Origin of the sequence: Stenotrophomonas sp. NA06056 (assembly GCF_013364355.1) — a bacterium.
In the GTDB taxonomy this organism is placed as follows: domain Bacteria; phylum Pseudomonadota; class Gammaproteobacteria; order Xanthomonadales; family Xanthomonadaceae; genus Stenotrophomonas.
On sequence record NZ_CP054931.1, the window covers coordinates 3875157 to 3931159 of the forward strand.

Here is a 56003-nt window from a genome sequence, read left to right on the forward strand (position 1 = left end):
CCCAACAGGATTAGCCTTCTCCGGATCAATCTTGTACTGCTTGATCGCCCGGGCCACATCCTTCGCGGTCATCTTCCCGTCCTTCGCCAGCGCCGCAATCGCGGCATGCGCGATGTAGTACCGGTCAACCTCGAAGAACCGGCGCAGGTTCGCACGCGTGTCCGAACGACCAAACCCATCCGTACCCAGCACCGTGTACGACATCGGCACGAACGCGCGGATCTGGTCCGCATACGCACGCACATAGTCGGTGGCGGCAATCGCCGGGCCCTGGCGGCCTTCCAGCAGCTCGGTCACGTAGGCCTTGCGCTGCTCACCTTCCGGATGCAGGCGGTTGGCACGTTCCACGTCGAAACCATCGCGACGCAGCTCGTTGAAGCTCGGGCAGGACCAGATGTCGGCGGTCACGCCGAAGTCCTTGTCCAGCAGCTCTGCCGCCGCAATGGCTTCACGCAGGATGGTGCCCGAACCCAGCAGCTGCACGCGCAGCTCGCCCTTCTTCGGCTTGCCGGCGTCGGTCAGCAGGTACATGCCCTTGACGATCCCTTCGGCCGCGCCTTCCGGCATTTCCGGGTGGGTGTAGTTCTCGTTCATCAGGGTGACGTAGTAGTACTCGTCAATCTGATCTTCCATCATCGCCTTGGTGCCGTGCTGCAGGATCACCGTCACTTCGAAGCCGAAGGTCGGGTCGTAGCTGCGCACGTTCGGGATACCACCGGCCACCAGATGGCTGAAGCCATCTTCGTGCTGCAGGCCTTCACCGTTCAGCGTGGTGCGGCCGGCGGTACCACCCAGCAGGAAGCCGCGGGTACGCATGTCGGCGGCCTGCCAGGCGATGTCGCCCACGCGCTGGAAGCCGAACATCGAGTAGTAGATGTAGAACGGCAGCATCGGCACGTTGCTGACCGAGTAGCTGGTACCAGCCGCCATCCACGAGCTGATCGCGCCCGGCTCGCTGATGCCCTGCTGCAGCACCTGGCCGCTCTGGTCTTCGCGGTAGAACATCAGCTGGTCGGCGTCGACCGGCTTGTACTTCTGGCCGAACGGCGCGTAGATGCCGATCTGGCGGAACAGGCCTTCCATGCCGAAGGTACGAGCTTCGTCGGCCACGATCGGCACGATGTGCGGGCCCAGTTCCTTGTCGCGCAGGGTGATGTTCAGGCTCTGCACGAATGCCATGGTGGTGGAATAGCTGCGCTCGCCGCTGCTCTTCAGCAGGCGCTCGTAGCTTTCCAGCTTCGGTGCATTGAAGCTCTTTTCGGCCTTGCGGCGGCGCTGCGGCAGGTAACCACCCAGCGACGCACGGCGCTCCTGCAGGTACTGCACTTCCGGCGAATCCGGGCCCGGGTGGTAGAACGGCACCTGGCCATCGGCCAGCTGCGCGTCGGTCACCGGGATGTTGAAGCGGTCGCGGAAGTGGCGCACCGCTTCGTCGTCCAGCTTCTTGGTCTGGTGGGTCGGGTTCAGTGCCTCACCGGCGCTGCCCATCCCGTAGCCCTTGACCGTCTTGGCCAGGATCACGGTCGGCATGCCCTTGGTGTTCACGGCCTGGTGGTAGGCGGCGTACACCTTGTGCGGGTCGTGGCCACCACGGTTCAGGCGCCAGATGTCGTCGTCGGACAGACCGGCCACCATCGCGGCGGTTTCCGGGTACTTGCCGAAGAAATGCTCGCGCGTGTACGCGCCGCCGAAGGCCTTGCAGTTCTGGTATTCGCCGTCGACGGTTTCCATCATCAGCTTCTTCAGGACGCCATTGGTGTCCTTGGCCAGCAGGGCATCCCAGTAACCGCCCCACAGCAGCTTGATGACATTCCAGCCGCCGCCACGGAACACGCCTTCCAGCTCCTGGATGATCTTGCCGTTGCCGCGCACCGGGCCGTCCAGGCGCTGCAGGTTGCAGTTCACCACGAAGATCAGGTTGTCCAGGCCTTCACGGCCAGCCAGTGCGATGGCACCCAGGGTTTCCGGCTCGTCGCTCTCGCCGTCGCCGATGAAGCACCACACCTTGCGGTCGGACTTCTCGATCAGGCCACGGTTTTCCAGGTAGCGCATGAACTGCGCCTGGTAGATGGCGGCCAGCGGGCCCAGGCCCATCGACACGGTCGGGGTCTGCCAGTATTCCGGCATCAGCCACGGATGCGGGTACGACGACAGGCCGCCGCCGTCCACTTCCATGCGGAACTTGTCCAGCTGCTCTTCGTTGATGCGGCCTTCCAGGAAGGAACGCGCGTAGATGCCCGGGGCGCTGTGGCCCTGGATGAACAGCAGGTCGCCCGGGTGGTTCTCACTGGGGGCGCGCCAGAAGTGGTTGAAGCCCACGTCGTACAGCGTTGCGCCGGAGGCGAACGAAGCGATGTGGCCGCCCAGGTCACCCGGCTTGCGGTTGGCGCGCACCACGGTGGCCATCGCGTTCCAGCGGATGATCGAACGGATGCGCCATTCCAGTTCGGCGTTGCCCGGGCTCTTGGCCTCCAGCTGCGGCTCGATGGTGTTGACGTATTCGGTAGTGGGAGAGAACGGCAGATAGGCACCCGAACGACGGGTCAGTTCCACCATGCCTTCCAGCAGCTGATGCGCGCGCTCGGGGCCCTCGACATCAATAACGGCCTTCAACGACTCGATCCACTCCTGGGTTTCCACAGGATTCGGGTCGTTGTTCAGCACCTCGTTCAACCAGTTCATTAGCGCTCCCATTACCGCACGCACGCGCGCGACTGTTGATAGATTTCTAGACCGCAAAGTGTAGCGCACCAAGGCCTTTCGTCACTTGGCTACGCTGGCGTATGGAGGCATGCCACCCCTGTCTGCATGGCATGTCCCGGGACGTCCACCAGCGGGACAAAGCACTGCTGCAGGCCGCTGTGGCTGCCTGCAAGGGCTGCGCCAGCTGTCGCCTGCGGCCTGCTGCGCCCATGCGCAGGACGCAGTGTTACTGCTGCGGATGACCGTTGTGGGGCAAGGCCGGCGCCGTGTCGGCGTTGTCTGATGCGCTGCCGCTGAACCCGCGACAACGTGTCGCGCGTGCCTCTCGACGCGGACGGGGCCGCTGCGCACGGTTAGCGGCGAGCAGGCCCCTTCCCGCGGTTCGCCGCTCGTCTGCTGCGCCCCGGCCGGGGCGAAACCCCGCAGCGCCGTTGCGTGGCCCGATACGGATGTCGGGCCGCGCAACGGTGGCTTGCGCATCGCACAGTCGTCCCCTGATCCCTTGCGGCACCTGGCGGCGTGGCCCGATCTGGCAAGCGTTGTGGCCGAAACCGTACTTGTCGGGTTCGGCTTATCGATATATCGTTTGCGGCACACGTTACCGATATATCGAAATGGGCCGATCCCCCTCCCCCAGGAACCGCACCGACGATGCCGCGGTACCCCGCCGCAACGGCCAGCCGCGCGTGCTCAGCCGTGGCGACCTGCGCCTGCTGGTGCTGGCGCTGATCGGCGAGCAGCCGCGCCACGGCTACGAGTTGATGCAGCACATCAGCACGATGTTCATGCAGGCGTACACGCCCAGTGCCGGCACCATGTACCCGCTGCTGGCCAGCTTCGAGCAGGCCGGCTGGGTGGAATCGGAAGAGGTGGACGGCCGCCGTGTGTTCCGCATCACCACTGCCGGCGAGTTCGAGCTGAAGGTGCAGCGCACCCAGGTGCGATTGGCGCAGCGACGCGCGTTCGACCGCGCCCGCGAGATCACCAAGGCCTCGCTGCCGGCGCCGCTGGCCGCTGCGCTGCGCGAGTTCAAGCTGGCGCTGGTGCACCACCACGGGCGCTGGGCCGACGGCGAAGCCGAGCAGGTGGCGGCGCTGCTGTCGCGCGCGTCGGCGCTGATGAACGGCCAGGCCGGCAACGTGTCCTCTCCCTTTTCCATGACCCAGCCAGACTGACTCCAGCCAGGTCTTCCCCCATGCCGCGCGCCCCCGCGCGACCTTCCGACAGGTACCCCCATGACCGAACATCACAACTCGCGCCTGCGCCTGGATGTGCGCTTCCGAGAACTGACGGTGCTGCGCACCGAGACTGTCACCCCGCACATGCGCCGCATCGTGCTGGGCGGCGACGACCTGGCCGGCTTCGATTCGCCCGGCGCCGACGACCACATCAAGCTGTTCTTCCCCAACGACAGCGGCGAGATGGTGCTGCCGGTGCTGACCGCCGAGGGCCGCAGCTACCCCGACGGCAAGCAGCCTTCGCCGGCACGCGACTACACCCCGCGCTGGTGGGACCACGAAACCGGCGAACTGGCCATCGACTTCGTGCTGCACGACCAGGGCATTGCCGGGCCGTGGGCCGAGCGTGCACAGACCGGCGACACGCTGCTGATCGGCGGCCCGCGCGGTTCGTTCGTGGTGGCCGACAGCTACGACGCCTATGTGCTGATTGGCGATGAGACCGCGCTGCCGGCGATTGCGCGCTGGCTGGACGTGCTGCCCGAGGGCGCCGAAGTGCAGGCGTACATCGAAGTGGCCGACGAGGACGAGCGCCAGGACCTGCCGCAGTACGAGAACGTGCGCATCCACTGGCTGGAGCGCAATGGCTTCCCGGCGGCCAGCAGCACGCTGCTGGAAGACATGCTGACCGACTTCGAGGCGCCGGACGGCGATGCGTTCTACTGGATCGCCACCGAATCGCGGCGCGCACGGATGATGCGCAAGTTCATCGAAGGCCACCTGGGCGTGCAGCGCGACTGGATCCGCTCGACCGGTTACTGGAAGGCGCACCCGGACGAACAGGACGGCGATTGACCGGGCAGCGGGTGGGTGCGGACCGTTGGTCCGCACGCCTTTGACTATGTAGAGCCGAGCCCATGCTCGGCTGCTGTTCTATCCGCCCTCGCGCTACGCGCGATGAGCCGAGCATGGGCTCGGCTCTACAGGAGCGCTGGGCGCCACCTGCCGCGTCCACCCGAACCGATACGCGGCCCAGATCTCCAGCGCCACCAGCAGCGCAATGATCACCAGTGGCAGCAGCAGCCCCAGGTACACGCCCGGCATCATGCCGTTGATCTGCGCCTTCACCAGCCGCAGCACGCCACGCGTATGCAGCAGTTCATCCATGCGCATGGTCAGCGCCTCGCGCACCATCTTCGGCTCCAGGCCGACCGTGCCGGCCTTGTCGATCAGCGTGTCTTCCACCATCGCGCGCAGCAATCCGGCGCGCACTTTGCCAATCACCCAGCCCACGCCGCGCGCCATCGGCCCGTCACCGAGCCGCTCCGCGCCGGGCAACGGATGCTCGCTCAGGTAGATCGCGGCCAGCGAATCCGCAACATCACCCACCGTGCCCTGGCTCTGCAGCGCTGCACGCATGCGCTCGTCTTCCAGCGAAGCGGTGAAGCCACTGCTCCACCCTTCCACCATCGTCTGCAGGTGCGGCTGGAAGTGATCGAGCTGCTTGAACAGCGCGCGGTGCGCGCCGGCGGTGAAGCCCAGCTGCAGGCCGAAGAACGCGACCAGCAACGGCAGCAGCACCACATACGAGGCCAGCAGCCCGTGATGCCAACGCCGCTGTCGGCGCAGCCAGCCGCGTCGATGCAGCCAGCGCCAGGTGAGGATGCCCAGCGCCAGCCCCAACAGGGTGCCCAGCACGCTGCCGCCGATCAGATCGAGCACGCTCAGGCCGGTCCAGAATTCGCCAAGCCAGTACTGCGCTTCCTGCATGGTGTTGCCTTCCGTGGTTCAGTGCGGCCGCCATGGTAACCGCGACCCCATGCGACAATCGCGCTCCTTTCCTGCACCAACGAGGCCCCACGTGGGCAAACTGACCCTGAGCGGCGTGGACACGCTGCGTACCCGCCTGGCCGACGACACCGCCTGCGACGCAGTGCTGTCCGCCTTCGCCGACCCGGCAGGGGCGCGCGCACCGCTGCGTGAGCTGGTCGAAGCACAGCACCGTTACCTGCAGGCCGAACACGAAGTGGCACAGGTGGCCGACATCCTGCGCCGCGACCAGAAGTACGCGCCGGTCGGTCGCCCGTCGGTGCATATCGTGCAGTTGCGCAAGCAGCAGGCGTCTACCAGGCAGGCCGCGCTGATCGCCCGCCAGGTGGTGGCACAGGCCGCGCAGACGTTCGTGCGCGCGAGCGGGCTGGTGGTGAAGGCCAAGCAGAGCCCGAGCGAAGCGTCGACCGCGTGGCTGGGTACGCTGCGCTGAGAAGTCCTGCTTCGGAGAGATTGTGCGGACCAACGGTCCGCCCCCACCGAATCCAGGTCCGCAGCCGGCCAGCGGCCGGCTCTACCAGAACCCAAAAAAGAAGGCCCGCTTTTCAGCGGGCCTTCTGCCTTCTCACGACGAGTGAGCGGGATGTTTCATCAAGCAGCCGGCTTCTCGCCGGTGGCTTCGGTGGTGATGCGGATCTTCACTTCATCGCTGACGTTCGGGGCGTAGGCGCCGACGCCGAAATCGCTGCGCTTGATCGTGGTGGTGGCATCGAAGCCAGCAGCCGGAACCTTGGCCATCGGGTGCTCGCCGCCGCCGTTGACGGTCACATCCAGGGTCACCGGCTTGGTGATGTCCTTGATGGTCAGATCGCCAGTGACGGTCAGCTTGTTGGTGCCGGCCGATTCGACCTTGGTGCTCTTGAAGCTGGCGGCCGGGAACTTGGCAGCGTCGAAGAAGTCGGCGCTCTTCAGGTGTTCGTCGAACTTGGCGGTGAAGCTGTTCAGGCCGCTCAGCGGCAGCTTCACTTCCACGGTGGACTTGGTGACGTCGGTGGCGTCGTACACCAGGGTGCCTTCGGCGTTGCCGAAGTGCGCGCTCGGGTTGGAGAAGCCGAAGTGGCTCCACTGCGCCAGCACGTCGGTGTGGGTCGGGTCGAGCTTGTAGGTGCCCGAGGCGATGGCGATGGCGGCAGCCGCCGGGGCAGCAGCGGCGGCATCGGCGGCCGGGGTGGTGGCAGCCTGCTCGGTGGTGGCCGGGGCAGCAGCATCAGCCGCCGGGGCGGCGGTGTCGGCCGGCTTGGAGCAGGCGGCGATGGCCAGGGTCAGGGCCAGCGGCAGCAGCAGTTTACGGGTGGCGCTCATCTCAGGAACTCTCCGGATCGTAGGGTGGGAACACAGTGCAGCAATGGCCCGCCACGGCGGGCGGGCCCGAAACCGATACAGCGACTTACGCGATGCGCGCCGCTTCGTCGAACGACAGACGCGGCAGACGGGGGAACAGGCCCGAATCGTCACCGTACCCCAGGTTGACCAGGAAATTCGACTTGATGCTGGTGCCGGCGAAGAAGGCTTCGTCCACCTTGGCGTTGTCGAAGCCGGACATCGGACCGGCATCCAGGCCCAGCGCGCGTGCAGCCAGGATCAGGTAACCGCCCTGCAGGCTGCCGTTGCGGAACGCGCCTTCGTGGCGGCCTTCGCGCGGGCCGTCGAACCAGGCCTTGGCATCGGTGTGCGGGAACAGGTACGGCAGCTTCTCATGGAAGTCCTGGTCGAAGGCCACGATGACGGTGACCGGAGCGGCCAGGGTCTTGTTGTGGTTGCCTTCGGACAGCGCCGGTGCGAGCTTGGCCTTGGCTTCGGCCGACTTCACGAACACGAAGCGGGCCGGGCTGCCGTTGGCGGCGGTGGGTGCCCACTTCAGCAGGTCGTACAGAGCGTGCAGCTGCGCGTCGTCGACAGGCTTGTCGAGGAAGGCGTTCTGGGTACGGGCGGTGCGGAACAACTGGTCCAGTGCGGCAGCGTCGAGCGCGTGGGACATCGGTGGATCTCCAGGGCGGCTAAGGTCAGTGCCCGCGGGCGGCGCGGGGCGGAACGTCGATCCGCAGTGTAGAGTGTCGCGACTGTTGCAACACCCAGCAGGATTGAAACGAATTAATGCCAATGGTGAAACGATCGAGCACGCCATGGACGGTTACTGATGGCCGTGCCGGTAATGTCCGCCAAGCGGTCGCGCTGGCGACGGCGCTGCGCCTGGGCAGCCACCGGCCCCTGGTGCTGCACCCCCGCGCCCCGTGGCGCTGGCTGTCGCCGCGGCGCTTGCCCGGTGATGTGAACGGCTACGGCGAGGCGTTCGCGTCACTGGCTGCCGAAGCCCCTGCGTTGGCGATCGGCTGTGGTCGCCAGGCCGCCGGTGCGCTGCGCGTGCTGCGTGCGCGCGGCAGCCAGGTGGTGCAGATCCTCGACCCGCGCATCGGCTCCCGCCCCTGGGACGTGGTGGTGGTGCCCGAGCATGACGCCCTGCGCGGCAGCAACGTGCTGACCCTGGTCGGCAGCCTGAACCCGGTGGACGATGACTGGCTGGCCTGGGGCCGCGCCGCGTTCGCCAGCTTCAGCACCCTGCCCGGCCCGCGCACCGCGCTGCTGGTGGGCGGGCCGACGCCGCTGGCACCGTGGGATGAGACCGCGATGGTGCACGTGTTCCAGGCGCTGGCCGAACAGATCCGCAGCGAAGGCGGCAGTCTGCTGGCGACCACTTCGCGGCGCACGCCGCCGGCGCTGGCCGAGATCCTGCGCGCGAAATTCGCCGACCTGCCGCATGTGATCTGGGGTGATGGCGGCGATGGCGTGAACCCGTATGCCGGCCTGCTCGGCTGGGCCAACCGGGTGGTGGTGTCGCCCGATTCGGTGAACCTGCTGTCCGAGGCCAGCGCCACGCGCATGCCGGTGATGGTGGCCCTGGCCGATACCGCGCAGGGACGGCTGGCGCGCTTCCAGCAGCAGCTGCGCGAGCGCGGGCGCTTGCAGACACGCTGGTTGGATTGGCAGTACGACCGCATCGAACCGCTGCGCGAGACCGCGCGGATTGCCGTCGAGGTCAAGGCGCGTCTCAGCGTGGGGTAGTGCCGGCCGCTGGCCGGCAACCCCGTCCAGCGTTTTCTGAACATTTCGATGCGACAGCGCGGTTAGAGTCCAGCCTCCCCCTCGAACTGGACGCCCATGCGTACCCTGCTTCTGCTGCCGCTGGCCCTGTTGGCGGCCTGCTCCACTACCCCCACCGAACTGGACCCGTTGTCGCACGCCTGCCAGCAGCAGCTGGATGCCTACCGCGAGCAGCCGGCCCTGCGTAATCCGCGCAACGAGCGTCCGCCGTTGCCGATCGCGCCGATCAGCGATGCCTGCGACAAGGAATTGCGGCGCAAGGGCGTGGAGCGCTGATTCCGGCGATGCGGGTATGATCGGCGCGCGGGCCTGCCCGCGTCTGGAGCGGTATACATGGAACGTCTGCATCGCCTGCGCGGCGGCCTGCTTCTGTTGATGGGCCTGCTGGCCACAGCGCCGGCATGGGCCGACAGCGGCACCTGCGTCGAGCGCTACCCCAGCGTGGCCGCACAGGCGGCGATGTTCGATGTGGCGTGGACCACGGCCGAGCGCCTGGACGCGCTGCCCGACGTGGATGTAGTGATCGCCGCGCGTGGTGGCCAGGACCTGAGCCGCTACGGCCTGCGCCACAGCCACCTGGCCTTCCTGCTGCGCGAGGACGACGGCCGCTGGCGTGCGCTGCACCTGCTCAACCGCTGCAAGACCGACAGCTCGCAGCTGTACCGCGAGGGCCTGGGCAATTTCGTCGGCGAGAGCGGCACCCATACCGACCTGCGCATCGGCGTGCCACCGCCGGCGTTGCAGCTGGCACTGAAGCGGATGCTGGCAGCGCCGGCGATCCAGCCCAAGGCGTTGCACGAATCGAAGTACAACGTGGTGGCCTATCCGTTCGCCACCGACTTCCAGAATTCCAACCAGTGGATCCTGGAAGTGCTGGCCGCGGCGATGGCGCAGGCTGAAGGCGGCCCGGTCATCGTCAAGCGCGAACAGGCCCAGCAATGGCTGCGCGCGCAGCAGTACCAGCCCAGCGTGCTGCATATCGGCCTGGGCAAGCGCGTGGGCGCGCGCCTGTTCGTGGCCAACGCCACCACCACCGACCATCCGGCCAGCGAACGCATTTCCGGCAACTACTCGGTGGTGACGGTGGAATCGGTATTCGACTTCCTGCACCAGCGCAGCCAGCTGCAGCAGGAACTGACCATTACGCATGCGACGGTCGATCCGGCCGCTGCAGCCACTCACTGATCTGGCAAGGAGAAGATGATGCGTACCCTGCAATTGTCCATGTTGGCCGCGCTGGTATGCGGCGGCCTGTTGTCCGCTGCGCCGGCACACGCCGAGCGCCGCATCGTGATCCTGCAGAACAGCGCGCCCGAAGGCCCGAGCCTGGAGATGTCCGCACCGCTGGTAACCTCCGCGCGCGCCGCAGCTGCCAAGGAAGCTGAGGAGGCCGGGCTGCCCGCGGGCCAGGGGGCGTCGGTGAAACTGCCACAGATGCAGGTCAGCGCCATCTCCACCACCGTCGATGGCCGCCGCGAAGTACTGCTGCGCGATGCCAATAATCCACAGAATACCGCCTCGATGCAGTGGCCCAAGCGCCCCGGCGACCCCGCCGTGCAGTTCAACGTGGGCCAGACCGTCAACTTCGAGCCTGCAGGGTCCAGCAACGGCTGGCAGGTGCGGGACAACCAAGGCCGGCCGCTGGAATACCTGCCCGAGGCCACCGGCCCACGCGATATTTTCGATACACAGCGCTGAGCCGCTGCTTTTCTTCCCGACCAGGAGGTCACCATGCTTCGTTCCCTGCGCGCCCCCGCCGCCGCCCTGCTGCTCTCGGCCCTGACGGTGCCAACCGTGCACGCTGGCGCCGCCCCGCACATCAACAGCGGCCAGGCCAGCGTGTTGGTCACTTCGCTGATCGTGGTGTCGGTTCCGCTGGCCACTTCGATGGGCCTGGCCGCGCTGTCCAAGGCGCCGTTCAAGGCCAGCGAGCGCAATGGCAAGGTTGCCGAGCGCACGCCGGCGGTGCCGCTGCCGCCGATGGAAGTGAAGCAGGTGGCGACCACCGCGGCCGGCGAGCGCCAGGTGCAGTTGCAGGTACCGGACAAGGCCGACCAGACCGCGACCCTGCAGTGGCCGGCGATCGAGGGCGATGACCCGGTGGCCGGCTTCGTGGTCGGCCAGCAGGTGCGTTTCGATCCGACCGAGGCCGGTGCCGGCTGGACGGTAAAAAACAGCGACGGCAAGGCGCTGGCCTATGTGCCCACGGCCTATGCCGCCGGCGACGCGCTGAGCGAGCAGCTGTAAAGCTGAACGGCCGTTTTTGGCTTTGCGGCGGGCCGGGCGGATAATGGGCGATCCCTTTTGTCCCCCTGGCTCGCCATGTCCGTGCGTCCTGCGCCTGTTTTTGCCCCATTGACCGCCCGCGCCCTGGTGCTGGCGGTGCTGGCCATGGGCGCGGTGGTGCTGCTGTCCAACGTGCTGGTGCAGTACCCCATCAATGACTGGCTGACCTGGGGCGCTTTCAGCTATCCGGTGGCCTTCCTGGTCAGCAACCTGATCAACCGCCGCTTCGGCCCGGGCCCCGCCCGCCGCGTGGCGTGGATCGGTTTTGCGGTGGCGGTGCTGCTGTCGGTGTGGGTGGCAACGCCGCGCATTGCGATTGCCTCGTGCTCGGCCTTCATCGTTGCCCAGCTGCTGGACATCACCGTGTTCGACCGCCTGCGCCGTGGCAGCTGGTGGCGCGCACCGATGGTGGCCACCACCTGCAGCGCGACGGTGGATACCACCATCTTCTGGTCGATCGCGTTTGCCGGTTCCACCCTGCCGTGGGTGAGCTGGGCGGCGGGCGATCTTGCGGTGAAGCTGGCGATTGGCGTGTGCCTGCTGGCCCCGTTCCGCGCGCTGCTGTGGAAGATGGCGCCGCTGCGCACCGCGGGCTGACCGTCTCATCGGTGGGTGCCAACCTTGGTTGGCACACTCCCAGAACCCGGTGGGTGCCGACCGTTGGTCGGCACGCTTCTTCAAGGTTCATCGCAGCTGAAAGATTGTGCCGACCAACGGTCGGCACCTACCAATGTAAGGCCATCGCCGGGCCATTGATCCGGTAGCTGCCAACCTTGGTTGGCGCACTCCCTGAACCCGGTGGGTGCCGACCGTTGGTCGGCACGCTTCTTCAGGGTTCATCGCAGCTGAGAGATTGTGCCGACCAACGGTCGGCACCTACCAATGTAAGGCCACCGCCGGGCCATTGATCCGGTAGCTGCCAATCTTGGTTGGCGCACTCCCTGAACCCGGTGGGTGCCGACCGTTGGTCGGCACGCTTCTTCAAGGTTCATCGCAGCTGAGAGATTGTGCCGACCAACGGTCGGCACCTACCCAAAGCAGCTACAGCCACTCAGGCGAACGGCAGCTCCGCGGCGATGCACGCGGCGCTGATCGCCGCACATGCGTCTTCGATGGCCGGCGTCGTCGGCGCCAACCGCGGCCTGCGATCCAGCGTGCAGGCCAGCCCTACCTCCAACAGCGTCGCGTGTGCAGTGTGCAGGGCCTGTGCGGTGGCGTCGGGCAGGAACCCCGCCGCCGCCAACGCGTCGATCAAGGCCGGCGTGGCGCGCGGCTGCAGCAATGCAGGTGTCTGCGCACTGCGTGCCAGCACGCCGGTCTGCAGCAGGAATTCCAGATCGACCACACCGCCTGCGCCCTGCTTCAGGTCGAGTCGCGCAGCATCGCTACGGTCCAGTTCGGTACGCATGCGACCGCGCATCTTCACTACATCGGCATACAGTGTTGCGCGATCGCGTTCGCGGCCCAGCGTCTGCGCGCGTACGTCTTCGAAATCCTGCAGCAGGCTGGCATCACCGGCCACACCGCGTGCGCGCACCAGCGCCTGGTGTTCCCAGGTCCAGGCGCGTTCGCGCTGATACTCGGTGTAGCTGGCCAGCGAAGACACCAGCGAGCCCTTGCCACCGTCCGGGCGCAGGCGCACGTCGATGTCGTACAGGCGGCCGGCGGCGGTGACCGCAGCCAACAGCGCCATCACCTTCTGCGCCAGGCGCGCATACCAGCGGCCAGGCTCCAGCGGGCGCGCGCCATCGCTGGCTTCCACAGCGGCGGGATGGTCGTGCAGGAACACCAGGTCCAGATCCGAACCGAAGCCCAGTTCCAGGCCACCCAGGCTGCCGTACCCGATGATCGCGAAACGGCCACCGGGCACAACGCCATGGGCCGCACGCATGTCCGCCTCGGCCATCGCCAGCACGGTGATGACCACCGCCTGCGCCAGTTCGGCCAGTTGACGGGTGCTGTCGACCGCACCCTGGCGCCCGTCCAGCGTGGCCATCGCCATGCGGAAGCTGAGCGCCAGTCGCGTTTCATTGAGCCAGCGCAGCTGCGATTCCGGATCCTCCACCGGCAACACCTGTTGGCATTCGGCCAGCATGCCGGCGGCATCGGGCATCGGCCCGGACACGCGCACGTCCAGCAGTTCGTCCAGCAGCAACGGATACGCAGCCAGGCGTTCGGCCAGCAATGCACTGCGGGCCAGCACGTCGACCAGGCGCGCGAGCGCGCTGGGCTGTTCGTCCAGCAGCGCCAGGTAGCTGGTACGGCGCAGCACCGCCTGCAGCAGACCGAGCACGCGCTTGAGTGCGGCGTCGGGCTGCGGCGAACGGGTGGCGGCGTGCAACAGTGCTGGCAGCACGCGATCCAGGCGCGCACGTGCCGCATCGGACAGCGACTTCACGCCTGTGCCCTGGGCGAAATCACGCAGTGACTGATCGGCGCCATTGGCATCGAGGAAACCGGCCTCGGCCAGCAGCGGTGCGTTGCTGCCTTCGGGCAGGCTGCGCCAGTAGTTGGCCAGTGCGTCGGGCGCCGCCTGGCCCTTGCGCGGGGCCAGCAGTGCACCGAACTCGGTGCTGACGCGTTGCTGCTGCACGGTCAATGCAGCGCGCAACGCATCCCAATCGGAATAGCCGAGGCCGACGGCAATGCGTTCGCGATCGAGCACATCGGAGGGCAGCACATGGGTCTGCGCATCGCGCAGCATCTGCAGGCGGTTTTCCAGGCGGCGCAGGAACAGATAGGCCTCGCGCAACGCGGCGCCATCGTCGCTGGCGATCTGCCCGGCCGCGACCAGCGCCTCCAGCGCGACCAGCAACCGCCGCTCACGCAGCACCGGCTCGCGGCCGCCGCGGATCAGCTGCAGTGCCTGGCACAGGAACTCGATTTCGCGGATGCCGCCAGCGCCACGCTTGATGTCGTCGTGCATCTCGCGGCGCGCGACTTCAGCGGTGATCGCCGCTTTCATTTCGCGCAGGCCATCCAGCGCGGTGAAGTCGAGGTAGCGGCGGTACACGAACGGACGCAGGGTCTGCAGCCACGCCTCGCCGGCGGCGATGTCACCGGCCACCGCGCGCGCCTTCAACCACGCATAGCGCTCCCAGTCGCGTCCCTCGCGCTGGAAATACTGGTCCATGCCGGCGAACGACAGCGCCACGCGTCCGGCGTTGCCGAACGGGCGCAGGCGCAGGTCGACGCGATGGCTGAAGCCGTCGACGGTGGTTTCATCCAGCAGCTTGGCCAGGCGCTGGCCGAGCCGGGCGAAGTACTCCTCGGCCACCAGCGCGCGCGGACCGTCGGATTCACCGCCCTGCACGTAGGCGTAGACCAGATCGACATCGGAACTGAAGTTGAGCTCGCCACCGCCCAGCTTGCCCAGCCCGAACACCACCAGCTGCTGCGGTTGGCCGTGGTCATCGAGGATCACGCCATGGCGCTGGGTGAACTCCTGCTGCAGGGCGTCCAGCGCCAAGCGCAGGCAGTCCTCGGCCAGCGCAGTGGCACCGGCGAGGGTCTGCGGCACGTCGTCCAGCCCGGCCAGGTCGCGCCAGATCAAGCGGGTCGACATCGCCGTGCGCCAGCGTCGCAGTTGTGCGGGCCAGTCGCTGGGCTGCAGCGGGTCGAGCACCGGGGCTGGGATCGGCGGGCAGCCGGGAGTGGCCAATTGCGTCAGCAGCGCCGGTTGCCGCACCAGCGTATCCAAGGCGAAGTCGCTGGTCACCGCCAGCCGGGTCAGCATCGGCTGCAGCTCGGCCGGGATGGGATCGGGCACTGCCTGGGCCAGGCGCGCCAGTGCGCGGTCGACGAGGGGCTGCAGGGTGGCGGGCAATTCGGCGGGGGCGAGGGTCATGGGGGGATTGTATCGACCCGGTCGCGCCGACTGCGGGCGGACAACGGCGATGATCCTGCCGGAAGTTGCCGAGGTTGCCGGCCAGCGGCCGGCACTGCCGATAATGGGAGGCTGCGTATTCATCTTGGGCGGCAGACAATAAAAAAGCCCGCTTGCAGCGAACTGCCAGCGGGCTCTGCTCCCTCCCCCACGTCGGGATGCAGGGCCATCGTGCGGTGTACGAAAGTACTTTGCACGCTGCACTGCAAAACAAAACCGACGGGTATGGGAGAGGCGTTCGCGGAAACACCATTCCACGAAGGTAGAACCCCCCGTACGGCAGGGGATGGCCGATAATCGGGATTCCCCCCAGAAACGCTGTCGTCATGACTGTTGATCGCATCGCCAACGCGCGTCTTCGTGACCGCGTGGTCTCCGCCGAGGCCGCAGCCGCGCTGATCCAGCCCGGTGAAACCGTGGCCATGAGCGGCTTTACCGGCTCCGGTTACCCCAAGGCCGTTCCCGTTGAACTGGCCCGCCGCATCGAAGCGGTGCATGCCCAGGGCCTGCCCTTCCAGATCAGCCTGATGACCGGTGCCTCCACTGCGCCGGAACTCGATGGCGCGCTGGCCAAGGCCGATGGCATCGCCATGCGCATGCCATTCCAGAGCGACCCGGATGCACGCAACCGCATCAACGAGGGCAAGCTGGACTACATCGACATCCATCTCAGCCACGTCGCCCAGCACGTCTGGTTCGGCTTCTACGGCGAGATCGATACCGCCGTGGTCGAGGTGTCGGCCATCCGCGAGGATGGCTCGCTGGTGCCCTCCACCTCGCTGGGCAACAACAAGACCTGGCTGGACCTGGCCAAGAAGGTGATCATCGAGGTCAACGAGTGGCAGCCGGCCGGCGTGGACGGCATGCATGACATCTACTACGGCACGGCGCTGCCGCCGCACCGCAAACCGATTCCGCTGGTCAATGCCAACGACCGCATCGGCGAGACCGCGCTGCGCTGCGACCCGGACAAGATCGTGGCCGTGGTGCGCACCAACGGTCCGGACCGCAACAGCCCGTTCAGCCCGATCGATGCGACCAGCGAGCAGATCGCCGCGCACCTGATCGAGTTCCTGCAGCACGAAGTGAAGAAGGGTCGCCTGCCGCCGAACCTGCTGCCGCTGCAGTCGGGCGTGGGCAACATCCCCAACGCGGTGCTGGCCGGCCTGGCCAAGAGCGGTTTCCGCGACCTGGCGGCGTTCACCGAAGTGATCCAGGACGGCATGCTCGACCTGCTGCGCGACGGCGTGCTGAGCTATGCCTCATGCACCGGCTTCGCACTGAGCCCGCAGGCCAACGAGACGTTCAAGGAGAACATCGATTTCTACCGCGAGCGCATCATCATGCGCACGCAGGAGATCTCCAACCATCCGGAACTGGTGCGCCGCCTGGGCTGCATCGGCATGAACGGCATGATCGAAGTGGACATCTACGGCAACGTCAATTCGACGCACGTGATGGGCACCCGGATCATGAACGGCATCGGCGGTTCGGGCGACTTCGCCCGCAATGGTTTCCTGTCGGCGTTCCTGAGCCCGTCGACGGCGAAGAACGGCACCATCTCGGCGATCGTGCCGATGGCCAGCCACGTCGACCACACAGAGCACGACGTGTCGGTGATCGTGACCGAACAGGGCCTGGCCGATCTGCGTGGCCTGACCCCGCGCAAGCGCGCGCAGGTGCTGATCGACAACTGCGCGCACCCGGATTTCCGCGCGCAGCTGCAGGATTACTTCGACCGCGCCAGCCGCGAAAGCTACGGCAAGCACACCCCGCACCTGCTGCCGGAAGCGCTGTCGTGGCACCAGCGGTGGCTGGATACGGGCACGATGAAGGGCTGACGCCCGCTTCCGTGGAGCCGAGCTTGGCTCGGCTCTACAAAAGGCAGCGCCGCAACATCCCTGTAGAGCCGAGCCCACGCTCGACTGCACAGCGCGCGGTTTACCCGCGCAGCGCTGCCAGCGATTCGGCCTGGATGCGTTCGTAGATCTCGAACTCATCATTCACGGCCACGCCCATCGCCTGTTCAAAGGCATCGCGATTGGCATGTGCGGCGTAGGCGCGCTGTTCGCCACCGCCCAGGTTCGATTGGAAGATGCCTGCGGCACTGACCGGCAGGAAGTCCTCGTAGACAATCGGATCGGCCGTGGCCAGGCCAGCAGCCACCAGCACTTCGGCAGGAAGGTCGGCCACGCGTTCCGGCGCGGCGCGGCCGGCGTCGGTCAGCTGGTAACGGTAGTAACCCAGGCCTTCCTGGCGCAGGGTGTCGTGGTCATCCGGGAAGCTGGCGAACACCGCCTGCAGGCGCTGGCCGTAGTCGCCGCCGGTGCTGCCCGCGCCACCGGCATCGCGCGCCTGCGTCAGCAGCTGGTCGTACAGCGCGCGGCCCTTGGCGGTCAGCGCCAGGCCGCGTTGTTCGATCTCGCCGAAGCGCGCGGTATGGGTGCCGGCGTCGCCACCCTCGTTGTCGGGGAAGTGCACGGCCTCTTCCAATGCCTTGAAGCTGGTCTGCCGCAGCAGGATCGGACAGGCGCGGCGCGGCGGGCCCTCGATCACGGCCTTGGCGGACATGCCGTGCTCGATCATCGCCGCCTGTGCAGCGTCGATGTCGAGCGTGCGCGGGGTCAGGTGGTTGATGTGCGGGCCACGGAAGCTGACCACGTCGGCCACCAGCCGGTGTGCCTTGTGCAGGGCGTGGTAGGTCGGCAGATCCACAGTGGCGTCGCCATGCCAGCGGAAGGTCTCCAGCGCCTGTTCGACGAAGCGCTCGGCATCGGCCTGGGTCAGGCCACCCTCACGCTCGGCCTGGTCGATCAGCGCCAGCGCCTCGTCGGTGAAGATGCGGCGGCGGGCGAGGATCTCGGCCGACTGCGCACGCAGCGCCTCGTCTTCGATCAGCTCCAGACGCAGCAGCGAGGTGAACACGCGGAACGGGTTCAGGGCCAGCGCGGCGGCAGTCAGCGGGCGGAATGCGGTGGAGTGCACCGGCACGCCGGCCACCGACAGATCGTAGTAGCCCACCGGGTACATGCCCATCACTGCGAACAGACGGCGAAGGGTGGCCAGTTCCTGCGGGGTGCCGACGCGGATCGCGCCATGGCGTTCTTCATCCAGGCGGGCGCGCTCGTCATTGCGCAGCAGCTGCGCGGCCAGCGCCGGGTCCTGCGCCAGGACCTGCGTGTTGATCCGCTCCACCAGCTCCACCAGCGTGCCGTACAGCGGCACTTCGGTGCGGTACATGCGGGACATGGCCTGGGCAAACAGGCGGCGGATCACATCAGGCGAAACGAAAGAGGCGCTCATCAGTCACTCGATTACGGGAACGGGGAACGGCGAGAACCCGTATTGTCGCCGGAGTGCGCAGCCGCGGCGATACGCATAGCAACATGGCGCCTGGCCCGCTCCGGGTGGGCGCGACCTGCGGACTGCTATTGGTGGGTGCGCTCGCCGGGCATGGCCCGGCGCTACCGGCCCAACTGGCGCTTCAGCGTGGCATCCAAGGTGATCGGCCGGTCCCAGTGCTCATAGCTGGCCACGATGGCGTGGCGCACGGCGCGGTAGTGCAGGTTCTGCGGCTTGGCCGGCATCCGCTTCACCACCTCCTCCCAGCCGCCCTGCGGGTCCTGGCTGAAGGCACGCACGCTGTCGCGGCAGGTCTGGCCACTGGCCTTGGCCCAGAAGCAGGCGAAGTAGATGTCGCCGGCCTGCCACTGGTGGGTGGTGGCCAGCGCGGCGATGTAGCCGCGCGGTACACCGGCGTAGCGCGATACCTCGTCGAGGAAGGCATCGGGGTAACGCTCGGCATAGTGATTGATGTCGGCCAATTGAGTGTCGACCCAGGCATCGCCGGTATCCACCTCGTAGGTCGCCGAGCGTTCGGCGGTCTGCTGGGCCAGCACGGTGGCCGGCGCCAACAGCAGGGACAACAGCAGCGCGCGCAGTGGCAGTTTCATGACCCGATTCTGCCGCAGCGGGCGCGCCGTGTCAGGCCGCGGCCTTGGCCTTGGCCTCGATCGTCGCCAACGCGGCCGGCCAGTCCCAAGCGGTATCGGTGGTGACCATGCGCGGTTCGTCGTCGGCCATGCCGTGCTGGGTCTCGTGTGCCCAGGTCACCGCATACGGAGTATGGATGCCCCAACCGCCGAGGGTGACCACCGGCTCGATATCCGAGCGCAGCGAGTTGCCCACCATCACGAACTGCTGCATCGGCAGGTTGAACTCGGCCAGCACGCGCGCGTAGGTTTCCGGATCCTTTTCCGAAACGATCTCGATGCGCGGGAACAGCTCGTGCAGGCGGGCCACCTTGATCTTGGCTTCCTGATGGAACAGGTCGCCCTTGGTGATCAGCACTACCGGGTAGTGTTCGGCGATGGCCGCCACCGATTCGCGCACGCCATCGATCAGCTCGACCGGGTGGCGCAGGGTGTCATGGCCGATGTCCAGCATGCGCTGGATGTCCTTGGCGTCGATGCGCTGGCCGGTGATGTCGATGGCGGCTTCGATCATCGACAGGACCATGCCCTTCACGCCGTAGCCGAACACGGCCAGGTTGCGCTGCTGCACTTCCAGCAGGTGGCGGGCGGTCTGGGTGTCGTGCACGTCGACGTAGCGCGACAGCAGGTCCAGGTAATCCTGCTCGGCCTTGCGGTAGTAGTCTTCGCTCTTCCACAGCGTGTCGTCACCGTCAAAACCGACCAGGCCGATGGCGCGCGAGGGCGCAGGCGTGGAGGTGTTCATCGCCCTAGGATACAGGCCCTGACATGACGGAAAAAACCCGGGTGGCCGAAGCCACCCGGGTTGCCCATGCACCGGTTGTCCCGAATCAACCGTGGATCAGCGGCCCTGGCCTGCAGCCGTACCACCCGCGCCGGCACCGGCCTGCTGGGCGGCCACGTAGGCCTTGTATTCGTCGGCGCTCAGCTGGCCGTCCTTGTTGGCATCGGCCTGGTCGAACACCTGCGCAAGGCCCGCATTCACCTGCGCTTCGCTCTTGCTGATGGTGCCGTTGCCATCGGTATCGATGCTGGCCCAGGTCTGGCCACCGCCGTTGGCCTGCGCCGATGCGGCAGCGGCCGCATCGGTCGCCTGGTCGGCGGCCTGGCCCGCCTGTGCCGCCGCCTGCTGGGCCTGCGCCGCTTCGTTCTGTGCATGCGCGGCCTGCTGCTTGGCCGACTGCGCCATCGCCGGGATGGCCAACACGCTGCCGGCGGCGACGATCAGGGCGATCAGGGGCTTGCGGTTGCGAATAGTCATCTGGGGTGTCTCCTGAAGGGTGGTAGTGCGCGGTCGTTGTTTCCGCACAGCACCTACCCTGCCACCGCGTTTCTGAATCGATTTTGCGCGACGATCCGCCCGAACACACACGGTTAACCACTCGCGCAGATGCATGCTTTAGCGCGGTGGTTAGTACGAAGTGAGCAGGGAGTAAGACGGGCATTCAGCGCTGCCGGATTTAACCGGCAACGAACGAAAAACCTGCGTCAATCGACGGTTTTTTCCGATGACCGCGAACTGAACAACACCCATCCCAAGGCAACACCGGAAAGTGCACCGGCGATCTCCAGCACCACGCGGCTGCCCAGTTCGTTCGGATCGTGGATGGTGGACAGGAACAGCCGCGCGTACAGCGGTGACTCCAGCCGCACGATGCCCATGTAAAACAGTTTCCACGCATCGATACCGGCGGAGATGATCACCGCGATGACGCACGACCAGCCGATGGCATGGCCCACGGTCCAGTGCAGCAGCCGGCACAGGTGGTGCCACAGGAAATACGCCAGCAAGCCGACCAGCAGGGCAATGAGGCCCGCTTCGAGCGTACCGAGCAGGCCGAAATGCAGGGGAAGGTTCATCGGGCGGGGGCGCAGGAGAAGGCGGCCAGTGTAAGGGTATCGGCAGGGCTGCGCCCTGCACCTGCAGATGCCACTGCGCAAGCAACGGCAACGGCCAAAGCAACGGCAGGCATTCCTTGTGATGGCGGGGCGGTGTCGGAGTGCGGGGACGCCGCAAGTACGTCCTTGTAGGCTTGGCAGCCGCATCCATGCGGCTGACACCCCGCAATCCGACACCGCCCCACCCTCGACAGTTGGCCGGCGGCCAGTAGATCCACGCCATGCGTGGATATCTCTCAATCGGAATCGAATTTTTTGAATTGAAATCGAAACCCATCCACACACCGCATGGATTCATGTGTCGACCAAGGTCGACACCTACCAACAGCAGGTCATGCCATTCCGACAGACTGCGGAGATCTGTCGAAGGCGGGGTGGGTCCGGTTGCGGGGGTGTAAGCGCCATGGATGGCGCGCCCAAGCCCCCATGGATGGGTTTACGGCGTCCCCCGCAACCGGACCCACCCCGCCATCCCACGGGAAGCCCGCTTTTGCTTCGGCTGTTGCTGCTGCTGTTGCCTTTGCATTGAGCAGGTGCAGGGCTGCAAGCCCTGCCAACCGCATCCACGCATGGCGTGGATCTACTGGACGGGAAAATCGTACGCGGTGCCGGCATCCGGCTCGGGTTGCAGCGTGTAGTGCCACCACTCCTGCGCATAGTTGGCGAAACCACGCTGTGCCATCGCCTTTACCAGCTGCTGGCGATTCGCATTCTGTGCATCACTCAGCCCGGGCGTCTGCGTATGCGCGCGTGGGCCGAAGAAATCGAAGTCGGTGCCCATGTCCATCGGCGTACAGCGCTCGCGGCGACAATCCAGCAGCCCCAGATCGACGGTGGCGCCGCGGCTGTGGCCGGAACGCTCGGCGATGTAACCGTCAGTCAGCAACTGCGGCTTGTCCAGATCGGGATACTGCAGCGCCTTTCGCGACTGCTCCTGTGGATCAGTCACCCAGGCCATGAACGCCTGCACCGCGCGCACCGGGCGATAGCAATCGTAGATGCGCAGCGCGAAACCCTGCGCGCGCAGGTCGGCCTCTACCTTCGCCAACGCCTTTGCCACCGGCGCCAGCAGGTAGCATGCAGGCGCCTCGTAGCCGGGCACGGGCGCAGCCGTGAAGTTGTTGGCTCCGGCATAGCGGATGTCCATTTCGATACGCGGCGACAGCGTGCGGATCTCCACCAGTCCCGCCGCAGTGGCGTCGGTGGCGGGCGAAATGCGCGGTGGCTCAGCCGCGTGGACCACCGGTGCCAGGGCAATCGCCAACACGAGTGAAATGCAGGTCCTGGAAGTCATAGCTGAAGTCGATCTCCGGATCGATGGCGCGCAGCTCCAGCGTCGGCGTGTCTGCGCCGGGATTCAGCCACGCCTGCGCCGAGGGGTCCAGCGTATCCCACTGCAACAGCCAGCGCCCCTGCAGCCGCTGCACCGTTGCCTGCAGCGAGGGCGATTTGTCCACGCTGAAGCGCAGGCCGTTTACGGTGGGGCACAGCGACGCGGGGCCCAACCAGGGATCGCGGTAGCGCCCCTGCCATTGCGCCAGATCGGTGGCGGCAGCCGGTTGCGCAGCCCGGGTGGAGGGCGCACGGCTCCCCGTGGCGGCACGCACGGCTCGATCGGCCGCCAGCTCCGCTAGATAGTACGCAGCAGGGTGTGCGTCTTCCGGCGCGGTGAACTGCTTCAGCGTCGACTGCATCAACGCGGTACGGGCCTCTTCGGCCTCGCCGTTGATCAGCATCACTACACCGACCTTGCGATCCGGCAGCAGCGCCAACGAGGAGTACATGCCCGACAGCGTACCGGTGTGCGCGACTTTCCAGTGTCCGTCCATGTCCGACACCCGCCAGCCCAGCCCATAGCCGTAGAACCGGGCACTTTCCCAGTCGCGTTGGCGCTTGCCCAACGGCATCGGCATGTGCAGTGTCCACAGCATGCGGCGTTGCTCGGCCCCCAACCACGCCGGTGCCAGCGATGGGTCCAGCAGCACCTGCATCCAGCGGGTCATGTCGCGCAGCGAACAGCGGATGCCACCGGCCGCCATCGACGTCAGATCGGGGCTGAGCGCTCCATCACCACTGACCACCACGTTGCGGCCATCGCGCCGCACATGCGGCTGGGCGACATTGCCGACCTGCTTCACCGACCATGCGCCCACCTGGCAACGGGTCATCCCCAGCGGTTCAAACACCCGCTCGCGCATGAGCTGGTCATAGGGCTTGCCACCGGCGGCCGCAGCCACCTCACCGGCAACGACATACATCAGGTTGTCGTAGGCGTAGCCGCTGCGGAAACTGGTGACCGGCTTCAGGTGTGCCAGCCCGGCAATGACATCGCTGCGGGTGAAGGCGTTGGGTTCGGGCCACAGCATCAGGTCGCCGGCACCCAGGCCGAGGCCGCTGTTGTGGATCAGCAGATCGCGCACCTGCAGGTGTTCGCCTACCCACGGGTCATGCATGCGGAACGCCGGCAGATGGCGCTGCACCGGATCGTCCCAGCGCAGCTTGCCCTGCTCCACCAGCGTGGCCAGCAGCGCGGCGGTCATCGCCTTGCTGTTGGAGGCGATCTTGAACAGCGTGTCCTCGTCGATGCGGCCACCGTCTCCGCGCGCACCTTCGGTGTGGTGATAGGCCACCTGGCCATCCTCGACCACCGCCATCGCCAGCCCCGGCAGATGTTCGTGCTGGACCACGAAGGCGATGTCGGCATCCAGGCGTGCGCTGTCCACCGCATGGGCAGCGGGGCTGGCCAGTGCCGCGAGCAGTAGCAACAGACGATGCACGTCGGTCTCCGTCAGGCGGTGCCGGATCACATCCGGCAATCACAAACCCGCGCCGCCCGGCAGGGCGGCGCGCAGATGCGTCCTCAATAGTTCCAGGTCACCGTCAGCTGTGCGTAGCGCGGCGACTGGAACCCGGTGCCATAACCATACATCGGGTTGGGCGTACCGATGCTGTCCTGCGGCTCGTAGTCCTGGTCCACGGTCACCACGCGCTGCTGGTTGAGCACGTTGTACACCGCCAGCTTCAGGCGCAGGTCGGTGGGAATGGGCACCTTGTAGGAAACGCTCACGTCCAGGTCGTAGGTCCACGGGGTACGGCCATCGCCGCCGCGTGGAGAGTGTACGAACACGCGCTCGGACGGCACCGTCGACTGGCAGTTGGAGACACACACGTAGTAGCTGTGGAAATCGGTGTCGTCGAACGGGTTGCCGGCGCCGAAGCGGGTGATCGGGCTGCCCGACTGCACGCCAAGGGTGGCAGCCACGCTCAGGTTCTCGGTCAGCGCGTAGCTGCCGCGGAACTTGAACTGGTGGCGACGGTCGTTGGCCAGGTAGCCATAGCCGCGATAGTTCACCCACGGGTTATCGAAATTCTCGGTGCGGCCAGCGTCGGCGAAGTCGGTATCGGAGTTGACTGGACCTTCGGCATTGCCGCGGCCGTAGGCCAGCGTATACGAGGCATTGAAGCCCCACTTGCCATCCCACGCACGGTCGACCTGCAGTTCCAGCGCCTTGTAATCGCGCTTGGGCTTCACCCAGCCGCGCTGGCCCACATAGTTGCCATCGTCGTCATACAGCGCCCAACCCTCCTTTGAGGTATCGATGTCGATCCAGCCATCGTTGCTGCCATCGCAGTTGGTATCGCCCCATACCGTGTTGGTGCGCCCGGGATTGCCCATGATCCACACACCATCAATCGCCCCGCACTGACCGGTGGCGGTGATGTTCATGTCATCGATGGCATTGCTCAGGCGGCGATAGGTGACGCTGGCGGCGACCGACCACGATTCACTCAGCATGTGCTGGAAGCCGAGGATCGCCTCATCCTGATAGACCGGGTCCATGTCCCGGTTCACCTCGGCGCGCAAGTCCGGCACGCTGCCATCGCCCTGCGAATTGTCGACCGGGCCGATCTGACCGCCCAGGTTCGGCACGTTGTTGGCCGCGCCGGTGTAGCCCAGGAACTCGTACCAGGTGCGCTCGTCGAGGAAGCCGCCGGCCTGTTTGATGTTGATGACATTGGCCACCGGCAGGTAGTAGCGGCCCAGGTTGCCGAACACCTTGGTGGTGCCATCACCACGCACGTCCCACGAGAAGCCCAGGCGCGGCGCGACCATGTTGTCGATCTTGATGTAGCTGTCGCCGTCGCCGCCCTTGTTGTCGAAACTCTCCACGCGCGCGCCGATGTTGAGCAGGAAGTTCGGGGTGACCTGCCAGTTGTCTTCCAGGTAGTAGGCCGAATTGATGGTCTCGAACGAGCCGGCCACTTCATAGCGGCGGGTACGCGCAACCAGGCCGCTGGCCGGCACGGTGCCGCCGTTGAGCGGACTGCCTGGCGTGCGGTAGTAGATGTCGTAGCGCAGGCCGCCAGGGCCGGGGTATGCGCGCTCGTAGTCGGAGGTGTTCTCTTCGCGGTCCAGGCCGAAGCGCAACAAGTGGTTGCCGAGCGACCATTCAAAGTCGGCGCGCGCGGCCTTGCGCGTATCCAGTGCCGACTCCAGCTGCGAACTGCTGGTGCAGCTACGGTCACCCTGCAGGTTGGACGGTACGCCCTGGCTGGCCGTGCGGTTGTCGAACACACGATTGCAGTTCTCGTCCATCAGTGAGCTCTGCACACGGTTGCGCTTGTTTTCACCGTACATCAGCTTCATGGTCAGATCGTTGTTGACCTGCCAGCTGTAGGTGCCTGACCAGTTCTTTCCGCCCACCGTGTTGACGATCTGGTTGCTGCGCTCGCCAACAGTGTCGCCGGCGTCGTAGTCGTATCGGTAGACGTCGGTGAGGGTCTTGTTCTTGTCGGAGAAGCCGAACAGCGACAGCATCTGGTTGTCGGTGATCTGCCAGTCCAGCTTGCCGCCCCAGAAGGGCTCATCGGCCTTGCCTTGGCTGAGGAACGTGCCGGCATCATTGGTCGAGGTCGGGCGATAGTCGCGTGCCTCGTACATGCCGAAGAAGAACAGCTTGTCCTGCACCAACGCGCCGGAAGCGAACACATTCAGCGCACTGCGCGAGTAGTCGTCACGGCTGGCGGTGATGTAGCGGCTGCCTTCGCCGTCATAGCGGTCGCGGGCCTGCGACTGCCACGCACGCGGTTCGAACACCAGTTCCGCACCGGCCTTGAAGTCATTGCTGCCCGAGCGGGTGACTGCATTGATGACACCACCGGTACTGCGCCCGAACTCCACCGAGTAGCCGCCGGTCTTGACCTGGAATTCCTGGTAGAACGCGAACGGCACCGACGAGAAGCCGACCCGGTTGTAGAAATCGGTGACGTTCAGGCCGTTGATGTAGACGGTGTTCTCGGCCACCGACGAGCCGCCGAAGGAAATGCCCTGTCCGCCCAGCGAGCCCTTGCCCTTCACCGCACCCGGCGCCAGCAGCGCCACTGCGGTGATGTCACGGTCCACCGGCAACCGCGACAGTTCCTCGCGGGTGATGTTGGTGGCCGACTCGGTCGACTTCACGTCAACCATCGACACCACCTGCGGCGCGCGGACTTCCACGGTACCCAGCGTGCTGACCGCACCCAGTGGCACGTTCACGGTGGTTGCACTGCCAAGGCTGACGGTGACCTGGCCGACGCGGCTGGCAGCACCACCGGGCAGGCTTACTTCCATGTCATAGGTGCCCACCGGCAACAGCGGAATGCGGTAGCCACCTTTACCGTCGGCCTGCACCGAGCGCACGAACCCGGTGGCCGGATTGCGGACCGTAACCGTGGCCCCAGCAGGCACCTGACCCGCATCGCTGGTCAGACGACCGACGACGGCGCCGTCCTGTGCGAGTGCGGCGGGTGCCAACGTTGCCAGACACGTACCGAGGGCGACGCACAAGGCCGCCCGCTTGATGTTGTAAGCCTTCATCCCCTGCTCTCTCCTGCAAGAATTGAATGGTGGTGAGGGTGGTGTATCGCGCTAGCGTTGCCCGGCCGGCAGTACCCGCCATTGGAAGTCGTAGCTCCATTGGTCGAAGTACAGGTTGTCGTTTTCCCACTCGACCTCGCCGCGCTGCGAGTCGACCGTTTCCGAGCGGTAGTGCTGTTTGGCCGGCACGAAGGCCTGGCCGAAGTCGTCGTTGAAGGCGATCCGGTAGCCGTCGAGGCCACCCAGGTAGAAATCACGCAGCGCCGGCGTGTCGCTGGCCAAAGCACCGGTCGTCACGTCCATCGGCAGCCAGCCATACGGTGCCAGGTAAACCTGCCCCCAATCGTGCAGGTTGTTGTAGCCGCTGCCATCGTCGGAGAACACCATGCCCGACTGCCAACGCGCGGGAATGCCGTTCATGCGCAGCAGGGCGATCAGCAGCAGGGTCTGCTGACCACAATCGGCGTGCCCGGCGCGCAGCGCGTAGTCGCTGATGTTGCTGATCGTCGAGTACTCGCGCGCACCGGCCCACGGAATGCGGTCGACCGCGGCGAACAGCTTGCGAACCACTTCATACGGACGCGTCTCGCCCTGCAGCACCTGGTCGGAGAACAGCTTCAGGGCGGGAGTGAAACGCACGTGCGGCAGCTGCTCGGCCATGTAGGGCTTCAGGGCCGAATCATCCGGTGTGGCCTGCACCTTCGTCGCGTCGATTGCCGTGTGGCGCGCGAAGATCGTCACCGCGTAGCGGACTTCAAAGCGCGTCGGCTGGCCAGCCACGGCTTTGGCTTCCAGGTAGGCGGTGCGCTGCTGGGTGCTGGCCGGGGCAATGTGTGCCTTGCCCGGCGTACTTCCGATCCACTGTACGTGCTCCTGCTGGCCGGAAATTTCGCGCGGGTACGGAATCCATGCGCGCACGGTTTCGCCGGCAGGCACCGCGTCGGCCTTCACCGTGAGCGATTGGGTGAATTCGATGCGCTGCGGCAGAACGGATGCCTTGCCGCTCTGTTTGGCGGCATCGACCACGCGTGCATGATGGGCATTGAGCACTTCATTCGGGCCCGGCGCCGGCATCGGCACGTCCGCACGGCGGCGTGCGCGTGCTTCGTCGCTGAGCAGGAACAGGTTCGACGGTGCGCGCTTGAAGTACCAGCGTGTGCCGTCAATGTCGAGATGCTCGATCAGCCCGAGCTGGTCCCAGCGTGCGAACTCCTCGTCGGTCAGATCGGGAATCCAGCGGCGTATCGCTGCTTTGGCAGCGGCTTGGTCAAGAGAGAAATCCAGTTTGATGCGGCGCATGCGCTCGAACTGGAAGTCGGCCGGTGGGAACACGCCCTGCGTGGCAAACGCCATGACCACGTTCTGGAACTGACCGCTGTCGACCCAGTCGATCAGTTGCCATTCCCGCTCACGATCGATCGCCAGATCAAGCGCGCTGCGAGGATCCTTTGCCTCTGCCGACCACGCCCACAGCAGCAGCGCGGCACACAGGCCGGCAGCGGCAGGCAGAGATGGTTTGCGAACGACAGGATCCACAGCGACACTTCCCAAGCGCGGGTGGTAACGGCTGTGTAACACGGGCCGGGGGACCGGTCAATAATTTATTCTTGCTTTCGCCCGTAAAAGGAATAAATATTCCTACAGGCATTCGAGGAGGGTGTGCAGCGCATGATCCTGGCTTCCCGCAGACTGAACCGGCATTGGCCGCGCCGCTTGACCCTGGCCCTGTGCCTGCTGGCCGCCCCAGCTTTCGCACAGGCCGCACCGCCGCCTGACCCCGGCGCGCCCCTGCCCTATGTGATCGGCTTGCATGAGGCCTACCTCACCCCGGACTATTGGGCGGCACGGCTGGACAACGCCGATGCGCCGATCCTCGACCGCGCGCAGATCGACGCGCAGAACGCGCGGATGCGCGGGCAAGACAGCCACATCCAGGACATCGCCACGCTGCCCGCACAGCTCAGTGCAACACAGGTCCGCGCCAGCATCGACGCGCTTTCGAGCTGGCCGAAGCGGGCGCTGTATGACGAGAAGGGCCAGGCCATCGCCGCGGGCGAGCGCGCGGCCATCGAAGCCAACCTCGGCCTCGACGCGGTTCCTTCGCAGGTCGCGCCATCGTACGGACTGGTGGTGAAGCGTGCCGCGCTGCGCACCTTCCCCACCCGCCAGCGGGTTTTCAGCACGCTCGGCGACACCGACATCGACCGCTTCCAGGAGTCAGCGCTGTTCCCCGGCGACAAGGTCGCCGTGGTCCATCGCAGTGCCGACGGCCGCTGGCTGTTCGTGCACAGCGAGCGCTACAGCGCGTGGATCGAAGCCGATGCCGTGGCCAGCGGTGACAAGGCCACGGTGCTCGGCTATGCCGCGAAGGGCCCGTACCGCATCGTCACCGGCGCCACTGCGCAGACCGCGTACACACCTGAGGAACCGCGCGTATCGCGCCTGCAGCTGGACATGGGCGTACGCCTGCCGGTGCTGGCCGACTGGCCCGCCGCCGAACCGGTGAACGGCCAGCAGGCGCATGCCTCGTGGGTGGTGCAGCTGCCGGTGCGCGAAGCCGATGGTCGACTGAAACTGGTGCCGGCCCTGCTGCCGCGCTCACAGGACACTGCCGCCGACTACCTGCCGCTGACCCCGCGCCTGCTGCTGCAGCAATCGTTCAAGTTCCTCGGCGAACGCTACGGTTGGGGCCACGACTACGACACCCGCGACTGCAGTGGATTCGTGTCGGAGATCTACCGCAGCTTCGGCGTACTGTTGCCGCGCAATACCAGCGCACAGGCGATCAGCCCCGCGCTGGATCGCCTGCCGTTCACCAGCAAGGACGGCAAGGCCGTGCGTGACCGCGCCGTCACCGGTCTGCAGGTGGGCGACCTGGTCTACATCCCCGGCCACGTGATGATGGCCATCGGCCACGTCGATGGCCGCACCTGGGTGATCCACGATACCGCGGGCGGCAGCTGGTTCGGCGCCGACGGCAAGCGTGTGCAGGCACATCTCAATGGCGTATCGGTCACGCCGCTGGAGCCGATGATGGCCAGCGACAGCGTCCGCTACATCGATCGCATCACCAACATCCAACGCCTGCGTGCCAAGAATCCCTGAATGAAGATCACCGCCATCGAACTGGGCATGCTGCGCGTGCCGCTGAAAACGCCGTTCAAGACCGCGTTGCGTACCGTGGAGACCGTGGAAGACGTGGTGGTGCTGATCCGCACCGATACCGGTCACACCGGCTACGGTGAGGCACCAGCCACCGCCGTCATCACCGGCGACACCCATGGCTCGATCATCGAAGCGATCCGCCACTTCATCGCCCCGCGCCTGATCGGCCAGGAGGTGGTCAACCTCAACCGCCTGTGCACGCTGGTGCAGACCGCGATGGAGCGCAACACCAGCGCCAAGGCGGCGGTGGAGATCGCGCTCTACGATCTGTGGGCGCAGCTGCATGGCGCGCCGCTGTACCAGATGCTGGGCGGTGGCGACCCGGTGATCACCACCGACATCACCATCAGCGTGGACTACATCGACAAGATGGTGGCCGATTCACTGTCGGCGATCGAACGCGGCTTCGAGTCGCTGAAGATCAAGGTCGGCAAGGACATCGGCGTGGACATCGAGCGGGTCAAGGCGATCCATGCCGCCGTGGAAGGCCGTGCGCTGCTGCGCCTGGACGCCAACCAGGGCTGGACCGCCAAGCAGGCCGTGCATGCGATGCGCACGCTGGAAGACGCCGGGGTGGTGCTGGAACTGCTGGAACAACCGGTCAAGGCCGCCGACATCACTGGCCTGAAATACGTGACCGACCGCGTCAACACGCCGGTGATGGCCGACGAAAGCGTGTTCAGCCCCAGCCAGGTGATGGACCTGATCCAGCAGCGCGCCGCCGATATCATCAACATCAAGCTGATGAAGACCGGCGGCCTGTCCAATGCGATCCGCATTGCCGATATCGCCGGCATCTACGGCGTGCCGTGCATGATCGGCTGCATGATCGAATCGAGCATCAGCGTAGCGGCGGCCGTGCACCTGGCGGTGGCCAAGAGCGATGTGATCACCAAGGTCGACCTCGACGGCCCCTCGCTGGGGCAGTTCGATCCGGTCAGCGGCGGCGTGCACTTCAACGAATCGGAGATCAGCATCAGCGACGTGCCGGGATTGGGCATCACCGAAGTGCGGGGGCTGGAGATGCTGGGTTGATCGAAGCTCCGCTGCCAGTGGTGTCGACGTCTGATGCTTGCTCGGGCGTCACTTTTCTTTTCGCGAAAAGAAAAGTAACCAAAAGAAACGCTCCGCCATCCGCGAGCCGACGTGCTGTGCACGCCGGTGCCCTGCGCTACAAGGCGGACTCAATGTCAAAGGCAACAACTGCACCCAGTAGATCCACGCCATGCGTGGATGCTCCTGCTCTTGCTTCTGCCCTACCCCGTATCCCCTTCGCGGCTGGCACGCGCGCGATCTGTCCGGGGTCGGGTGGGTGGGGCTTGCAGGGGTGTCCGCGCCAAGGATGGCGCGGCCAAGCCTCCATGGACGGATTCACGGCGTCCCCTGCAAACCCCACCCGCCCGACCCACTCCATGACACGCTCTACGCGACCAACCGCAACGCTTTTGATAACCCCCGGACACCCCGCATGCCGCCCCTGCTGAAAATCCGCACCGAGCGCGGGCAGATGTCGGCCATCGAACGCCGCATCGCCGACTTCATCCTCGACAACGCCCACCTGCTGCGCGATTACTCTTCGCAGCAGCTGGCCAGTGCCTTGGGCATCAGCCAATCCAGCGTGGTGAAGTTCAGCCAGAAGCTCGGCTTCAAGGGCTACCCGGACCTGAAGTATTCCATCGGCGAGGACGTTGCCCGCGCCGGTGCCGACCCCCAGCAGATGCCGGCCGAACCGGACATCAGCGATGACTACCTGCGCCTGGGTGACGCCCTGCGCCGCAGCAAGGCACAGGCCGAGGAAGAAACCCGCCAGGCCAACCCGCGTGAGGAGATCGAGCGCATCGTGCAGCTGCTCGACGGCGCGCCCAAGCTGTTCGTCCACGGCCTCGGTGACGACGGCCTGTACGCACGTGAATTCGCCATGCGGCTGTCGCTGCTCGGCCTGCTGGTGGTGCCGCATACCGATCCGATCCTGATGCTGGCCAACCTGTCCGCCGCACGCCCGGGCGACGTGCTGCTGATGTTCTCCGAGTTCGGCAACCTGCCACAGCTGTCACAGCTCTCGCGCCAGTTCCAGGACATGGGCGGCAAGGTCGTGTCGATCACCCGCCACACCGCCAACCCGCTGCGTGCGCATGCCGATGCAGCGCTGGTGGTATGCGCGCACGACCGCGCGCCGCAGGTGGCGCAGCTGCTGTACCGTAGTGCCATGCACGCCCTGCTCGATTTCCTGTTCGTGCTGCTCTGCCACGCCAATCCGGATCGCCAGCAACAGCTGGCGGTGAATCTGGAACGGATCGATCACCTGCTGGATTGCTGACCGGAGTGCCTGCATGAACCGCCTGTTCCGTTGCGCCGTCGCTGCCGGGCTGTTGACCCTGCTGCCGCTGTTTCCCGCCGCAGCCCTCAGTAAAAGGCTCCCTCCCCTGGTGCACAGCCAGCAGGTCGTGGTGGTGGTCACCGACAGTTGGGATGCCAACCAAGGCAAGCTGCAGGCCTACACCCGGGACGCCAAGGGGTGGCAGCCGCACGGTCCGGCGTTCGACGTGGCGATCGGGCGCACTGGCAGCGCCTGGGGGCTGGGGCTGACAGGCACGCCAGCAGACGGCCCGCAGAAGCGCGAAGGCGATGGCCGCAGCCCGGCGGGCGTCTTCGCGATCGGCAGCGCGTTCGGCTACACAGGAAAGGCCACCACCGGCCTGACTTACCAGCCGATGCAGTCCACGCATTACTGCATGGACGTGCCGGCCTCGCCGCAGTACAACCAGATTGTCGACGCACGCGAGGTCGGCGCCGAGGCCGTGAAGGGCTCCACTGAACCCATGCGACTGGACCTGCACAACAAAGGGGATGTGCGCTACCGGCAGGGCTTTGTGATCGCCCACAATGCCTTCAACGAACCGGGCCATGGCAGTTGCATCTTCGCCCATCTGTGGCGTCAGCCCGGTGAGGCCACCGCCGGCTGTACCGCCATGACCGCCGCTCACATGCGCACCCTGCTGGCCTGGCTGAGCGATGAAGCACAGCCGCGGTTCGTGCTGCTGCCGCGCGCGCAGTACCACGAGTATCAGGGACCCTGGGAACTCCCCGCACTGACGGAAGCACTGCGTTGAGCACCCCGAACGAACCGCAGCTGCAGCGCGCGGTCAGCCGCTGGCAGATCGTCGGCCTGTCGATCAACGATGTGATCGGCAGCGGCATCTACCTGCTGCCGGCTGCCACGGTCGCCCTGCTCGGTCCCTTCAGCCTGTGGGGCGTGGTCGCCGCCGGCATCGTCGTCGCCCTGCTGGTGCTGTGCTACGCGCAGGCGGCCAGCTATTTCGACGAACCCGGTGGCAGCTACCTGTACGCGCGCGAAGCCTTCGGCCGCTTTGCCGGCTTCGAGATCGGCTGGATGATCTGGCTGACCCGCATCAGCTCCGCCGCAGCGCTCAGCAATGCGCTGGCCGACGCCGTGGCGCGGTTCTGGCCATGGGCAGCCGCAGGCATGGGTCGCATCGCGATCATCGTTGTTTCGCTCGGCTTCCTGACCGGGGTGAACATCATCGGCGTGCGCTCGGCCGCCCGCACCGGCATCGTGCTGGTGATCGGCAAGATGCTGCCGCTGCTGTTGTTCGTGGCCATCGGCGCGTTCTACATCGACCCGCAGCTCGCCTTCTCCGGGCAGCGCCCGGACCCGCACGACCTGCAGCGCATGGGTGAGGCGGCGCTGTTGCTGCTGTATGCCTATGCCGGGTTCGAGAACATCCCGGCCGCGGCCGGCGAGTACCGCAACCCACGCCGTGACATTCCCTTCGCGCTGATCACCATGATCGTCACCGTCACCGTGATCTATGCGGCGGTGCAGATCGTGGCGCAAGGCACACTGCCCGGCCTGGCCAGCTCGGCCACGCCGCTGGCCGATGCCGCGTCCAGCTTCGGCGGCGAGGCGCTGGCACTGATCCTCACCGTGGGCGCAACCATCTCCATCCTCGGCACCAACAGCAACACGATGATGATGGGCCCGCGCTTCCTGTTCGCCCTGGCCCGCGACGGCTACGGCCCGAAGGTGCTGGCGCAGGTGCACCCGCGCTTCCGTACCCCGGCCGCGGCGATCTTCTGCCAGGGCCTGATCGCGCTCGGCCTGGCGCTGTCCGGGTCGTTCGTGCAGTTGGCGCTGTTGTCGATGACCACGCGGCTGTTCGCCTACATCGGTACTGCAGCAGCGGTGCTGGTACTGGCCAAGCGCTATGCGGACCGCCCCGGCGCGTTGAAGCTGCCCGGTGGTCCCTTGATTCCGGTGCTGGCCCTGCTGCTGTGCGTCGCCCTGTTCGCCAGCGCCAGCTGGCAGAACATCGCCGCTGCGTTGGTCGCGTTTGCGATCGGCGCCGTCATCTACAAACTGCCGCGCAAGGATGCCGCCGCGGATTGACCTGGCGGTCACGCTGCCGGCCCGATGCGTTAACCGGCCGACAGGCACGATCAGGCTTCGTCCACTACGGAGCTTGTTGCCCATGAGCCCTGACTACCAGATCCCCGGCCGCGTGCCGGAGGACGGCACCCCGCGCCAGGCGGTTTCAGACTACTGGCGCGATCGCTATACCAGCGAACCGTACTACGACAACCAGCTGTTCTTCGACGATTACGAGCCGGCCTACCAGATCGGCCACTCCGCCCGCGCGCAGGACATGATCCGCGCGTACGAAGAGATTGAAGGTGAGCTGGAAACGCGTTGGGCGAAAGAACGCGGCAAGAGCCGGCTGGAATGGGCGCAGGCCCGCAGTGCCGTACGGCGCGGCTGGGAAGAAGCAGTGAATCTGGATCCGCGCCGGAACAGCGGCGGATAACCATATCCTGTAGAGCCGAGCCCATGCTCGGCTGACGCCTCAGCTGTAGAGCCAAGCCATGCTTGGCTGGGTTTCCGGAGTCGAGCCCGCCCGGCTGCCGATAAGCAGCCGAGCATGGGCTCGGTTCTACCTCCGCCGGTCAGTCCTGTTCCGGCAGCGGCGGAACCGACGAGCCGCGCTTGGGCTCGGCCGCGTTGGCGGCAATCAGGTCGCGGGTGTTCTTCTGCACCGCCACCGCGCCGAACAGCGACAGCGCGAACGCCATGCCATAGAAGCCCTTTTCGCTCAGCACCAGGGTGGCGTTCCACAGACCGACCAGCAGCAGCAACAACGCCGACAGCAGCGCGAACCAGCACAGCGCGTAGTACAGGCCGCTCACCGGAATGCCTTCGACGCGGTCGCGCACGCTCTTCTGCAGCGATACCGCCGCGAACAGGCCGAACAGCAGCAGGGTCAGGTAGTAGCCTTTCTCGTTCAGCGGCATTTCGGCATTGAACAGCCCTACCAGGTAGGCCACCGCGCCCAGCAGCAGGGCCACCCACGAGGCGGCAATGAAGGCGGGCGAGGGTCGATGGATGATCGGTGCGTTCATTGCAGTTCCTTGGCGGTCAGGCGGGCATGCTTTGCCCGGGCGACAACACCCTAGACCATCCGCGCCATGGCGCACAGGGGGGAGCAGGACCTTCGGGCCACGACCGTCACTGCACCGGTGGTATACAAAGGAGAGCCTGGCCATCCGCATCCCCTTCCGCTGGAGATACCCATGACCCGCACACCCCTGCTGCTCGCGCTCGGCCTGCTGCCGATCCTTGCCACCACCGCCTGCAATGCGGCCGGTCCTGATGCGACAGGCCAGAAGGCCTCGGCGACCGCCGCAACCACCGCCGACCAGCGCCCTTTCACCGCCACCGAGGTCAGCCGCTTCGACCAGCCGTGGGCGATGACCTTCCTGCCCGATGGCAGCCTGCTGGTCACCGAGAAGCGCGGCAAACTGCAGCGCCTGGACCTGGCCAGTGGCCAGAAACATGAGATTGCCGGTGTACCCAAGGTCGCGTACGGCGGCCAGGGTGGTTTCGGCGACGTGATCCTGCATCCGGATTTCGCCCGCAACCACGTGGTCTACGTCAGCTATGCCGAGGAAGGCACGCTGGATACGCGCGGCGCGGCCGTGGCCCGTGCCACCCTCGCCCTGAATGCCGACGGTGGCGGCCAGCTGAAAGATCTGAAGGTGATCTGGCGACAGACACCGAAGGTCAGTGGCGAAGGCCACTACGGCCACCGCCTGGCCTTCGGCCCCGACGGCAAGCTGTGGATCAGTTCCAGCGAACGGCAGAAGTTCGATCCTGCGCAGGACATGAGCGGCAACCTGGGCAAGATCATCCGCCTCAACGACGACGGCAGCCTGCCGGCCGACAATCCGTTCGCCTCGCAGGGTGGCGTGGCCGCGCAGGTATGGTCGCTGGGCCACCGCAATGTGCTGGGCATTGCCTTCGATGCCAACGGCAAGCTGTGGGCGCAGGAAATGGGTCCGGCCGGCGGCGATGAGCTGAACCTGATCGTGCGTGGTGCCAACTACGGCTACCCGATCGTCTCCAACGGCGACCACTACGATGGCCGTCCGATTCCCGACCACGACACCCGCCCGGAGTTCGCCGCACCGAAGGTGACCTGGAACCCGGTTATTTCCCCGGCCGGCCTGATGTTCTACAGCGGCACCCTGTTCCCGCAATGGAAGGGCAGCGCCTTCATCGGTGGCCTGTCGTCCACGTCGCTGGTGCGCGTCAGCTTTGATGGCGACACCGCACGCGAAGCCGACCGCTTCAACATGGGCGAGCGCATCCGTGAGGTGGAACAGGGCCCGGATGGCGCGCTGTGGCTGCTGGAAGACGGCAGCAAGGCACGGCTGCTGAAGCTCACGCCGAAGGCCTGATTGGCCTGATTGGCCGGGTTGCCGGCCAGCGGCCGGCACTAACGATCTGGAACGGCCCCGCATGCGGGGCCGTTTGATTTCATTGGATGGTGATGACCTTCACTTCCGTGCGCGTGCAGGCCTTGTCCAGGCACTGGCCATTCAACCAGACCTGGCCATCGCCGATCATCACGCCCTGCTGGTTGACGAACACGTTGCCGAACTCCTGCGCGGACACGGCCTTGACCACCGCCGGGGTGATGATCTTTTCGTAGTTGCGCTGGAACTCACCGGGTCCGGTGATCTTCTTTCCACCGCTGATGTTCAGCGGGAAACGTACTTCTTCAACCACGGCGGGACGGTCGCCGGCGACCACGGCGGTCTTGAAGGCATTGAATACTTTTTCATACTGCGCCGCATCGCCAAGCAGCGTTTCGATGCGGGCGCGGGCGTCGCCTGCGGCGGGCTCGACGGCGGGGGAAGCCTCGGCCGGCGTCGCCGCCGCATCCGTCGCGTGTTCCGCCGCAGCCTGCGGCGCCGCAACGGCATCCGGCGTGGTGCTGGCGGCCGCCTCAGCTGGCGTCGCGCCGGTCATCGGCGGTGGCGCATCGGCGGCGGGTTCGGCTGGCGGAGCCGGCTGCGAACAGGCGGCCAGCAGCAAGGCCGGAATCAGGAAAGCAATCTTGCGCATGCGCGAGCTCCATCGGATCGAAACGCCGATGGTAGCGCCGGGCCATGCCCGGCGTGTTCGTGCACCGTGAGCAAGGCATCGCCCGGCACGCCACAGTAGATCCACGCCATGCGTGGATGCTCTACCGATCAGGCCTTCAGCAGCTCGAACTGCACCGCGTCACCGGCCATCGACGAAGCGCACACCCACACATCGAACAGACCCGGCTCGGCACGCAGCACGCCGTCGCGGCCGGTGAATGCCAGCTGCTCGCGGGCCAGGGTGAACACCACCTCGGTCGACTCGCCCGGCTGCAGGGCCACCTTGCGGAAGTCCTTCAGTTCACGCACCGGGCGCACGCGGCTGGCCACGCGGTCGTGGATGTACAGCTGCACCACTTCTTCGCCGGCCACGTTGCCGGTGTTGGTCAGCGTGGTGGTCAGGGTCAGGGTGTCGTCCCAGCCGACGCGCACACTGCTCAGCTGCGGCACGCCGTAGGCAAAGGTGGTGAAACCGATGCCGTGGCCAAACGGATACAGCGGCTCGTTCGGAATCTCGCGCCAGCGCGCCTTGAACTCCGACATGGTCGGCAGTTCCGGGCGGCCGGTGCGCGGGTGGTTGTAGAAGTACGGCTGCTGGCCGGACACCTGCGGGAAGCTGACCGGCAGGCGGCCAGACGGGCTGTAATCGCCGAACAGCACATCGGCCACGGCATGACCGGTCTGCGTGCCCAGGTACCAGGTGATGGCCACGGCATGCGCATTGCGCACCGCGCCCTGCAGGGCCAGCGCGCGACCATTGCGCAGCAGCACCACCAGCGGCTTGCCGGTCATCGCCACGGCCTCGGCCAGCGCCTGCTGTGCCGGCGGCAGGGTGATCTCCACGCGCGACTGCGCCTCGCCGCTGTAACGCTGCGGCTCGCCCAGCGCCAGCACCACCACGTCGGCACGCAGCGCCGCCGCAACGGCCGCTTCGGTGCCACCGGCAATGGCCACTTCCAGTTCGCAACCCGGCACCACTTCCAGCAGTGTTTCATCGCCGATGGCGGCGCGCACGCCGGTTTCCAGGTCAATGTAGCGCTGCTTGTCGCCGAACAGGGTCCAGCAGCCTTCAATGTTCTCGCGGTCCTGCACGAACGGGCCGATCAGGGCGATCTTCTGCCCACTCTTCTGCAGCGGCAGCACGCCGTCACGGTTGTTCAGCAGCACGATCGAACGACGCGCAGCATCACGCGACAGTTCGTCATGCGCGGCGATGTGCGAGGTATCGGCTTCGCGCGCCGGGTCCAGCGAACGGTAAGGGTCGTCGAACAGGCCGATGGTTTCCTTCAACCACAGGATGCGGCGCACGCCTTCGTCCAGCACAGCCATCGGCACTTCGCCGCTCTCGACCAGGCCCGGCAGGTGCTCGGCGTAGAAACCGCTCTGCATGCTCAGGTCGAGGCCGGCGGTGAACGCCTTGGCGGTGGCATCGCGGTCGTCGGCGGCGTAGCCGTGCGCGACCAGCTCCATGTCGGCGGTGTAGTCGGAAATCACCACGCCCGGGAACTTCCACTCACCGCGCAGGATGTCGGTCAGCAGCTCGGCATTGGCACTGGCCGGCACGCCGTTGATGTCGTTGAACGAGGACATCACCGTGATCGCGCCGGCATCGAAGGCGGCCTTGAACGGCGGCAGGTGCACATCGCGCAGGGTCTGCGGCGAGATGTCGACCATGTTGTATTCCATGCCGGCCATCACCGCGCCATAGGCGGCGAAGTGCTTGGGCGTGGCCAGCAGCGAATCGGCGGCGCGCAGGTCGCTGCCCTGGAAGCCGCGCACGCGGGCGGCGGCAAAGGCACAGCCCAGTACGACGTCCTCACCGGCACCTTCGGCGCCACGGCCCCAGCGCTGGTCGCGGGCGATGTCCACGGCCGGTGCGTAGGTCCAGTGCAGGCCGGCGGCGGTGGCTTCGACGGCGGTGGCGCGCGCGGTGCGCTCGGCCAGGTCCGGCTCGAAGCTGGCGGCCTCGCCCAGCGGAATCGGAAACACGGTGCGCATGCCGTGGATGACGTCGGCGGCCAGGATCACCGGGATGCCCAGGCGGCTCTCCTCGGTGGCGACCTGCTGGATGCGGCGGCCGAGCTCGGCGCCAACACCGTTGAACAGCGAGCCGACCTTGCCCTCGCGCACCTGCTGCAGCACCTGATCGGCATTGCGCACGTTGGCTTCCGGGTTCACGTCCGGGGCGAACGGGCGGACCATGTCCGCGAAGACACCCAGTTGGCCGACTTTTTCCTCGACGGTCATCTGGGCAATGAGGGATTCGATGCGATCGGAGGCCACCGGCAGTCCTTGATGAAAACGTTTACAAGCCCGGCATTCTAGCGATCCCGAGCGATTTGGCGAGAGGTTTCGTCATTCAGTTTCAGCCACCAGCCGGATCCGTACGGTCCGGCCGGGGGCATCGCAGCTTACTCCGAGCCGGCCAACTGGCGCTGCCCGGCCATCAACATGGCGTCGCTGGAGGCCTGGAACACCCGCAGGCCAAAGGCCGGCAGGATCGCCAGCAGGTGGTCGAAGATGTCCGACTGCACGGCCTCGTACTCGCCCCAGGCGGTGCTGCGGGTGAAGCAGTACAGCTCCAGCGGCAGGCCTTCGGTGGTCGGCTGCAGCTGGCGCACCAGCAGGGTCATGTCGGTGTGGATGCCCGGGTGGCTGGCCAGGTAGCGATCCACATAGGCACGGAAGGTACCCAGGTTGGTGACCCGACGGCTGTTGACCTCGGCCACGCCCTGCTCGCGCAGGCGCCCGTTCCACTGGCCCAGCTCCTGCTGCTTGCCGCGCAGGTAGTCGCCCAGCAGGGCGAACTGACCGAGGAAGGCCAGGTCGTCCTCTTCCATGAAACGCACGCTGTGCTGGTCCAGGTACAGCGCGCGCTTGATCCGGCGGCCACCCGCTTCCTGCATGCCGCGCCAGTTCTTGAACGACTCGGTCACCAGCTTCTTGGTCGGGATGGTGGTGATCGTCTTGTCGAAGTTCTGCACGGTGACGGTATGCAGGGCGATATCGATGACATCGCCATCGGCATTCTGGCTGGGCATCTCGATCCAGTCGCCGATGCGCACGCGGCCATCGCCACTGATCTGCACGCTGGCCACCAGCGACAGGATGGTGTCCTGGAAGATCAGCATCAGTACCGCGGTGGCCGCGCCCAGGCCGGTGACCAATGGCCCCAGCTTCACCCCCAGCAGGGTGGCAACGATGGACAGGCCGGCGGCCACGAACACCACGATCTTGACCACCTGCAGGTAGCCCTTGATCGGCTTGTTGCGTGCATCGGGCTTGCGCTCGTACAGGCTGTTGGCCGCATCCAGCGCATGCGAGAACGCCATCGACACGGTCAGTACCGCCCACACGATGCACAGCTTGATGATGACGTTGACCAGGCTTGGCGGCAGGTCAGGAATGAGGGTGATGCCCGAGGCGATCACCTGGCTGGGCACCACGTTGGACAGGCGCGCGATGACCCGCATCAGGTGACTGCCACGCCCGGACTCGGCGCCCGGCAGCCGCTGCAGCAGGCGTCGCAGGCCGCGCACCAGGATGCGCTTGGTCACCCAGTTGGCCAGGCCAGCTGCAATCAGCAGGGCCGAGATCATCAACGCCAGATAGGCGCCAGGATAGGGTTCCAGTGTGTTCTGCAGCTGTTCCAGCCACTGTACCGCCACCACTGCGTCCACCATCGGTTGTCTCCTTTTTCATTGCTGCTGAGGTTGCCGGCCAGCGGCCGGCACTACCGGGGTACTGGCCTGGGCCCGGCACGACCGGGACGTCAGTCCCGCGTGCGCTCGATGATCACCCCGACCGCGCGCGCGCCGCGCACCGCGCCGGGCTTGCTCAGCTTCAGGCGCAGCCACTTCACGTCGAACTCGTCCAGCACGATCTGAGCGCAACGCTCGGCCAAGGTTTCGACCAAGCCGAATTCCGATTCGCGCACGAACTGCTCCAGGCGCTTGCTGACCGCCTTGTAGTTCAGGGTATGGGCAATGTCATCGCTGGCCGCCGGACGACGGTTGTCGAAGCCCATCTCCAGGTCGAACACCAGGTCCTGGCGGATCCGCCGTTCCCAATCGTAGATGCCGATCAGGGCGTCGATCGTCAGCCCTTCGATGAAAACCTTGTCCATTGCGGTTACCAGCCGGAAAACAGGCGGTCATGGTAACGGGACGGCGGTGAGCCTGCCCGGAACGGGCGGTGAGCGGCCGGCAGGGACACGGCTTCAGAAAAGACAAAGGGCCCCACTAGCAGGGCCCTTTGGTACTACCGTTTGTCCCCGGGGGGAGCTGGAATCCAGCCGCAAGTCCCGGTGGCGCAGGCACGCAGATTAGGCAAGGACCAGATCGCCGGTCAAGGCCAGTTCCGACAGGGCAGGTCAGGTATTCGTCCGAGGCGAAACACAGAAAATCAGCCGCGCGTACAACGACGTTCCCTGATGGTCGCCGCCGCCCACTCTCGCGAACATCGATCCCTCCTTCACCACCGCACATGACGATGGCTCCATACGATGTACTGCGGCGCGCGTTGTCAGCGGAGCGTCTGTCTACCTACGAGAGAATCGCATCGGCCTGCAGCCCCGACGTCACCGCCGAATCCCTGTACCTCTGGAACATGCGGATGTGTGATGCGCTGATGATGCCGGTCCACCTCTGCGAAGTGGTCATCCGCAATGCAGCGGCATCGGTACTGGTGCGGCAACATGGTCCACGATGGCCATGGAATGAGGCGTTCCGGCGCAGGCTGCCAGCATCAGCATCCGCCTCTGCCAAGGCGGCGCTGGAACAGGCGGCCCATCGCGCGACCAGCACATCCGACATCGTCGCCAACCTGCCAATGGTGTTCTGGCAGCAGCTCTTTACATGTCGCTTCGACTCCACGCTGTGGATACCCGCACTCAGCAGGGTTCTGCAGCATGCTCCCTCTGCTCATCCCAGTGCCATCAGGAAAGCCATCCACGCGGATATCGGACGCATCCGTCACCTGCGTAACCGCATCGCCCACCACGAGCCCATCCTGGAACGCGACATCGGCGCCGACCTGGCCGCGATCGGGCGGCTGATCCACGCCCGCTGCCCGCATACGCTGAGCTGGCTGCAGCGCCATGAGCGGGCCACAACGATACTGGCGGCATCGCCGCTGGCAGGACGTCCGTAATGCGTCCGCCGGGCATGGCCCGGCGCTACCGGTTGCGGGGCTTCACACCGCCGGCAGGGTCGCCATGTCCCAGCGCGGGGTCACATCCACCTTCGGCGGGCTGTGCTGGCCCGCCTGCAGGCGCAGCGCGCCGGCGAAGGCGATCATCGCGCCGTTGTCGGTGCACAGCGCCGGCCGCGGGAAGCAGGCCCGCCCGCCGAGGCGCTCGGCCATCAGCTGCAGGCGCGCGCGCAGGCGCTTGTTGGCGCCCACGCCGCCGGCCACCACGATCACATTGGTGCCGGCCGCTTCCAGCGCGCGCTCGCACTTGATGGAAAGTGTCTCGACCACGGCATCTTCAAAGCCACGGGCGATGTCGGCGCGGGTCTGCTCGCTCTGGTCGCTGTCGCGCCAGGCCATCAGGACCTGGGTCTTCAAGCCGGAGAAGCTGAAATCCAGGCCCGGGCGATCGGTCATCGGCCGCGTGAAGCGATAGACGCCCGGCGTACCCTGCTCGGCCAGCTTGGCCAGCTGCGGCCCGCCCGGGTATGGCAGCCCCATCATCTTGGCGGTCTTGTCGAAGGCTTCACCGGCCGCGTCGTCCAGGGTTTCGCCCAGAAGCCGATACTTGCCGATGGCATCGACGGCCACCAGCTGGGTATGGCCACCGGACACCAGCAGGGCCACGAACGGGGCCTGCGGCGGGTCGTCTTCCATCAGCGGCGCCAGCAGATGGCCTTCCATGTGGTGCACGCCCACGGCAGGCACCTCCAGCGCCCAGGCCAGCGACCGGGCCACGCCGGCGCCCACCAGCAGCGCCCCGACCAGGCCGGGGCCGGCGGTGTAGGCCACCCCGTCGATGTCGTTCACGCCAAGCCCGGCCTCGGCCAGCGTCTGCCGTACCAGCGGCAGCAGCTTGCGCACGTGGTCACGGCTGGCCAGCTCGGGCACCACACCGCCGTACTCGGCGTGCAGGGCGATCTGGCTGTAGACCGCATGGGCGCGCAGGGCCGCGCTGCCGGACAGGTCGGTGTCATACACCGCCACGCCGGTCTCATCACAGGAAGATTCGATGCCAAGGACTCGCATGCCTGCTATTATGACGCCCCTGTCGCCCCCTCGGGGAACGGCAGATCCCCATCGCACGCAAACGACTCGCCCGTATTCAGGGTTGGCCGCTTGCAGTTTGTCCAATCGCCGCTATAATGTGCGGCTCGCCGGGCGTGACCCGGTTCTACTGTGTCCCGGAGATTCCATGCCCAGCGTCAAAGTCCGCGAGAACGAACCCTTCGAGTTTGCTCTTCGCCGCTTCAAGCGCACTTGCGAAAAGGCCGGTGTGCTGGCCGAAACCCGCAAGCGCGAGTTCTACGAAAAGCCGACCCAGGAGCGTAAGCGCAAGGCCGCCGCTGCTGTGAAGCGTCAGCTGCGCCGCTCGTCGCGCGACGTCACCAAGCGTCAGCGCCTGTACTGATCGGACGCATCTTCATTGCGGTGGGCATTCCCTGCCGCGATGGAGTCGAAGCCGGCACGCGCGAGCGTCGCCGGCTTTTTGCGTTTCCGGGCCCGGGCATCCGCCCAGCCCCACCACCACCACGAGGTTCGCCATGAGCATGAAGCAGCAGCTCACCGAAGACATGAAGGCCGCCATGAAGGGCGGCGAGAAGCACAAGCTGGGCGTCATCCGCCTGATCAACGCGGCCATCAAGCAGAAGGAAGTCGACGAGCGCATCGAGCTGGACGACACCGCCGTGATCGCCGTGCTCGACAAGATGGTCAAGCAGCGCAAGGATTCGGTCAGCCAGTTTGAAGCGGCCAACCGCGAAGACCTGGCGGAAATCGAGCGCGCCGAGATTGTGGTGATCGAAGCCTACCTGCCGGCCAAGATGGGCGAAGCCGAGATCGTCGCGGCGATCCAGGCCGCCATCGCCGAGACCGGCGCCAGCAGCGCGGCCGACATGGGCAAGCTGATGGGCGCGCTGAAGCCCAAGCTCGCCGGCCAGGCCGACATGGGCCTGGTGTCCAAGCTGGTCAAGCAGCAGCTGGCGTAAGCCAGCGTTGATCCGATAGCGCCGGGCCATGCCCGGCGTTTCGGTTGGTCGCCGGGCATGGCCCGGCGCTGCCGATGCAACACCCGCTTCACCACCTCTTCGACCCCCGGCTGCTACAACATCCCCATGGTCGAGCAATCCAACGCCCCCACCGACACGCATCCCCACGGCATCCCCGCACGGCTTCGCCGCTACGCTGATCGCCTGCAGGACAGCTTCCCGATGGCGGTGGCCAAGCGCTTCGTCGAAATCGACGTGCTGACCCAGGCCGCCTCGGTCTCCTTCTATGCCCTGCTGTCGATGGCACCGCTGCTGGTGCTGCTGCTGTGGCTGACCGCCTCGCTGTATCCACCGGCACAACAGGCACTGATCGGGCAGATCGGCTCGGTGGCAGGCAGCAGCGTGGCCAGCGTAGCCGACACCGTGCTGCACAACGCCAACAGCCAGCCCAGCGTCGGTTCGCTGGCCGGGCTGTGGAGCACACTGCTGCTGTTCGTCGGCGCCACTGCGGTGTTCGCCCAGCTGCAGAACGCGTTGAACCGCATCTTCCACACCAGCGGCCAGCGCCTGGAGGGCATCAAGGCCTGGCTGCGCAAGCGCGTGTTCTCTTTCGGCGTGGTGCTGGCACTGGGCTTCCTGCTGATCCTGTCGATGACTGCCACCACCGCGCTGCAGGTGGTGTTCGCGCAGCTGCCCTCGGTGCTGCCCGCAATCGGCTACCTGACCTCGCTGCTGCTGTACACGCTGGCCTTCGCCTTCCTCTACCACTACCTGCCGGACCGGCGCGTGGCCTGGCGCCAGGCCTTCATCGGCGGTGCCATCACCTCGTTGCTGTTCACCCTGGGCCGTTATGGCATCGGCGTCTACATCAGCACCGTTGCCCCCGGCAGCGCCTACGGCTCGATGGGCGCGCTGGTGATTTCGCTGGTCTGGATCTACTACGCCACGGCCGTGTTCTTCGTCGGTGCATTGATGACCGCCGTGATCGACGAACGCCAGTACGCACGTGCACGCCTGGCCAGCGCCGATGTGGCCCCGCAGGAAGCCGGCCGGGCCGCCGCCAGCGAGTAAACTAGGGGACCTGCCGCCCCCGCAGCGCGCCCTGGCGGCCGCGCCCTGTCCTGTTGCCCATGGCCCGTATCCCCGACGCTTTCATCGACGACCTGCTGGCCCGCTCCGACATCGTCGAGGTGGTGGGCAGCCGCGTGCCGCTGAAGCGCCAGGGCAAGGAGTACGCTGCACGCTGCCCGTTCCATGACGAGCGCTCGGCGTCGTTCACCGTCTCGCCGACCAAGCAGTTCTACCACTGCTTCGGCTGCGGCGCGCACGGCACCGCGATCAGCTTCCTGATGAACTACGACCGCCTCGAGTTCCTCGACGCGGTGGATGAACTGGCCAAGCGTGCCGGCATGGAAGTGCCGCGCAGCGAGAACCCGCGCAGCGCCCAGCAGCAGGATGACAGCCGCGAGCTGTACTCCGCGCTGGACGCGGCGACCAAGTTCTTCCAGAAAAACCTGGAAGGCAGCGAGAAGGCCCGCAGCTACCTCGACGGCCGCGGCGTGGACGAAGAGAACCGCGCACGCTTCCAGATCGGCTATGCGCCTGATGGCTACAGCGGCCTGCGCGATGCGCTGGGCAAGGACGAGCGGCGGATGAAACTGCTCGACCGCGCTGGCCTGTTCTCCAAGAACGACCGCGGCCACGTCTACGACAAGTTCCGCGACCGGGTGATGTTCCCGATCTTCGACCGCCGTGGGCGGGTGATCGCCTTCGGCGGGCGCGTGTTCGAGAAGGACGACGGCCCCAAGTACCTCAACTCGCCGGAGACCGCGCTGTTCCACAAGGGGCGCGAACTGTACGGCCTGTGGCAGGTGCGCCAGGCCAACCAGAAGATCGAGCGCTTGATCGTGGTCGAGGGCTACATGGACGTGGTCTCGCTGTTCCAGTTCGGCGTTACCCAGGCGGTGGCGACGCTGGGCACGGCGACCACGCCGGACCATGCCGAGCTGCTGTTCCGCAACGCGCCGGACGTGTTCTTCTGCTTCGACGGCGACGCCGCCGGCCGTCGCGCCGGCTGGAAGGCGCTGGAATCGGTGCTGCCGCGCATGAAGGACGGCCGCCAGGCCTTCTTCCTGTTCCTGCCCGATGGCGAAGACCCGGACAGCATCGTGCGCAAGGAAGGTGCCGAAGCCTTCGACGAGCGCCTGAAGCAGGCCACGCCGTTGTCGCAGTTCTTCTTCGACGAGCTGACCCGCGAGATCAACCTGGGCACGCTGGACGGCAAGGCACGGCTGGCCGAGCGCGCCAAGCCGATGCTCGCGCAGATTCCCGACGGCGCGTTTGGCGACCTGATGAAACAGCAGCTGGGACAACTGACCGGGCTGGGCGGCAACGCGCAGGCCGGTCGGCCACCGATGCCGCAACGCGCGGTCTCGCGCACGATCCAGCCGGTGGCCAAACGCAGCCTGGTGCGCGGCGCGATCGCCGTGCTGCTGCAGCAGCCGACGCTGGCCCTGACCCTGGGAGGCAAGCACCACTTCCAGGGCCTGCGCCTGCCGGGCGTAGAGCTGCTGCTGGAACTGCTGGGACTGGTCGAACAGCGCCCGGACATCAGTACCGGCGCCCTGCTGGAGCATTTCGACGGCCGCGAAGAACAGGCCTCGCTGCACACCTTGGCCGCGCAGACGCTGGCGGGCGATGAGGCGATGTGGACGGTGGAACTGCATGACGCGGTCGGGCAGCTGGAGAAGCAGCTGCTGTTCCAGCGCATCGACGACCTTAACGCCAAGCAGCGACAACAGGGTCTGGACGATACTGACAAGTACGAGATGCGCGAGCTGCTGAAGGCCCGCGCCAACCTGCGCCTGTAGCGGCAGAACACATCCCCGGAGAGACCATGCTGCTGCGCCTGACCTGCCTGCTGTTGTTGTCGCTCTGCCCGGTTCTGCCAGCCTGGGCTGCGGACCCCACCTTTGCTGAGGTCCGCCCAGGCCTGTACGCCGGCGGCCAGCCCACCGCCGCGCAACTGCGCGAACTGGCAGCACAGGGCGTACGCACGGTGATCGACCTGCGCCAAGCCGATGAAGATCGCGGCTTCGATGAAACACGCGAGGCCGAAGCGCTGGGCCTGCGCTATGTGCGTATCCCGGTGGCCGGGGCCGAAGGCCTGGATGCCGCCAATGTGCGCGCCGTGCACCACGCGCTGCAGCAGAGCCAGGGGCCGGTGCTGCTGCACTGCGCCTCAGGCAACCGCGCCGGTGCTGTGCTCGGGCTGGTCAACGCACGTTACGAACAGGCCAGCCCGGAACAGGCGCTGCAACTGGGCCAACGTGCCGGCCTGAAGTCGCTGGAAGCGGCCACCCGCGAGCGCCTGGCGATCCCTTCTCCCACCCCCTGATTCCCGGGGGAATCCCCCGCACCAAGGAGCCTATCCACCATGACCCGCTGGTGGTCGCGCCTGCGACCGGACAACTTCACCCTCGCCCTGCTGTGCACCGTCGGCCTGGCCTCGCTGCTGCCGATGAAAGGCGCCGCCGCCCTGGTGCTCGACGATGTCACTACGGTCGCCATCGCCGCGCTGTTCTTCCTGCACGGCGCACGCCTGCCGCGCGAATCAATCATCGGCGGCATGCTGCACTGGCGCCTGCACCTGACGATCCTCGCCTGTACCTTCCTCCTGTTCCCGCTGCTGGGGCTGTTGTTCAAGCCGTTGTCGGGCTGGCTGCTGACGCCCGAGCTGTACCTGGGCGTGCTGTTCCTGTGCACCCTGCCGTCCACCGTGCAGTCGTCGATCGCGTTCACCTCGATGGCGCGCGGCAACGTGCCGGCGGCCGTGTGCAGTGCCTCGCTGTCGAGCATCCTCGGTGTGTTCCTGACGCCACTGCTGCTGACCGCGCTGGCCGGTACCTCTGGCGGCGTGCACGACCCGCTGCATGCCATCGGCGGCATCATGCTGCAGTTGCTGGTGCCGTTCGTGGCCGGTCACCTGTTGCGGCCGTGGATCGCCGGCTGGGTGGAGAAGCAGCGCGCGCTGCTGCGCTACACCGACCAGGCCACCATCCTGCTGGTGGTGTACTCGGCGTTCGGCGAAGCGGTCACCGAAGGGTTGTGGAGCAAGACACCCCTGCTCTCGCTGTTCGCGGTGGCGGTGGTGGCGGCGGTACTGCTCGGCATCGCCATGCCGCTGATCACCTTCATTGCCCGCCGCCTGCGCTTCAACCGCGAAGACGAGATCGCCATCGTGTTCTGCGGCTCGAAGAAGAGCCTGGCCACGGGTGTGCCGATCGCCAAGGTGCTGTTCGCTGGCGGCAGCCTCGGCGCAATCGTGCTGCCGGTGATGATCTACCACCAGATCCAGCTGATCGTCTGCGGCGTGATCGCGCAGCGGTATGCCAGGCGCAAGCCCTGACCCAACCGGAAACCCATCCACGCATGGCGTGGATCTATTGAACGCTCGGGCTGCTGCGGGAAATCATCCACGCATGGCGTGGATCTACTGAGCGCTCGGGCTGCTGCGGGAAATCATCCACGCATGGCGTGGATCTACTGAACGCTCGGGCTGCTGAGGGAAACCATCCACGCATGGCGTGGATCTACTGAACGCTCGGGCTGCTGCGGGAAACCATCCACGCATGGCGTGGCTCTACTGTAGAGCCGAGCCCGTGCTCGGCTGATACCCGGGTAGATCCACGCCATGCGTGGATGCGTCAACCCATCACAGCCAGGGCAGGATCCAATGATCCACCAGCAGGAAGGCGAACAGCGCCATCAGGTAGACGATGGAGTAGCTGAACATCTTCATCGAGAACAGCTCATCCGGCGGGTTCAGCATGCGCCAGGCGTACCAGAGGAACACGGCGTTGAGCACGATCGCGCCGCCCAGGTAGAACGCCCCGCTCATGCCGACCAGATAAGGCAGCAGGCAGACCAGCGCCAGCACTACCGAGTACGCCATGATCTGTTTGCGCGTATGCACCACGCCATGGGTGACCGGCAACATCGGGATCTTCGCCTTGGCGTAGTCCTCGCGACGGAAGATCGCCAGCGCCCAGAAGTGCGGCGGCGTCCAGATGAAGATGATCAGTACCAGCAGCGACGAGTACGCCCAGTCCGACGAGCCCTGCATGCCGGTCACCGCCGCCCAGCCCAGCATCGGCGGCATCGCACCGGCCAGACCACCAATGACGATGTTCTGCGAGGTCGCGCGCTTCAGGTACACGGTGTAGATCACCGCATAGCCGATCAGCGAAGCGAAGGTCAGTACTGCGGTGATCCAGTTCACCCACAGCACCAGGATCGCCATCGACAGCACAATCAGCACACCGGCGAACACCAGCACCTGCCACGGCTTGACCTTGCCCACCACCAGCGGACGCCAGGAGGTACGCGCCATCTGCGCATCGATGTGCGCATCCAGCAGCTGGTTGATGGCCGCAGCTGCAGAGGCGGCAAGCCAGATGCCGAGGAAGCCGAGCAGGCCGGCACGCACCTGCTCCCAGCTGGGCACGCCCGGAATGGCCAGGACCATGCCGACCAGGGCAGTGAAGACGATAAGGGCGACGACCTTGGGTTTGGTCAGGTCCCAGTACTGGCGATAGTTGGAAAACATGGAATCAGTCCGGGGCACGCAGGCGAGCCAGCAGGCTGACCAATACAAACAACAGGGCAACGGCAACGCCGTTGTGCGCCACTGCCACTTCCAGCGGCAGTGCAAGCTTCACATTGAGGATGCCGAGGGTGATCTGCAGCACCAGCAGCGCGACCAGGGCCGAGGCCCAGCCACGCATGCTCGGCAGCCGGAACAGGCGCAGGCCCAGCCACAGCATGTAGACGGCAACGACAATCGCGAACAGGCGATGGGCCATCTGGATGGCGATGCGCGACGCACCGTCGAGCACGCCGCCTTCGTAGTCCACGCCAATGCCGCGCCACAGGGTGAAGCCCTCGGCGAAGTTGTGCTGCGGCCACCACTGGTTGGCGCAGCGCGGGAAGTTGTCCAGCGAGGCACTGCCGCCGCCGCACGCCAAGGCGGCGTAGTTGGCGCTGACCCAGCCGCCGAGCGCGATCTGGGTGACCAGCACCGCCACACCGATGCGCAGCAGCCACTTCAGCTTCGGTGCCTCGGCCAGGGTGATCGGCATGTGCGTTGCACGCCAGGCCATCCACACCAGCAGCGCGAACATCAGCATGCCGCCCAGCAGATGGCCCATCACCACGATGGGTTTGAGCAGCAGGGTCACCGTCCACATGCCCAGCAGGGCCTGGAAGATCACCACCGCCAGCGTCAGCAGCGCGGCGCGGGCCAGGTCGATGTTGCTCCAGCGCAGTGCCGCGATCAGCAGGATGGCTTCGCCGATCAGCGCCAGCGCGCTGGCGGTGCCATGCCATCCCATCATGTACAGCGGTATGCCGGCCGCCACCAGCACGCAGGCGGTCACCACCGCCGTGCTTCCGAATCGTCGCTTGCGCGTAGCCAGCAGGGCCAGGGTCAGGATCTCGATGCCGAGCGCGCCGGCCAGGAAGCGGTGCACCTGCTCACGCCAGGCCTTGTGTGTTTCCAGCGGACGGATCTCCGCCGCCGGATGCCCGATGGTCTCTTCCACGTGCTGCGGCCATGTCGCCTGCCCATAGCAGGTCGGCCAGTCCGGGCAGCTCAGGCCGGCATCGGACAGGCGCACGAAGGCGCCGAACATGATCGTGCTCGCGGTCATGATCATGGCGAACCACGCCAGGCGGTGGAAATTGCGGTGCAGCGCCGGACGCGCGGAAAGGCTCATCAAACGGGACTCACTTCAGTTTCAGCAACGTGGCCATGTCCTTGCGCAGGCCGCCGAGATCGCTCCCGGGGGCATGACGCATGATCACGAAGCCGTTCGGATCGATCACGTAGACCGGCAGACCTGCCGGATCATCGACGCCGGGCAACGCCGCGCGCAGGGCTGGCGACGGGGCCAGCGGCCGCAGCGCGGGCAGCGAGGCGATCGACGCCGGTGGCGTTCCCAGCCACAGGATCTCGACATTATCGGCGTTATGGCCGAACAGCTGCCACACCTTGCCCAGTCCCTGCGACAAAGTGACGCACTGCGCGTCGCAGGCACCGGCCGGTGCCACCAGCAGGCGCCACGTGCGCGCGTCGGGATTCCAGGGATAGGCCGCGCCATTGGCCAGCGTGGGCGGTTGCTGGCGCAGATCCACCGGCGGGTTCAGCAATTGCCCGCTGTTGCGATGTGCGGTCGGCTGCCAGCCGGAGAAACGCAGGATGGCGGCCAGCGCCATCGCCCCGAAGAAAACGGCGAACAGCAGCACCAGGGTCCGGCGGCCGTTGCCGCGCGCCTGCGGGGAGGTAGCAGTGTTCATGCGGGGCATTTTCTCATGGTTGGGAAAGGGATGCCGGCCAGCGGCCGGCACTACCGGGCAACGGGACGCCTTCTGCGCCATTCCAGCACCAGCGCCACCACCAGCACGGTCAGCGCCAGGCCGAACCACTGCACGGCGTAACCCAGGTGACGCTGCGGCGGCAGTGTGTTCGGCAGCAGGTCGAGATCGCGCTCATCGCCGAACGGCAACGCCGGGTCCAGCCGCAGCACGCGGTCGGGCAACGACGGCAGGCCCAGCGCAGCGGCGAGGCCATCGGCGGGAAGGCGACTGGCGAGCCAACGGCCAGCAACATCGGTGGTGGTGAACGCCGGGCCCAGCGCCAGCCCGGCCGAGGGAGGCGGCGCCAACAGGCCACGTACGTCCACCGGCGACGGCGGTGCCGGCACCACCGGCAACCTGCGGTCGGGCGGCAGCGCGCGCCAGCCCAGGTCCACCAGCAACACGCTGCCCGCATCACTGCGGAACGGACGATAGATTTTCACTCCGGCGCGACCGTGGCGGGTCTGGTTGTCCAGCAGCACCACGCCCGGCAGAAAGCGGCCGTGATCGGCCACGCCATGCAGCGCGCCCTGCGCGGACAGTGCCTGCGCCAACGGCATCGCCTGCGCCACCGCCGGGCCCTGTGCATCCAGCAGCGCCTGTTTGGCGTGCATCCGCTGCAGCTGCCAGAGCCCAAGCGCAGTGAATCCGGCCATTGCCAGCACGGCCATCAGCCATCCGATCAGGCGCGTGTGCTGGCGCATCATGACAAGTCCGCGCAAACGCGGTCAGATAGGCGCATCCACCCTGCCCTCGAGCCGCGCATGAGTGATTCGCTGAAGACCCTGCTGGTAGTCGCGTTTCTGATCGTCATCGTCTGGAATCTGGGCGCCGGCCTGTATTACCTGCTGGTGGACCGCGGCCAGACCAAGCGCACGGTCAATGCACTGACCCGCCGCATCGGAGTGTCGGTGGCGTTGATCGTACTGGTGATCGTGTGCATCTACATGGGCTGGATCAAACCGCACGGCATCGGCGGCTGACGCCACATCACACCAGGCAGCGTCGGCGGTTGCAGCTGCCGACGCCTGCGTGGTCAAAGCACGTAGACGAACAGGAACAGCATCAGCCACACCACGTCGACGAAGTGCCAGTACCACGCGGCTGCTTCGAAAGCGAAATGGTTGTCGCGGGTGAAATGCCCCTTTGCCGAGCGCAGCCACATCACGATCAGCATGATCGTGCCCAGCAGCACGTGTGCGCCGTGGAAACCGGTCAGCATGAAGAAGGTGGAGCCGTAGATGCCCGAGCCGAGCGTCAGGTTCAGTTCCTTGTAGGCGTGGATGTACTCCTCCGCCTGCAGCGTCAGGAAGCCCAGGCCGAGCAGTACGGTCAGGCCCAGCCAGGTCAGCAGCTGGCGACGCTTGCCCGCCTTCAGCGCATGGTGGGCGATGGTCAGGGTCACGCCCGAGGTCAGCAGGATCAGCGTATTGATCAGCGGCAGGCCCCAGGCCGGAATGGTCTGGAACGCGCCACCGATCGCTGCCGGGCCGTTGGTCGGCCAGCCAGCCGAATAGCCCTGCCACAGCAGCTCGTTGGTCATCACCCCGCGCCCTTCGCCGCTCAACCACGACAGGCCGAGGTGGCGGGTGTAGAACAGCGCACCGAAGAAGGCACCGAAGAACATCACTTCGGAGAAGATGAACCAGACCATCCCCATCCGGAACGAACCGTCCACCTGCCGGTTGTAGTTGCCGGCCTGCGACTCGCGCACCACATCGCTGAACCACCAGAACAGGGTCAGCACCAGCATCGCCACGCCGATGTAGAAGGTCCAGCGGCCCCAGCTGGCGTCATTGAGCCAGCTGGCCACGCCGACCATGGTCACCATCATCGCGATGGAACCGACGAACGGCCATTTGCTCTGGGCCGGAACGAAGTACACGTTGGCGTCGGTAGGTGTCTGGGCCATGGTCGGTATCCGGGTCAGGGAGCAGCGTGGGCGCCTTCCGAGGTGGCGGCCGGAGCCAGCCGATCGGACAACGCATCGTTGCGGTAGAAGGTGTAGGACAAGGTGATCGTCCGGATCTCCGGCGGCAGGTCCGGATCGACGATGAAGCGCACCGGCATATCGCGCTTCTCGCCGGCCTGCAGCGTCTGCGCAGTGAAGCAGAAGCACTCGGTCTTGCTGAAGAACCCTGACGCGCGCGCCGGTGCCACCGAAGGCACTGCGCTGCCGACCACGGCCTGCTGGCTGTCGTTGCGGGCGAAGTACAGCGCCTCGTTGAGCTCACCAGGCACCACATCCATGGTCAGCTGCTCGGGATGGAACGACCACGGCAGCCGTGAATTGACCCCGCCATCGAATTCCACCCGCACCGTGCGCTTGCCACTGGCGGCACCGGTGCTGGCTTCGCCGCCCGGGCCACGCTCCAGGCGCACGCCGAACACTTTTTCGCAGGCGATGCGATACAGCGGCACCAGCGAGAACGTCAGCAGGAACACCACTACTGCAACGCCAATCAAGCGCGGCAGGCCGGCGCTGCGTGACGGAGCGGTGGCCGGCGTTTCGCTCATCGACCGATCACGCCGCTGAGGATGAAACCGACGTAGACCAGCACAGCGATCGCGCCCACCCACAACGCGGTGCGCTTGGCGCGCTGACGCTGCAGCTCGATGCCGTGGATCTGGCTGTCGCTCGGGTAGAGCCGAGCCATGCTCGGCTGCTTTTCGTCAGCCGAGCATGGCTCGGCTCTACAGGTCTGCAGCGGGCTCTCGTTATGCATGCCCCACCTCAATGCGTGATGTCGTCGTGAGCCAGGTCACCCGGGCGGATGGTCGGCGGCGTAGTGAAGGTGTGCGCCGGTGCCGGCGACGGCAGCGTCCACTCCAGGCCGCGCGCACCTTCCCAGCTGCGTGCTTCGGCCTTCTCGCCGTTGCGCAGCGAGGACAGCAGGATCGCGGCCATCATGAACGGCGTGGCGAACATGCCGAATGCGCCGATCGAGCTGATCAGGTTCCAGTCGGCGAACGCCACCGAGTAATCGGGAATGCGCCGCGGCATGCCGGCCAGGCCCAGGAAGTGCTGCGGGAAGAACAGCAGGTTGACGAACACGATCGACCACCAGAAATGCACCTTGGCCCACTTCTCGCTGTACATGCGCCCGGTCCACTTCGGCCACCAGTAGTACACCGCCGCAATCAGTGCGAACACTGCGCCGGTCACCAGCACGTAGTGGAAGTGGGCAACCACGAAGTAAGTGTCGTGATACTGGAAGTCGGCGGCCACGATCGCCAGCATCAGGCCGGAGAAGCCGCCGATGGTGAACAGGATGACGAACGCCACCGACCACAGCATCGGGGCTTCGAACGTGAGCGAGCCACGCCACATGGTGCTGACCCAGTTGAACACCTTCACCCCGGTCGGGATGGAGATCAGCATCGTGGCGAACATGAAGTAGATCTCGCCACCCAGCGGCATGCCCACGGTGAACATGTGGTGGGCCCAGACAATGAACGACAGGAACGCGATCGCCGCGGTGGCGTAGACCATCGCCTGGTAGCCGAACAGCGGCTTGCGGCTGAAGGTCGGGATGATCTCGCTGACCACGCCGAAGGCGGGCAGGATCATGATGTAGACCTCGGGATGGCCGAAGAACCAGAAGATGTGCTGGAACATCACCGGGTCGCCACCACCGGCCGCATTGAAGAAGCTGGTGCCGAAGAACTTGTCGGTCAGCAGCATCGTCACCGCACCGGCCAGCACCGGCATCACCGCGATCAGCAGGAACGCAGTGATCAGCCAGGCCCAGCAGAAGATCGGCATCTTCAGCAGGTCGATGCCGGGCGCACGCATGTTGAGCACGGTGGCGATGATGTTGATCGCGCCCATGATCGAGCTGATGCCGGCGACGTGGATGGCGAACACGGTGAACGCGACGTTGTAGCCGCCCTGCAGCGACAGCGGCGGGTACAGCGTCCAGCCGCCGGCCGGCGCGCCACCGGGCAGCAGGAAGGTCAGCAGCAGCAGGCTGAAGGCCACCGGCAACAGCCAGAACGACCAGTTGTTCATGCGCGGCAGCGCCATGTCCGGCGCGCCGATCTGCAGCGGGATCATCCAGTTGGCCA

General features: G+C 66.3%; 53 protein-coding genes (2 of these 53 cut by a window edge). 25 read left to right on the forward strand and 28 right to left on the reverse strand.

The annotated features are described in order from the left end of the window. A protein-coding gene (aceE, locus tag HUT07_RS17540) for a pyruvate dehydrogenase (acetyl-transferring), homodimeric type (protein ID WP_100554575.1) crosses the window boundary here: on the reverse strand, positions 1-2682 show its 5' portion. The gene continues 6 nt to the left of window position 1, outside the view; 2682 of the gene's 2688 nt are visible here — the first part of the coding sequence; it begins with the start codon at positions 2680-2682; its stop codon lies off the left edge, out of view. A 635-nt stretch (positions 2683-3317) separates the two neighbouring features. Between aceE and HUT07_RS17545 the strand changes: the two genes are divergently transcribed. After that, positions 3318-3878, forward strand: a complete 561-nt coding sequence (locus HUT07_RS17545; RefSeq protein ID WP_176021991.1) for a PadR family transcriptional regulator — start codon at positions 3318-3320, stop codon at positions 3876-3878. 60 nt (positions 3879-3938) lie between these two features. Next, positions 3939-4736, forward strand: coding sequence for a siderophore-interacting protein (locus tag HUT07_RS17550; RefSeq protein WP_176021992.1), 798 nt, complete (start codon positions 3939-3941; stop codon positions 4734-4736). 93 nt (positions 4737-4829) lie between these two features. Here HUT07_RS17550 and HUT07_RS17555 read toward each other — a convergent pair whose 3' ends face one another. Further along, a complete protein-coding gene (locus HUT07_RS17555) occupies positions 4830-5651 on the reverse strand; it encodes a hypothetical protein (RefSeq protein WP_176021993.1) in 822 nt (273 codons plus the stop codon). A gap of 91 nt (positions 5652-5742) precedes the next feature. On the opposite strand from HUT07_RS17555, the gene HUT07_RS17560 reads away from it, so the two are divergent. Further along, on the forward strand, positions 5743-6144 hold the full coding sequence (locus HUT07_RS17560) for a hypothetical protein (protein WP_176021994.1): 402 nt from the start codon (positions 5743-5745) through the stop codon (positions 6142-6144). Between the two features lie 158 nt (positions 6145-6302). Here the strand turns inward: HUT07_RS17560 and HUT07_RS17565 are convergent, their stop codons facing one another. Beyond that, on the reverse strand, positions 6303-7013 hold the full coding sequence (locus HUT07_RS17565; RefSeq protein ID WP_176021995.1) for a YceI family protein: 711 nt from the start codon (positions 7011-7013) through the stop codon (positions 6303-6305). Between the two features lie 85 nt (positions 7014-7098). Continuing rightward, positions 7099-7689, reverse strand: coding sequence for a malonic semialdehyde reductase (locus tag HUT07_RS17570; RefSeq protein ID WP_176021996.1), 591 nt, complete (start codon positions 7687-7689; stop codon positions 7099-7101). 122 nt (positions 7690-7811) lie between these two features. Here HUT07_RS17570 and HUT07_RS17575 point away from each other — a divergent pair, with 122 nt between their 5' ends. The 6 genes from HUT07_RS17575 (at position 7812) to HUT07_RS17600 (ending at position 11693) form a co-directional block, all read left to right on the forward strand. Then, positions 7812-8771: a mitochondrial fission ELM1 family protein gene (locus tag HUT07_RS17575; protein ID WP_176021997.1), complete on the forward strand. Its 960-nt coding sequence runs from the start codon at positions 7812-7814 to the stop codon at positions 8769-8771. Positions 8772-8867: 96 nt separating this feature from the next. Continuing rightward, entirely contained in the window at positions 8868-9086 is a 219-nt protein-coding gene (locus HUT07_RS17580) for a hypothetical protein (protein ID WP_032975596.1), read from the forward strand. Between the two features lie 57 nt (positions 9087-9143). After that, complete coding sequence (locus HUT07_RS17585) at positions 9144-9995, forward strand: DUF2145 domain-containing protein (RefSeq protein ID WP_176021998.1); 852 nt, start codon at positions 9144-9146, stop codon at positions 9993-9995. Positions 9996-10013: 18 nt separating this feature from the next. Further along, positions 10014-10508: a hypothetical protein gene (locus HUT07_RS17590; protein ID WP_176021999.1), complete on the forward strand. Its 495-nt coding sequence runs from the start codon at positions 10014-10016 to the stop codon at positions 10506-10508. A 33-nt stretch (positions 10509-10541) separates the two neighbouring features. After that, positions 10542-11057, forward strand: a complete 516-nt coding sequence (locus HUT07_RS17595; RefSeq protein WP_176022000.1) for a hypothetical protein — start codon at positions 10542-10544, stop codon at positions 11055-11057. A gap of 75 nt (positions 11058-11132) precedes the next feature. Then, positions 11133-11693, forward strand: coding sequence for a queuosine precursor transporter (locus HUT07_RS17600; RefSeq protein ID WP_025878224.1), 561 nt, complete (start codon positions 11133-11135; stop codon positions 11691-11693). Positions 11694-12147: 454 nt separating this feature from the next. Here HUT07_RS17600 and glnE read toward each other — a convergent pair whose 3' ends face one another. Next, positions 12148-14943 carry a bifunctional [glutamate--ammonia ligase]-adenylyl-L-tyrosine phosphorylase/[glutamate--ammonia-ligase] adenylyltransferase gene (gene glnE / locus HUT07_RS17605; protein WP_176022001.1) on the reverse strand — a complete coding sequence of 932 codons (2796 nt, stop codon included), beginning with the start codon at positions 14941-14943 and terminating at the stop codon, positions 12148-12150. Positions 14944-15308: 365 nt separating this feature from the next. Between glnE and HUT07_RS17610 the strand changes: the two genes are divergently transcribed. Then, on the forward strand, positions 15309-16823 hold the full coding sequence (locus HUT07_RS17610) for an acetyl-CoA hydrolase/transferase family protein (protein WP_176022002.1): 1515 nt from the start codon (positions 15309-15311) through the stop codon (positions 16821-16823). A gap of 100 nt (positions 16824-16923) precedes the next feature. Here the strand turns inward: HUT07_RS17610 and HUT07_RS17615 are convergent, their stop codons facing one another. From HUT07_RS17615 to HUT07_RS17655, 9 genes are all read right to left on the reverse strand, one after another. Continuing rightward, positions 16924-18285, reverse strand: coding sequence for a VOC family protein (locus HUT07_RS17615; RefSeq protein ID WP_176022003.1), 1362 nt, complete (start codon positions 18283-18285; stop codon positions 16924-16926). A 161-nt stretch (positions 18286-18446) separates the two neighbouring features. Beyond that, entirely contained in the window at positions 18447-18935 is a 489-nt protein-coding gene (locus HUT07_RS17620) for a hypothetical protein (protein WP_176022004.1), read from the reverse strand. 31 nt (positions 18936-18966) lie between these two features. Next, the gene (locus HUT07_RS17625; RefSeq protein WP_176022005.1) at positions 18967-19719 is read right to left on the reverse strand and encodes an HAD family hydrolase; all 753 of its coding nucleotides are present in this window, start codon (positions 19717-19719) and stop codon (positions 18967-18969) included. Positions 19720-19815: 96 nt separating this feature from the next. Next, positions 19816-20235 (reverse strand): EF-hand domain-containing protein, encoded by a 420-nt coding sequence (locus HUT07_RS17630; protein WP_100554560.1) that lies wholly within the window; start codon positions 20233-20235, stop codon positions 19816-19818. A gap of 227 nt (positions 20236-20462) precedes the next feature. Continuing rightward, positions 20463-20834, reverse strand: a complete 372-nt coding sequence (locus HUT07_RS17635) for a hypothetical protein (protein WP_176022006.1) — start codon at positions 20832-20834, stop codon at positions 20463-20465. A 619-nt stretch (positions 20835-21453) separates the two neighbouring features. Continuing rightward, a complete protein-coding gene (locus tag HUT07_RS17640; RefSeq protein ID WP_176022007.1) occupies positions 21454-22167 on the reverse strand; it encodes a M15 family metallopeptidase in 714 nt (237 codons plus the stop codon). Beyond that, positions 22100-23650, reverse strand: coding sequence for a serine hydrolase domain-containing protein (locus HUT07_RS17645; protein ID WP_176022008.1), 1551 nt, complete (start codon positions 23648-23650; stop codon positions 22100-22102). Before HUT07_RS17645 ends, HUT07_RS17640 begins: the two co-directional genes overlap by 68 nt. Positions 23651-23733: 83 nt before the next feature. After that, the gene (locus HUT07_RS17650) at positions 23734-26733 is read right to left on the reverse strand and encodes a TonB-dependent receptor (RefSeq protein ID WP_176022009.1); all 3000 of its coding nucleotides are present in this window, start codon (positions 26731-26733) and stop codon (positions 23734-23736) included. A 51-nt stretch (positions 26734-26784) separates the two neighbouring features. Next, on the reverse strand, positions 26785-28269 hold the full coding sequence (locus tag HUT07_RS17655) for a transglutaminase-like domain-containing protein (RefSeq protein ID WP_176022010.1): 1485 nt from the start codon (positions 28267-28269) through the stop codon (positions 26785-26787). A gap of 132 nt (positions 28270-28401) precedes the next feature. Between HUT07_RS17655 and HUT07_RS17660 the strand changes: the two genes are divergently transcribed. The 6 genes from HUT07_RS17660 (at position 28402) to HUT07_RS17685 (ending at position 34721) form a co-directional block, all read left to right on the forward strand. After that, the gene (locus HUT07_RS17660) at positions 28402-29838 is read left to right on the forward strand and encodes an SH3 domain-containing protein (protein ID WP_176022011.1); all 1437 of its coding nucleotides are present in this window, start codon (positions 28402-28404) and stop codon (positions 29836-29838) included. Then, the gene (locus tag HUT07_RS17665; RefSeq protein WP_176022012.1) at positions 29839-30933 is read left to right on the forward strand and encodes a dipeptide epimerase; all 1095 of its coding nucleotides are present in this window, start codon (positions 29839-29841) and stop codon (positions 30931-30933) included. A 433-nt stretch (positions 30934-31366) separates the two neighbouring features. After that, complete coding sequence (locus tag HUT07_RS17670; protein WP_176022013.1) at positions 31367-32215, forward strand: MurR/RpiR family transcriptional regulator; 849 nt, start codon at positions 31367-31369, stop codon at positions 32213-32215. 13 nt (positions 32216-32228) lie between these two features. Beyond that, positions 32229-33008 (forward strand): L,D-transpeptidase family protein, encoded by a 780-nt coding sequence (locus HUT07_RS17675; RefSeq protein ID WP_176022014.1) that lies wholly within the window; start codon positions 32229-32231, stop codon positions 33006-33008. After that, on the forward strand, positions 33005-34306 hold the full coding sequence (locus tag HUT07_RS17680) for an amino acid permease (RefSeq protein WP_176022015.1): 1302 nt from the start codon (positions 33005-33007) through the stop codon (positions 34304-34306). The genes HUT07_RS17675 and HUT07_RS17680 overlap by 4 nt, the downstream gene beginning before the upstream one ends. Positions 34307-34388: 82 nt before the next feature. Next, positions 34389-34721: a hypothetical protein gene (locus tag HUT07_RS17685; protein ID WP_176022016.1), complete on the forward strand. Its 333-nt coding sequence runs from the start codon at positions 34389-34391 to the stop codon at positions 34719-34721. A gap of 139 nt (positions 34722-34860) precedes the next feature. On the opposite strand, the gene yiaA is transcribed toward HUT07_RS17685, so the two are convergent. After that, positions 34861-35313 carry an inner membrane protein YiaA gene (yiaA, locus tag HUT07_RS17690; protein WP_176022017.1) on the reverse strand — a complete coding sequence of 151 codons (453 nt, stop codon included), beginning with the start codon at positions 35311-35313 and terminating at the stop codon, positions 34861-34863. Positions 35314-35484: 171 nt separating this feature from the next. Here yiaA and HUT07_RS17695 point away from each other — a divergent pair, with 171 nt between their 5' ends. Next, positions 35485-36651, forward strand: coding sequence for a PQQ-dependent sugar dehydrogenase (locus HUT07_RS17695; protein ID WP_176022018.1), 1167 nt, complete (start codon positions 35485-35487; stop codon positions 36649-36651). Between the two features lie 79 nt (positions 36652-36730). Here the strand turns inward: HUT07_RS17695 and HUT07_RS17700 are convergent, their stop codons facing one another. From HUT07_RS17700 to folB, 4 genes are all read right to left on the reverse strand, one after another. Next, positions 36731-37321 (reverse strand): hypothetical protein, encoded by a 591-nt coding sequence (locus tag HUT07_RS17700; protein WP_176022019.1) that lies wholly within the window; start codon positions 37319-37321, stop codon positions 36731-36733. A gap of 128 nt (positions 37322-37449) precedes the next feature. Continuing rightward, positions 37450-39624 carry a glycoside hydrolase family 3 N-terminal domain-containing protein gene (locus tag HUT07_RS17705; RefSeq protein ID WP_176022020.1) on the reverse strand — a complete coding sequence of 725 codons (2175 nt, stop codon included), beginning with the start codon at positions 39622-39624 and terminating at the stop codon, positions 37450-37452. Positions 39625-39752: 128 nt separating this feature from the next. Next, entirely contained in the window at positions 39753-41024 is a 1272-nt protein-coding gene (locus HUT07_RS17710) for a mechanosensitive ion channel domain-containing protein (RefSeq protein WP_176022021.1), read from the reverse strand. Between the two features lie 89 nt (positions 41025-41113). After that, entirely contained in the window at positions 41114-41467 is a 354-nt protein-coding gene (folB, locus tag HUT07_RS17715) for a dihydroneopterin aldolase (protein ID WP_046983887.1), read from the reverse strand. Positions 41468-41826: 359 nt separating this feature from the next. Here folB and HUT07_RS17720 point away from each other — a divergent pair, with 359 nt between their 5' ends. After that, the gene (locus HUT07_RS17720; RefSeq protein ID WP_176022022.1) at positions 41827-42492 is read left to right on the forward strand and encodes a hypothetical protein; all 666 of its coding nucleotides are present in this window, start codon (positions 41827-41829) and stop codon (positions 42490-42492) included. A 42-nt stretch (positions 42493-42534) separates the two neighbouring features. Here the strand turns inward: HUT07_RS17720 and tsaD are convergent, their stop codons facing one another. After that, positions 42535-43560, reverse strand: a complete 1026-nt coding sequence (gene tsaD, locus HUT07_RS17725) for a tRNA (adenosine(37)-N6)-threonylcarbamoyltransferase complex transferase subunit TsaD (RefSeq protein WP_176022023.1) — start codon at positions 43558-43560, stop codon at positions 42535-42537. A gap of 166 nt (positions 43561-43726) precedes the next feature. Between tsaD and rpsU the strand changes: the two genes are divergently transcribed. The 6 genes from rpsU (at position 43727) to HUT07_RS17755 (ending at position 48927) form a co-directional block, all read left to right on the forward strand. Next, positions 43727-43942: a 30S ribosomal protein S21 gene (gene rpsU, locus HUT07_RS17730; RefSeq protein WP_002808376.1), complete on the forward strand. Its 216-nt coding sequence runs from the start codon at positions 43727-43729 to the stop codon at positions 43940-43942. A 133-nt stretch (positions 43943-44075) separates the two neighbouring features. Continuing rightward, positions 44076-44519, forward strand: a complete 444-nt coding sequence (locus HUT07_RS17735) for a GatB/YqeY domain-containing protein (protein WP_099821346.1) — start codon at positions 44076-44078, stop codon at positions 44517-44519. Positions 44520-44645: 126 nt separating this feature from the next. Then, positions 44646-45590 (forward strand): YihY/virulence factor BrkB family protein, encoded by a 945-nt coding sequence (locus HUT07_RS17740; protein WP_176022024.1) that lies wholly within the window; start codon positions 44646-44648, stop codon positions 45588-45590. Positions 45591-45649: 59 nt separating this feature from the next. After that, a complete protein-coding gene (gene dnaG, locus HUT07_RS17745) occupies positions 45650-47389 on the forward strand; it encodes a DNA primase (protein WP_176022025.1) in 1740 nt (579 codons plus the stop codon). 26 nt (positions 47390-47415) lie between these two features. Further along, positions 47416-47916, forward strand: coding sequence for a protein tyrosine phosphatase family protein (locus HUT07_RS17750; protein WP_176022026.1), 501 nt, complete (start codon positions 47416-47418; stop codon positions 47914-47916). Between the two features lie 39 nt (positions 47917-47955). Further along, complete coding sequence (locus HUT07_RS17755; protein ID WP_176022027.1) at positions 47956-48927, forward strand: bile acid:sodium symporter family protein; 972 nt, start codon at positions 47956-47958, stop codon at positions 48925-48927. Positions 48928-49233: 306 nt separating this feature from the next. On the opposite strand, the gene cyoE is transcribed toward HUT07_RS17755, so the two are convergent. The 4 genes from cyoE to HUT07_RS17775 are packed head-to-tail and all read right to left on the reverse strand — an operon-like array spanning position 49234 to position 52642. Continuing rightward, positions 49234-50127, reverse strand: a complete 894-nt coding sequence (gene cyoE, locus HUT07_RS17760; protein ID WP_176022028.1) for a heme o synthase — start codon at positions 50125-50127, stop codon at positions 49234-49236. 4 nt (positions 50128-50131) lie between these two features. Beyond that, a complete protein-coding gene (locus HUT07_RS17765) occupies positions 50132-51295 on the reverse strand; it encodes a COX15/CtaA family protein (protein ID WP_176022029.1) in 1164 nt (387 codons plus the stop codon). Positions 51296-51305: 10 nt separating this feature from the next. Then, a complete protein-coding gene (locus HUT07_RS17770; RefSeq protein WP_176022030.1) occupies positions 51306-51875 on the reverse strand; it encodes a hypothetical protein in 570 nt (189 codons plus the stop codon). Between the two features lie 50 nt (positions 51876-51925). After that, positions 51926-52642: an SURF1 family protein gene (locus HUT07_RS17775; RefSeq protein ID WP_176022031.1), complete on the reverse strand. Its 717-nt coding sequence runs from the start codon at positions 52640-52642 to the stop codon at positions 51926-51928. A gap of 57 nt (positions 52643-52699) precedes the next feature. Here HUT07_RS17775 and HUT07_RS17780 point away from each other — a divergent pair, with 57 nt between their 5' ends. After that, a complete protein-coding gene (locus HUT07_RS17780) occupies positions 52700-52918 on the forward strand; it encodes a twin transmembrane helix small protein (protein ID WP_176022032.1) in 219 nt (72 codons plus the stop codon). A gap of 53 nt (positions 52919-52971) precedes the next feature. Here HUT07_RS17780 and HUT07_RS17785 read toward each other — a convergent pair whose 3' ends face one another. The 4 genes in view from HUT07_RS17785 to ctaD are tightly spaced (at most 14 nt apart) and all read right to left on the reverse strand, a layout consistent with a single transcriptional unit that may run on beyond the window. Then, positions 52972-53847, reverse strand: coding sequence for a cytochrome c oxidase subunit 3 (locus HUT07_RS17785; RefSeq protein WP_176022033.1), 876 nt, complete (start codon positions 53845-53847; stop codon positions 52972-52974). Between the two features lie 14 nt (positions 53848-53861). After that, a complete protein-coding gene (locus tag HUT07_RS17790; RefSeq protein WP_176022034.1) occupies positions 53862-54452 on the reverse strand; it encodes a cytochrome c oxidase assembly protein in 591 nt (196 codons plus the stop codon). Next, positions 54449-54661, reverse strand: a complete 213-nt coding sequence (locus HUT07_RS17795) for a hypothetical protein (RefSeq protein ID WP_176022035.1) — start codon at positions 54659-54661, stop codon at positions 54449-54451. Before HUT07_RS17795 ends, HUT07_RS17790 begins: the two co-directional genes overlap by 4 nt. Positions 54662-54669: 8 nt before the next feature. Then, positions 54670-56003, reverse strand: the 3' portion of a protein-coding gene (gene ctaD / locus HUT07_RS17800) for a cytochrome c oxidase subunit I (RefSeq protein WP_176022036.1). Its footprint extends 274 nt past the window's final position; the window shows 1334 of its 1608 coding nt (coding positions 275-1608); its start codon lies beyond the right edge, outside the window; the stop codon is at positions 54670-54672.

What these genes read in the sequence shown, in the direction of transcription:
- HUT07_RS17545 (WP_176021991.1), top strand. Translation starts at nt 3,318, where the DNA reads ATGGGCCGATCCCCCTCCCCCAGGAACCGCACCGACGATGCCGCGGTA.
- HUT07_RS17550 (WP_176021992.1), top strand. Translation starts at nt 3,939, where the DNA reads ATGACCGAACATCACAACTCGCGCCTGCGCCTGGATGTGCGCTTCCGA.
- HUT07_RS17555 (WP_176021993.1), bottom strand. Translation starts at nt 5,651, where the DNA reads ATGCAGGAAGCGCAGTACTGGCTTGGCGAATTCTGGACCGGCCTGAGC.
- HUT07_RS17565 (WP_176021995.1), bottom strand. Translation starts at nt 7,013, where the DNA reads ATGAGCGCCACCCGTAAACTGCTGCTGCCGCTGGCCCTGACCCTGGCC.
- HUT07_RS17570 (WP_176021996.1), bottom strand. Translation starts at nt 7,689, where the DNA reads ATGTCCCACGCGCTCGACGCTGCCGCACTGGACCAGTTGTTCCGCACC.
- HUT07_RS17575 (WP_176021997.1), top strand. Translation starts at nt 7,812, where the DNA reads ATGGTGAAACGATCGAGCACGCCATGGACGGTTACTGATGGCCGTGCC.
- HUT07_RS17580 (WP_032975596.1), top strand. Translation starts at nt 8,868, where the DNA reads ATGCGTACCCTGCTTCTGCTGCCGCTGGCCCTGTTGGCGGCCTGCTCC.
- HUT07_RS17585 (WP_176021998.1), top strand. Translation starts at nt 9,144, where the DNA reads ATGGAACGTCTGCATCGCCTGCGCGGCGGCCTGCTTCTGTTGATGGGC.
- HUT07_RS17590 (WP_176021999.1), top strand. Translation starts at nt 10,014, where the DNA reads ATGCGTACCCTGCAATTGTCCATGTTGGCCGCGCTGGTATGCGGCGGC.
- HUT07_RS17595 (WP_176022000.1), top strand. Translation starts at nt 10,542, where the DNA reads ATGCTTCGTTCCCTGCGCGCCCCCGCCGCCGCCCTGCTGCTCTCGGCC.
- HUT07_RS17600 (WP_025878224.1), top strand. Translation starts at nt 11,133, where the DNA reads ATGTCCGTGCGTCCTGCGCCTGTTTTTGCCCCATTGACCGCCCGCGCC.
- glnE (WP_176022001.1), bottom strand. Translation starts at nt 14,943, where the DNA reads ATGACCCTCGCCCCCGCCGAATTGCCCGCCACCCTGCAGCCCCTCGTC.
- HUT07_RS17610 (WP_176022002.1), top strand. Translation starts at nt 15,309, where the DNA reads ATGACTGTTGATCGCATCGCCAACGCGCGTCTTCGTGACCGCGTGGTC.
- HUT07_RS17615 (WP_176022003.1), bottom strand. Translation starts at nt 18,285, where the DNA reads ATGAGCGCCTCTTTCGTTTCGCCTGATGTGATCCGCCGCCTGTTTGCC.
- HUT07_RS17620 (WP_176022004.1), bottom strand. Translation starts at nt 18,935, where the DNA reads ATGAAACTGCCACTGCGCGCGCTGCTGTTGTCCCTGCTGTTGGCGCCG.
- HUT07_RS17625 (WP_176022005.1), bottom strand. Translation starts at nt 19,719, where the DNA reads ATGAACACCTCCACGCCTGCGCCCTCGCGCGCCATCGGCCTGGTCGGT.
- HUT07_RS17630 (WP_100554560.1), bottom strand. Translation starts at nt 20,235, where the DNA reads ATGACTATTCGCAACCGCAAGCCCCTGATCGCCCTGATCGTCGCCGCC.
- HUT07_RS17635 (WP_176022006.1), bottom strand. Translation starts at nt 20,834, where the DNA reads ATGAACCTTCCCCTGCATTTCGGCCTGCTCGGTACGCTCGAAGCGGGC.
- HUT07_RS17640 (WP_176022007.1), bottom strand. Translation starts at nt 22,167, where the DNA reads ATGACTTCCAGGACCTGCATTTCACTCGTGTTGGCGATTGCCCTGGCA.
- HUT07_RS17650 (WP_176022009.1), bottom strand. Translation starts at nt 26,733, where the DNA reads ATGAAGGCTTACAACATCAAGCGGGCGGCCTTGTGCGTCGCCCTCGGT.
- HUT07_RS17660 (WP_176022011.1), top strand. Translation starts at nt 28,402, where the DNA reads ATGATCCTGGCTTCCCGCAGACTGAACCGGCATTGGCCGCGCCGCTTG.
- HUT07_RS17665 (WP_176022012.1), top strand. Translation starts at nt 29,839, where the DNA reads ATGAAGATCACCGCCATCGAACTGGGCATGCTGCGCGTGCCGCTGAAA.
- HUT07_RS17670 (WP_176022013.1), top strand. Translation starts at nt 31,367, where the DNA reads ATGCCGCCCCTGCTGAAAATCCGCACCGAGCGCGGGCAGATGTCGGCC.
- HUT07_RS17675 (WP_176022014.1), top strand. Translation starts at nt 32,229, where the DNA reads ATGAACCGCCTGTTCCGTTGCGCCGTCGCTGCCGGGCTGTTGACCCTG.
- HUT07_RS17685 (WP_176022016.1), top strand. Translation starts at nt 34,389, where the DNA reads ATGAGCCCTGACTACCAGATCCCCGGCCGCGTGCCGGAGGACGGCACC.
- yiaA (WP_176022017.1), bottom strand. Translation starts at nt 35,313, where the DNA reads ATGAACGCACCGATCATCCATCGACCCTCGCCCGCCTTCATTGCCGCC.
- HUT07_RS17695 (WP_176022018.1), top strand. Translation starts at nt 35,485, where the DNA reads ATGACCCGCACACCCCTGCTGCTCGCGCTCGGCCTGCTGCCGATCCTT.
- HUT07_RS17700 (WP_176022019.1), bottom strand. Translation starts at nt 37,321, where the DNA reads ATGCGCAAGATTGCTTTCCTGATTCCGGCCTTGCTGCTGGCCGCCTGT.
- HUT07_RS17710 (WP_176022021.1), bottom strand. Translation starts at nt 41,024, where the DNA reads ATGGTGGACGCAGTGGTGGCGGTACAGTGGCTGGAACAGCTGCAGAAC.
- folB (WP_046983887.1), bottom strand. Translation starts at nt 41,467, where the DNA reads ATGGACAAGGTTTTCATCGAAGGGCTGACGATCGACGCCCTGATCGGC.
- HUT07_RS17720 (WP_176022022.1), top strand. Translation starts at nt 41,827, where the DNA reads ATGACGATGGCTCCATACGATGTACTGCGGCGCGCGTTGTCAGCGGAG.
- tsaD (WP_176022023.1), bottom strand. Translation starts at nt 43,560, where the DNA reads ATGCGAGTCCTTGGCATCGAATCTTCCTGTGATGAGACCGGCGTGGCG.
- rpsU (WP_002808376.1), top strand. Translation starts at nt 43,727, where the DNA reads ATGCCCAGCGTCAAAGTCCGCGAGAACGAACCCTTCGAGTTTGCTCTT.
- HUT07_RS17735 (WP_099821346.1), top strand. Translation starts at nt 44,076, where the DNA reads ATGAGCATGAAGCAGCAGCTCACCGAAGACATGAAGGCCGCCATGAAG.
- HUT07_RS17740 (WP_176022024.1), top strand. Translation starts at nt 44,646, where the DNA reads ATGGTCGAGCAATCCAACGCCCCCACCGACACGCATCCCCACGGCATC.
- dnaG (WP_176022025.1), top strand. Translation starts at nt 45,650, where the DNA reads ATGGCCCGTATCCCCGACGCTTTCATCGACGACCTGCTGGCCCGCTCC.
- HUT07_RS17750 (WP_176022026.1), top strand. Translation starts at nt 47,416, where the DNA reads ATGCTGCTGCGCCTGACCTGCCTGCTGTTGTTGTCGCTCTGCCCGGTT.
- HUT07_RS17755 (WP_176022027.1), top strand. Translation starts at nt 47,956, where the DNA reads ATGACCCGCTGGTGGTCGCGCCTGCGACCGGACAACTTCACCCTCGCC.
- cyoE (WP_176022028.1), bottom strand. Translation starts at nt 50,127, where the DNA reads ATGTTTTCCAACTATCGCCAGTACTGGGACCTGACCAAACCCAAGGTC.
- HUT07_RS17765 (WP_176022029.1), bottom strand. Translation starts at nt 51,295, where the DNA reads ATGAGCCTTTCCGCGCGTCCGGCGCTGCACCGCAATTTCCACCGCCTG.
- HUT07_RS17770 (WP_176022030.1), bottom strand. Translation starts at nt 51,875, where the DNA reads ATGAACACTGCTACCTCCCCGCAGGCGCGCGGCAACGGCCGCCGGACC.
- HUT07_RS17775 (WP_176022031.1), bottom strand. Translation starts at nt 52,642, where the DNA reads ATGATGCGCCAGCACACGCGCCTGATCGGATGGCTGATGGCCGTGCTG.
- HUT07_RS17780 (WP_176022032.1), top strand. Translation starts at nt 52,700, where the DNA reads ATGAGTGATTCGCTGAAGACCCTGCTGGTAGTCGCGTTTCTGATCGTC.
- HUT07_RS17785 (WP_176022033.1), bottom strand. Translation starts at nt 53,847, where the DNA reads ATGGCCCAGACACCTACCGACGCCAACGTGTACTTCGTTCCGGCCCAG.
- HUT07_RS17790 (WP_176022034.1), bottom strand. Translation starts at nt 54,452, where the DNA reads ATGAGCGAAACGCCGGCCACCGCTCCGTCACGCAGCGCCGGCCTGCCG.
- HUT07_RS17795 (WP_176022035.1), bottom strand. Translation starts at nt 54,661, where the DNA reads ATGCATAACGAGAGCCCGCTGCAGACCTGTAGAGCCGAGCCATGCTCG.